Annotated in this window: 53 protein-coding genes (2 of these 53 cut by a window edge); 24 read left to right on the top strand and 29 right to left on the bottom strand. The window is 37.5% G+C overall.

Features of this window, described 5'->3' with window-relative positions:
- A protein-coding gene (locus EGI31_RS01655; protein ID WP_255035386.1) for a pseudouridine synthase crosses the window boundary here: on the bottom strand, nucleotides 1-218 show its start. It extends 1336 nt beyond the left edge of the window; only the first 218 of its 1554 coding nucleotides appear in the window; its start codon is at nucleotides 216-218; its stop codon lies beyond the left edge, outside the window.
- Nucleotides 219-456: 238 nt separating this feature from the next.
- On the opposite strand from EGI31_RS01655, the gene EGI31_RS01650 reads away from it, so the two are divergent.
- Nucleotides 457-1368, top strand: coding sequence for an SPFH domain-containing protein (locus EGI31_RS01650; RefSeq protein WP_255035385.1), 912 nt, complete (start codon nucleotides 457-459; stop codon nucleotides 1366-1368).
- Between the two features lies 1 nt (nucleotide 1369).
- Nucleotides 1370-1801: an NfeD family protein gene (locus tag EGI31_RS01645; protein ID WP_255035384.1), complete on the top strand. Its 432-nt coding sequence runs from the start codon at nucleotides 1370-1372 to the stop codon at nucleotides 1799-1801.
- Between the two features lie 63 nt (nucleotides 1802-1864).
- On the opposite strand, the gene EGI31_RS01640 is transcribed toward EGI31_RS01645, so the two are convergent.
- Complete coding sequence (locus EGI31_RS01640; RefSeq protein ID WP_255035383.1) at nucleotides 1865-2731, bottom strand: carbon-nitrogen hydrolase; 867 nt, start codon at nucleotides 2729-2731, stop codon at nucleotides 1865-1867.
- Nucleotides 2732-2939: 208 nt separating this feature from the next.
- On the opposite strand from EGI31_RS01640, the gene EGI31_RS01635 reads away from it, so the two are divergent.
- Entirely contained in the window at nucleotides 2940-3818 is an 879-nt protein-coding gene (locus EGI31_RS01635; RefSeq protein ID WP_255035382.1) for a restriction endonuclease, read from the top strand.
- A 73-nt stretch (nucleotides 3819-3891) separates the two neighbouring features.
- Here EGI31_RS01635 and EGI31_RS01630 read toward each other — a convergent pair whose 3' ends face one another.
- Together EGI31_RS01630 and EGI31_RS01625 are read right to left on the bottom strand one after the other, a co-directional pair.
- Nucleotides 3892-4107, bottom strand: coding sequence for a DUF2281 domain-containing protein (locus EGI31_RS01630; protein ID WP_255035381.1), 216 nt, complete (start codon nucleotides 4105-4107; stop codon nucleotides 3892-3894).
- Nucleotides 4108-4166: 59 nt separating this feature from the next.
- Nucleotides 4167-5237: an Ldh family oxidoreductase gene (locus EGI31_RS01625; protein WP_255035380.1), complete on the bottom strand. Its 1071-nt coding sequence runs from the start codon at nucleotides 5235-5237 to the stop codon at nucleotides 4167-4169.
- A 128-nt stretch (nucleotides 5238-5365) separates the two neighbouring features.
- Between EGI31_RS01625 and EGI31_RS01620 the strand changes: the two genes are divergently transcribed.
- Genes EGI31_RS01620 through EGI31_RS01610 form a run of 3 tightly spaced genes read left to right on the top strand, consistent with a single transcriptional unit; the run spans nucleotide 5366 to nucleotide 8149 of the window.
- Nucleotides 5366-6946 carry a DUF4139 domain-containing protein gene (locus tag EGI31_RS01620; RefSeq protein ID WP_255035379.1) on the top strand — a complete coding sequence of 527 codons (1581 nt, stop codon included), beginning with the start codon at nucleotides 5366-5368 and terminating at the stop codon, nucleotides 6944-6946.
- Between the two features lie 4 nt (nucleotides 6947-6950).
- Nucleotides 6951-7562: a DUF502 domain-containing protein gene (locus EGI31_RS01615; RefSeq protein WP_255035378.1), complete on the top strand. Its 612-nt coding sequence runs from the start codon at nucleotides 6951-6953 to the stop codon at nucleotides 7560-7562.
- Nucleotides 7559-8149: a hypothetical protein gene (locus EGI31_RS01610; protein ID WP_255035377.1), complete on the top strand. Its 591-nt coding sequence runs from the start codon at nucleotides 7559-7561 to the stop codon at nucleotides 8147-8149. Before EGI31_RS01615 ends, EGI31_RS01610 begins: the two co-directional genes overlap by 4 nt.
- A gap of 1 nt (nucleotide 8150) precedes the next feature.
- Here EGI31_RS01610 and EGI31_RS01605 read toward each other — a convergent pair whose 3' ends face one another.
- Entirely contained in the window at nucleotides 8151-9551 is a 1401-nt protein-coding gene (locus tag EGI31_RS01605; protein ID WP_255035376.1) for an L-serine ammonia-lyase, read from the bottom strand.
- A gap of 109 nt (nucleotides 9552-9660) precedes the next feature.
- Here EGI31_RS01605 and EGI31_RS01600 point away from each other — a divergent pair, with 109 nt between their 5' ends.
- Together EGI31_RS01600 and EGI31_RS01595 are read left to right on the top strand one after the other, a co-directional pair.
- On the top strand, nucleotides 9661-10899 hold the full coding sequence (locus EGI31_RS01600; protein WP_255035375.1) for a 3-phosphoshikimate 1-carboxyvinyltransferase: 1239 nt from the start codon (nucleotides 9661-9663) through the stop codon (nucleotides 10897-10899).
- 12 nt (nucleotides 10900-10911) lie between these two features.
- Nucleotides 10912-11448, top strand: a complete 537-nt coding sequence (locus EGI31_RS01595; RefSeq protein WP_255035374.1) for a hypothetical protein — start codon at nucleotides 10912-10914, stop codon at nucleotides 11446-11448.
- Between the two features lies 1 nt (nucleotide 11449).
- On the opposite strand, the gene EGI31_RS01590 is transcribed toward EGI31_RS01595, so the two are convergent.
- The 4 genes from EGI31_RS01590 to galK form a co-directional block, all read right to left on the bottom strand.
- The gene (locus EGI31_RS01590) at nucleotides 11450-11632 is read right to left on the bottom strand and encodes a hypothetical protein (protein ID WP_255035373.1); all 183 of its coding nucleotides are present in this window, start codon (nucleotides 11630-11632) and stop codon (nucleotides 11450-11452) included.
- Nucleotides 11633-11715: 83 nt separating this feature from the next.
- Nucleotides 11716-14199: a bifunctional UDP-N-acetylmuramoyl-tripeptide:D-alanyl-D-alanine ligase/alanine racemase gene (locus EGI31_RS01585; RefSeq protein ID WP_255035372.1), complete on the bottom strand. Its 2484-nt coding sequence runs from the start codon at nucleotides 14197-14199 to the stop codon at nucleotides 11716-11718.
- A 27-nt stretch (nucleotides 14200-14226) separates the two neighbouring features.
- Nucleotides 14227-15849: a glycerol-3-phosphate dehydrogenase/oxidase gene (locus EGI31_RS01580; RefSeq protein ID WP_255035371.1), complete on the bottom strand. Its 1623-nt coding sequence runs from the start codon at nucleotides 15847-15849 to the stop codon at nucleotides 14227-14229.
- Nucleotides 15850-17013 (bottom strand): galactokinase, encoded by a 1164-nt coding sequence (gene galK, locus EGI31_RS01575; protein WP_255035370.1) that lies wholly within the window; start codon nucleotides 17011-17013, stop codon nucleotides 15850-15852.
- Between the two features lie 322 nt (nucleotides 17014-17335).
- Between galK and ccoN the strand changes: the two genes are divergently transcribed.
- The 6 genes from ccoN to EGI31_RS01545 all read left to right on the top strand — a co-directional run bounded on the left by ccoN (nucleotide 17336) and on the right by EGI31_RS01545 (nucleotide 23265).
- Nucleotides 17336-19507: a cytochrome-c oxidase, cbb3-type subunit I gene (ccoN, locus tag EGI31_RS01570; protein WP_255035369.1), complete on the top strand. Its 2172-nt coding sequence runs from the start codon at nucleotides 17336-17338 to the stop codon at nucleotides 19505-19507.
- Between the two features lie 53 nt (nucleotides 19508-19560).
- Nucleotides 19561-19737: a CcoQ/FixQ family Cbb3-type cytochrome c oxidase assembly chaperone gene (locus EGI31_RS01565; protein ID WP_255035368.1), complete on the top strand. Its 177-nt coding sequence runs from the start codon at nucleotides 19561-19563 to the stop codon at nucleotides 19735-19737.
- A gap of 23 nt (nucleotides 19738-19760) precedes the next feature.
- A complete protein-coding gene (locus EGI31_RS01560; protein ID WP_255035367.1) occupies nucleotides 19761-20573 on the top strand; it encodes a cbb3-type cytochrome c oxidase N-terminal domain-containing protein in 813 nt (270 codons plus the stop codon).
- 100 nt (nucleotides 20574-20673) lie between these two features.
- Nucleotides 20674-22098 (top strand): cytochrome c oxidase accessory protein CcoG, encoded by a 1425-nt coding sequence (gene ccoG / locus EGI31_RS01555; RefSeq protein WP_255035366.1) that lies wholly within the window; start codon nucleotides 20674-20676, stop codon nucleotides 22096-22098.
- A gap of 24 nt (nucleotides 22099-22122) precedes the next feature.
- On the top strand, nucleotides 22123-22560 hold the full coding sequence (locus EGI31_RS01550) for a FixH family protein (RefSeq protein ID WP_255035365.1): 438 nt from the start codon (nucleotides 22123-22125) through the stop codon (nucleotides 22558-22560).
- A 3-nt stretch (nucleotides 22561-22563) separates the two neighbouring features.
- Nucleotides 22564-23265, top strand: a complete 702-nt coding sequence (locus EGI31_RS01545; protein WP_255035364.1) for a sulfite exporter TauE/SafE family protein — start codon at nucleotides 22564-22566, stop codon at nucleotides 23263-23265.
- A 50-nt stretch (nucleotides 23266-23315) separates the two neighbouring features.
- On the opposite strand, the gene EGI31_RS01540 is transcribed toward EGI31_RS01545, so the two are convergent.
- A complete protein-coding gene (locus EGI31_RS01540) occupies nucleotides 23316-23753 on the bottom strand; it encodes a hypothetical protein (RefSeq protein WP_255035363.1) in 438 nt (145 codons plus the stop codon).
- 66 nt (nucleotides 23754-23819) lie between these two features.
- Nucleotides 23820-24788 carry an Omp28-related outer membrane protein gene (locus EGI31_RS01535; RefSeq protein ID WP_255035362.1) on the bottom strand — a complete coding sequence of 323 codons (969 nt, stop codon included), beginning with the start codon at nucleotides 24786-24788 and terminating at the stop codon, nucleotides 23820-23822.
- Nucleotides 24789-24938: 150 nt separating this feature from the next.
- Between EGI31_RS01535 and EGI31_RS01530 the strand changes: the two genes are divergently transcribed.
- Entirely contained in the window at nucleotides 24939-25244 is a 306-nt protein-coding gene (locus tag EGI31_RS01530; protein WP_255035360.1) for a rhodanese-like domain-containing protein, read from the top strand.
- 381 nt (nucleotides 25245-25625) lie between these two features.
- Here the strand turns inward: EGI31_RS01530 and EGI31_RS01525 are convergent, their stop codons facing one another.
- The 3 genes from EGI31_RS01525 to EGI31_RS01515 form a co-directional block, all read right to left on the bottom strand.
- Nucleotides 25626-26873: a glucuronyl esterase domain-containing protein gene (locus tag EGI31_RS01525; protein ID WP_255035359.1), complete on the bottom strand. Its 1248-nt coding sequence runs from the start codon at nucleotides 26871-26873 to the stop codon at nucleotides 25626-25628.
- A gap of 204 nt (nucleotides 26874-27077) precedes the next feature.
- A complete protein-coding gene (locus EGI31_RS01520) occupies nucleotides 27078-29726 on the bottom strand; it encodes a sialate O-acetylesterase (protein WP_255035358.1) in 2649 nt (882 codons plus the stop codon).
- A gap of 339 nt (nucleotides 29727-30065) precedes the next feature.
- Nucleotides 30066-31211 (bottom strand): endo-1,4-beta-xylanase, encoded by a 1146-nt coding sequence (locus EGI31_RS01515; protein ID WP_255035357.1) that lies wholly within the window; start codon nucleotides 31209-31211, stop codon nucleotides 30066-30068.
- A gap of 471 nt (nucleotides 31212-31682) precedes the next feature.
- Here EGI31_RS01515 and EGI31_RS01510 point away from each other — a divergent pair, with 471 nt between their 5' ends.
- The gene (locus EGI31_RS01510; RefSeq protein ID WP_255035356.1) at nucleotides 31683-32066 is read left to right on the top strand and encodes a RidA family protein; all 384 of its coding nucleotides are present in this window, start codon (nucleotides 31683-31685) and stop codon (nucleotides 32064-32066) included.
- On the opposite strand, the gene EGI31_RS01505 is transcribed toward EGI31_RS01510, so the two are convergent.
- The 3 genes from EGI31_RS01505 to EGI31_RS01495 form a co-directional block, all read right to left on the bottom strand.
- On the bottom strand, nucleotides 32063-32716 hold the full coding sequence (locus EGI31_RS01505) for a response regulator transcription factor (RefSeq protein ID WP_255035354.1): 654 nt from the start codon (nucleotides 32714-32716) through the stop codon (nucleotides 32063-32065). The two genes, EGI31_RS01510 and EGI31_RS01505, sit on opposite strands and share 4 nt — an antisense overlap.
- On the bottom strand, nucleotides 32703-33518 hold the full coding sequence (locus EGI31_RS01500; RefSeq protein WP_255035353.1) for a sensor histidine kinase: 816 nt from the start codon (nucleotides 33516-33518) through the stop codon (nucleotides 32703-32705). The genes EGI31_RS01505 and EGI31_RS01500 overlap by 14 nt, the downstream gene beginning before the upstream one ends.
- Before the next feature lie 676 nt (nucleotides 33519-34194).
- Nucleotides 34195-34551: a hypothetical protein gene (locus EGI31_RS01495; protein ID WP_255035352.1), complete on the bottom strand. Its 357-nt coding sequence runs from the start codon at nucleotides 34549-34551 to the stop codon at nucleotides 34195-34197.
- Between the two features lie 316 nt (nucleotides 34552-34867).
- Here EGI31_RS01495 and ade point away from each other — a divergent pair, with 316 nt between their 5' ends.
- Nucleotides 34868-36499 (top strand): adenine deaminase, encoded by a 1632-nt coding sequence (gene ade / locus EGI31_RS01490; RefSeq protein ID WP_255035351.1) that lies wholly within the window; start codon nucleotides 34868-34870, stop codon nucleotides 36497-36499.
- A 49-nt stretch (nucleotides 36500-36548) separates the two neighbouring features.
- Here the strand turns inward: ade and EGI31_RS01485 are convergent, their stop codons facing one another.
- From EGI31_RS01485 to EGI31_RS01450, 8 genes are all read right to left on the bottom strand, one after another.
- Nucleotides 36549-38903, bottom strand: a complete 2355-nt coding sequence (locus EGI31_RS01485; protein WP_255035350.1) for a M1 family metallopeptidase — start codon at nucleotides 38901-38903, stop codon at nucleotides 36549-36551.
- A 17-nt stretch (nucleotides 38904-38920) separates the two neighbouring features.
- Nucleotides 38921-39514: a HupE/UreJ family protein gene (locus tag EGI31_RS01480; RefSeq protein WP_255035349.1), complete on the bottom strand. Its 594-nt coding sequence runs from the start codon at nucleotides 39512-39514 to the stop codon at nucleotides 38921-38923.
- 24 nt (nucleotides 39515-39538) lie between these two features.
- On the bottom strand, nucleotides 39539-40714 hold the full coding sequence (gene chrA / locus EGI31_RS01475) for a chromate efflux transporter (protein WP_262925349.1): 1176 nt from the start codon (nucleotides 40712-40714) through the stop codon (nucleotides 39539-39541).
- 104 nt (nucleotides 40715-40818) lie between these two features.
- Nucleotides 40819-41511: a superoxide dismutase gene (locus tag EGI31_RS01470; RefSeq protein WP_374760671.1), complete on the bottom strand. Its 693-nt coding sequence runs from the start codon at nucleotides 41509-41511 to the stop codon at nucleotides 40819-40821.
- A gap of 355 nt (nucleotides 41512-41866) precedes the next feature.
- Nucleotides 41867-42265 (bottom strand): DUF4345 domain-containing protein, encoded by a 399-nt coding sequence (locus EGI31_RS01465; RefSeq protein WP_255035348.1) that lies wholly within the window; start codon nucleotides 42263-42265, stop codon nucleotides 41867-41869.
- A 63-nt stretch (nucleotides 42266-42328) separates the two neighbouring features.
- Complete coding sequence (locus EGI31_RS01460) at nucleotides 42329-42904, bottom strand: Crp/Fnr family transcriptional regulator (RefSeq protein ID WP_255035347.1); 576 nt, start codon at nucleotides 42902-42904, stop codon at nucleotides 42329-42331.
- A 24-nt stretch (nucleotides 42905-42928) separates the two neighbouring features.
- Nucleotides 42929-43531, bottom strand: coding sequence for a recombination mediator RecR (gene recR, locus EGI31_RS01455; RefSeq protein WP_255035346.1), 603 nt, complete (start codon nucleotides 43529-43531; stop codon nucleotides 42929-42931).
- 12 nt (nucleotides 43532-43543) lie between these two features.
- The gene (locus tag EGI31_RS01450) at nucleotides 43544-43837 is read right to left on the bottom strand and encodes an ATP-dependent Clp protease adaptor ClpS (RefSeq protein ID WP_255035345.1); all 294 of its coding nucleotides are present in this window, start codon (nucleotides 43835-43837) and stop codon (nucleotides 43544-43546) included.
- A gap of 263 nt (nucleotides 43838-44100) precedes the next feature.
- On the opposite strand from EGI31_RS01450, the gene EGI31_RS01445 reads away from it, so the two are divergent.
- The 7 genes from EGI31_RS01445 (at nucleotide 44101) to EGI31_RS01415 (ending at nucleotide 53378) form a co-directional block, all read left to right on the top strand.
- Nucleotides 44101-45819 (top strand): 7TM diverse intracellular signaling domain-containing protein, encoded by a 1719-nt coding sequence (locus EGI31_RS01445; protein WP_510186407.1) that lies wholly within the window; start codon nucleotides 44101-44103, stop codon nucleotides 45817-45819.
- A gap of 169 nt (nucleotides 45820-45988) precedes the next feature.
- A complete protein-coding gene (locus EGI31_RS01440) occupies nucleotides 45989-47476 on the top strand; it encodes a phage tail-like protein (protein ID WP_255035343.1) in 1488 nt (495 codons plus the stop codon).
- Between the two features lie 243 nt (nucleotides 47477-47719).
- Nucleotides 47720-49195: a phage tail-like protein gene (locus EGI31_RS01435; RefSeq protein ID WP_255035342.1), complete on the top strand. Its 1476-nt coding sequence runs from the start codon at nucleotides 47720-47722 to the stop codon at nucleotides 49193-49195.
- Complete coding sequence (gene lnt / locus EGI31_RS01430) at nucleotides 49195-50733, top strand: apolipoprotein N-acyltransferase (protein ID WP_255035341.1); 1539 nt, start codon at nucleotides 49195-49197, stop codon at nucleotides 50731-50733. Before EGI31_RS01435 ends, lnt begins: the two co-directional genes overlap by 1 nt.
- 4 nt (nucleotides 50734-50737) lie before the next feature.
- Entirely contained in the window at nucleotides 50738-51349 is a 612-nt protein-coding gene (locus EGI31_RS01425) for a hypothetical protein (protein WP_255035340.1), read from the top strand.
- A gap of 60 nt (nucleotides 51350-51409) precedes the next feature.
- Complete coding sequence (locus EGI31_RS01420; RefSeq protein ID WP_255035339.1) at nucleotides 51410-51712, top strand: LytTR family DNA-binding domain-containing protein; 303 nt, start codon at nucleotides 51410-51412, stop codon at nucleotides 51710-51712.
- Between the two features lie 202 nt (nucleotides 51713-51914).
- Nucleotides 51915-53378, top strand: coding sequence for a sodium:solute symporter (locus tag EGI31_RS01415; protein ID WP_255035338.1), 1464 nt, complete (start codon nucleotides 51915-51917; stop codon nucleotides 53376-53378).
- Nucleotides 53379-53522: 144 nt separating this feature from the next.
- Here EGI31_RS01415 and EGI31_RS01410 read toward each other — a convergent pair whose 3' ends face one another.
- The 4 genes from EGI31_RS01410 to EGI31_RS01395 form a co-directional block, all read right to left on the bottom strand.
- The gene (locus EGI31_RS01410; RefSeq protein WP_255035337.1) at nucleotides 53523-53972 is read right to left on the bottom strand and encodes a DUF8493 domain-containing protein; all 450 of its coding nucleotides are present in this window, start codon (nucleotides 53970-53972) and stop codon (nucleotides 53523-53525) included.
- Nucleotides 53973-54094: 122 nt separating this feature from the next.
- Complete coding sequence (locus EGI31_RS01405; protein WP_310586152.1) at nucleotides 54095-55252, bottom strand: DNA polymerase III subunit gamma/tau; 1158 nt, start codon at nucleotides 55250-55252, stop codon at nucleotides 54095-54097.
- 287 nt (nucleotides 55253-55539) lie between these two features.
- A complete protein-coding gene (locus EGI31_RS01400; RefSeq protein ID WP_255035336.1) occupies nucleotides 55540-57462 on the bottom strand; it encodes a DUF3858 domain-containing protein in 1923 nt (640 codons plus the stop codon).
- Between the two features lie 67 nt (nucleotides 57463-57529).
- Nucleotides 57530-57671, bottom strand: the 3' portion of a protein-coding gene (locus EGI31_RS01395; protein WP_255035335.1) for a DUF3858 domain-containing protein. Its footprint extends 1847 nt past the window's final position; 142 of the gene's 1989 nt are visible here — the last part of the coding sequence; its start codon lies beyond the right edge, outside the window — the gene reads right to left on this strand; the stop codon is at nucleotides 57530-57532.

Genomic DNA, 57671 nt, shown 5'->3' with positions numbered 1-57671 from the left:
TCAGGCTTTCCGAAATTGTTGGGTTTAAATTCTCTTTTCGGGAATTTTTCATTTCCACCTGTGGGTTTCGAAAATCCATCTTTTTTTGCAAATGGCTTGTCAAAACTTCTTTTTTCTGTGCTAAAACCACCTTCTTTTCTTTTGAATTCTGGTCTGCCAAACGAGCTTTTGCTCGAATCTCTGTCGTTGCTACGACCTTCGCTTATTCTTTTTCTCATGTATGTTGCAATATCACTACTGTAATTTTCTACAAAGGTAGTTTAAACCACTGATATACTTAAGCTTAGCCCTGTATATTTATATTTTATCTTGAATATATCAATTACCGTTTGTCCAATCCTGCATCCAATCCCACATATTCCGCCTTGGTTTATCCGATTTTTATTTTGTGATTCGCTGGGAACACTAATTTTGATGTGTTATATTTATTTATCTAAACTTTTAAACAAAAAATATATGTATTCACTTATTGCCATTACGCTTTTGATTGTTGTAGTCATCATGATGGCCGTCAAAGTTGTGCCACAACAAAATGCTTACATAGCCGAAAGGCTGGGTAAGTACAATGGAATTCTTCAGCCGGGTATCAATTTTATCATCCCGTTTTTTGACAGAATTGCCTACAAGCATAGCCTGAAAGAGCAAGCCTACGACATTCATGAGCAGATATGTATCACCCGAGACAACGTGCAGGTGCGTGTTGACGGTGTGATTTTCCTCCAAGTGGTGGACCCGCAGAAGGCCTCCTACGGTATCAATGACTACGTTTTTGCGGTAACACAATTGGCCCAAACTACCATGCGTAGCGAAATTGGAAAGATTGATTTAGACAAGACCTTTGTAGAAAGAATGGTGATTAACCTCGCCGTGGTGGCAGCCATTGATGAGGCCGCCATAGGTTGGGGAGTGAAAGTCCTTCGTTATGAAATCAAGAATATTACCCCTCCGGCTACGGTTTTACAAGCCATGGAAAAACAAATGCAGGCAGAAAGAGAGAAGCGTTCGGTGATTTTGGAGTCTGAAGGTAAAAAGCAGTTTGCTATAAACGTAGCTCAAGGTGAAAGAGAGCGTGTGGTATTGGAGTCAGAGGCACAAATGCAACAGCAAAAAAATAAGGCGGAGGGTGAGGCCAATGCCATCAGAGCCGTTGCTGAGGCTACAGCGGACTCTATAAGATTGGTGGCGGAGTCCATACAATCCAAAGGTGGTATGCAGGCGGTGCAGCTGAAAGTAGCCGAAAACTATATCGAACAATTTGGTAAAATGGCCAAAGCTTCTAACACTATGATTTTACCTTCAAATTTGGCAGATGTTTCAGGTATTATAGCCACAGCTATGAGTGTTATCAAACAAGAAAATACTAAGTAATATGGAAATTTCTGGTATCAATATCTGGGTAATAATTGGAGTGGTCTTGCTGATTTTGGAAATATTCACCACCTCATTTTATGCGATATTTTTTGGAATAGGAGCCTTGGTGACTGCTTTGTTTGTGTATTTGGGCTTTGCAGAAGAACTGCCTGCTCAAGTTATTATTTTTGTGCTGAGTTCGATAGTAAGTTTATTATTTTTCAGGAAAAGAATACTTGAACTGTTTACCAAAAACAACGCTGAATTCAAAGAAATCATTGATGAATATGCCAAAGTTTCGAAAGAAATTCCGCTAAACGGAGAGGGAAAAGTATTCTACAGGGGTTCTGACTGGATAGCCTATCGTGCTGATGGTAAGTCGATTCAGGAAGGTGCCAAGGTGTTGATAAAAAAGATAGATGGCATAAAGCTGATAGTGGAGGAGGTTTAACTTATCTCTTGTTTCTAAAAAAAAAATACAATTAGTCGAAATGCTAATTGTATTTTTTTTATTTCAATCAATAAACCTTTTCAATATTGGTTCGTAAGAGTCTATTCTTCGGTCTCGCAGGTAAGGCCAAGTGGTACGATAATACTCAGTATTCTCCAAATCAAGGGTTGCCACATGAGTTTCTTCGTTTTCGTGGGAAGCCCAATACAGCAATCTTCCGTGAGGATTGGCGATAAACGAGCCACCCCAGAATTTTTGATTGGCCTCAATGCCTACTCGGTTTACTGAAACCACATAAAGACCGTTGGCTACGGCGTGTGAGCGTTGGATGGTTTGCCAAGCGTCGTATTGTTCTTGGTTGATAACAGGATCTTTTTCGTCCATGTCCCATCCAATGGCCGTAGGATAAAACAAAATGTCTGCACCCATTAATGAGGTGATACGTGCAGCCTCTGGGTACCATTGATCCCAACAAATCAACACTCCGATTTTTCCGAATTTGGTTTCCCAAACTTTATAACCAAGATCACCTGGCGTAAAATAGAACTTCTCATAATAGCCTGGGTCATCAGGAATATGCATTTTGCGGTATTTTCCAAGATAACTTCCATCGGCATCAATAATGGCGGCGGTGTTGTGATACAAGCCTTGAGCTCGTTTTTCGAAAAGCGACACTATGAGAACTACTCCCAATTCTTTGGCCACACTTTGCATGGTTTCGGTGGTTGGACCTGGAATGGCTTCACCCAATTTAAAATTTTCGTGGTCTTCTACATCACAAAAATAAAGTGAAGAAAACAACTCTTGCAAACAGATAATCTGGGCTCCGTTGGCAGCTGCTTCTCTGATTTTGACAATGGTTTTTGCTATGTTTTCCTGCACATTTTCGGTACAAGACATTTGAATAAGGCCTATGTTTACGTTTTTCATTTTTGTGTCTAAATAACAACTGCAAAGATAATAGTTAAAAATCATTGTTATAAACATTTATATTGTTCTGAAAATGGAGTTTAAATATACTTACCAAATAATTTTTCTTTTGTTGGTGATAAGGATTCAAAAATTGATACTTTTGGAAAATTATATTGACCGATAAATCCAATAAAAATTAAGTGTAAACTTAAAGATTGAAAGTAATATGGGAGAGAGAAAGAAAAAATCCGCTCAAGCTGAGTTTGTAAAATGGTTTGGTCCTTTGTTAAATGCTTTGAGAGATTTGGGAGGTTCAGGGAAGCCAAAAGAAGTAGTTGAACAAATTGCAAATACTTTAAATATTCCTGATAATCAAAGAGAGGAAGTGATGAAATCAGGTATTTTAAGATTTCATAATCAAGTTGCTTGGGCAAGGCAATATTTAGTTTGGGAAGGACTGTTAGAAGAAGGAAAGAGAGGAGTTTGGACATTATCTGCAAAAGGCCAAATGATTCATTTAAACCTTGAAGAATCGAGAGATATTTTTTTGAAATGGGTTGAGATTCATCAAAAAACAAGAAAGTCCAAAACAGATGATAAACTAATTTCTAGACAGAATGAAGAAGAACCAGAAGAGCTAGAACATGAAATTACACCTACCTTATTAGAAGTATTACAGAGTTTAACTCCAACAGGGTTTGAACACATTTGTAAAAGATTACTTCGTGAGCATGGTTTTGAAAATGTGGTTGTTACCCAAGCGTCCCACGATGGAGGAATTGATGGTTATGGAACTCTAGAATTGAACCCGTTTGTAAGTATCAAAGTTCTTTTCCAATGTAAAAGATATAAAGGAACTGTTTCTAGAGCTCAAGTAGGCGACTTCAGGAATGCAATGATTGGTCGAGCTGAAAAAGGTATTATTTTGACTACAGGAACATTTTCTGAGGATTCCAAAAGGGAGGCGAGTCGTGATGGTGCTCCCCCTATCGAATTAATTGATGGTAAAAAATTAGTTGAACTTTTTGAAAGCGTAGAATTAGGTGTAAAACCAAAAACTGTATATGAAGTGGAATATTCTTTTTTCGAACAATTTATGATATAAAATTGAATGAATTTAAAGGATCAAGTTTTTATTTTCTAGCAGGTATAATATTGAGATTGTTTTTCCAATTATCTCATGTCCAAAATTCTTCCAATTCAGTCATAGTTTCGTCAAAATCATCGGACATTGTAATAGTGCCTCTAAAGATACCCATCTTCCTTTTTCCAGGTTCTACTTTTTGCTTAGTCTCTTCAAAAACAACTTTTACCTGAGCTTTCTCAATATTTTTTGGCAACTCATTCAAAGTGATTTTGCCATTTTCATAAATACCGTCAATTGTGGTTGTCATGATATCAATTGTTTATGAAACAAATTTAATGAAATTATTCAATATCGATTCTGCAAAGACTAAAATCTAACTTTAAATCTTTCGCCCAATTCCTTCAAGCTATCTACCACAGGATCAATCAATGGCAAACCAGAAACCAACCTTTCTGCTCTAAAGTTTCTTTCCTGATCCCCAGGAATTTGCACGGGATTACCATCAATATGTTTGGCCGAACGGAATCTCTCAATCCACTTGTCCATACTTTGTTTAAAATCTTCTTTTGGTCTAAAGCCATCTACACGCATGGCCCCAAGGAAATGCCCAGTACCTTTTCCCACTTGTTCTGCCGCCACGCCTTGAAAACCTGCAGTAGCAAAAGGTGGCACCCATGGGCCGAAATTTGCACCAGAAAGCACACCAGAAAATATATCAACCACTGCTCCCAAACCGTATCCTTTGTGACTTCCATGCTCTCTATCGCCACCTAATGGCAATAGTCCACCGCCTTCTTTTACGGCGTTTGCATTGTCTGTAGGGTTACCATTTTCGTCCTGAACCCAGCCCATTGGTGCATTCAAGCCTTTTCTTTGCAATATTTCCATTTTGCCATAAGCTACGGCCGTAGTGGCAAAGTCTGCCAAAAATGCAGGTTGTTTATCGGCCGGAACAGCCACTGCAATAGGATTTGTACCCAATAATTTTTCTTTTGAAAAGGTAGGCACAACGAGCGGTGCAGCATTGGTCATCGCCCAGCCTATCATATCGTGCTCCAGAGCTTGTGAGGCATGATAACCAGCAATACCAAAATGGTTGGAGTTTTGAACAGAAATCCACCCCGAACCTGCATTTTTCGCTTTTTTGATGGCCAATTTCATTGCGAAAGGTGCTACAACTAATCCAAGTCCTTTGTCTCCATCGATGGTAGCAGTGCTTGGTGTTTCATAAACTATGTTGATATTGGGCTTAGGATTGAGTCTTCCATGGTCAAAAAGCCGAACATAGCCAGCCAAACGAGCCACACCATGAGAATCCACACCATTCAAATCTGCATTAATCAACACATCAGCAGCCAATTTGGCATCTTTGGTGCTGCAGCCTATGGCTTTAAAAATATTTTCTGTAAATTTTCTGACTCTGTTTGGTGCGTACATTCTAACTGTTTGTTTTGGCCTGCAAAATTATTAAAAATAAGGCCTGTATGGGCGATTAGAAAAAAGAATTCTTTGGAAATGAAGTTTTTTGAGGAAAAAAGCGTTAATTCATGTAAATAATCTCAAGTATGAAATTTATAAAAACAGCTTTATTAGTAATAAGTTTATTCTCAGTTGGTTTTGCCCAAAATATAAAAAAAGTAGATGCTAAAATCGATAAAGTTACGGTTTTCTTGCAACAAGCTCAGCTGGAAAAATCTGTAAATACGTCATTGTCAGCGGGTATAACCAAACTCCTAGTGGACGATATTGCGAATAGTATTGACGCCAATAGTATACTGGTAGAAGGCAAAGGTGATTTTACCCTTTTGGCAGTAAAGTATAGTGCTAATCATCTGAATAATAAGGTTTTGGTTTTGCAAGATTCTGTTGTGAAAGTTCAAGCAGACATTGAAAACCTAGAAATGCTTTTTGCTGTGGCTCAAAATGAAGAGAAAATGATCATGGCCAATGCCAATGTTAAAAGTGAAAAGGACGGACTTTTACCGGAGGATTTGAAAGAAATGATTGACTTTTTCAGGGTAAAACTCACTGAAGTAGGAGCAAGGCGTTTACAGATTCAAAGACAAATGCAGCCTTTGAAGGATAAAAAAATACGTTTGGAAAAGCAACTGGCCGAAGTTAGGAACAATTCATTGCCACTTGGCCAAATAGAATTAACTGTTAGTGCCTCCAAAGCCACTCCAGCCAATATTAAACTAAGTTATGTAGCTTATAATGCGGGTTGGAGTCCAAATTATGACCTCCGAGTAAAAGATATTAAAAGTCCTGTTGCGATTGCCTACAAAGCGAGTGTTTATCAAAATACGGGCATCGATTGGAGCAATGTAAAGCTTTCATTGTCAACCTCTAATCCAGCTATTTCAGGTCAAAAAATGGAGCTAAATCCTCAGTTTTTGAGTTTTTATGTAGCTCCGGTAGTTTATCAAAGAAACGTAAAAGCCAACAAAATGGATATGGAGGCTGGGTTTGCTACGGAAGCTCCAGCGGCCATGGCAGATATGGCCACGGCTTCGAGGACAGTTGCTGTGGTAGAAACGGGCATGACGGTCAACTTTGATTTGGGTTCAACTTATACTATTAATTCTGGTGGGCAACCCGAAATGGTGGAGGTACAAACCTACAGTGCCGAAGCAGAATATAAAAGTGTAATAGCCCCTAAGCTTGATTTGAATGCCTACCTTGTAGCTGAACTTAAAAACTGGGAGCAATACAAATTGCTTTCAGGTGAGGCGAATGTGTATTTTGAGAACAAGTTTATTGGTAAAACATTTATCAATGAGCAGGGTGTGGACAATATTTTAAAATTGAGTCTTGGAAAAGATATGAGGATTGTTGGAAAAAGAGAGGAGATAGAGAATTTCAAGGCTAGAAAAACCATTGGCTCAAATGTAAGAGAGAGTTTTGGATATAAGATTTCGGTGCGAAATACTAAATCGGAAACCGTTAAAGTGGTGTTGGAAGATCAAGTGCCTGTTTCGCAAGATTCTGATATCGAGGTAGATGTTGAGGATATTCAAGGAGGAACTGTGGAAGCGAATACAGGAAAAATAACTTGGGTGTTCGAAGTTCCTGCCAGCCAAAGCAAGGAAGTTTTGCTAAAATACACCGTAAAATATCCAAAAGATAAACGAATCAATAACCTGTAAATCTATGGAAGGAAGTTTAGGTAAATTGTTAAATAAGTTTTTGTCTTATTTTGTAAGGGGCTTACTTTTTGTGGCTCCTGTGGGTTTTACGATTTTGATTTTGTACAGTGCTTTTGATTTTGTAGACAGTTTGGTGAGGATAAAATTTAGCTGGGACAATCCCAATCAAGAGTTTTTTGTGCCAGGTTTGGGTTTTTTGATCGTACTTTTTGGCACTGCATTCATTGGTTTTGTTTTCACCAGATTGCTCCCTCAAACCATTCAGAATTGGCTGGAGAATGGGATGAAGCATTTGCCGATTGTTAAGATATTCTACTCGGCTTTCAAAGACCTCATATCGGCATTTGTAGGGGATAAAAAGAAATTTAAAACTGGCGTTCTTGTTACCCTAAACAAAGAGTCCAATATTCGTAAACTTGGTTTTCTGACACAAGATGGGTTGGATGTTTTTGGTTTGCCAGATATGGTAAGTGTTTATTGTCCACATGCTTACGCTTTTTCAGGAGATATGTTTATTGTACCCAAAGAACAGGTCGAAATTTTAACTATTTCGAGTGCGGAGGTTATGAAAATTATTGTTTCTGGTGGCGTATCTTTTTCTGATTCCAACACATGAAAAAACTGATTTTTCTGATTTTATTTATTTCAACTGAAAGTCTTTTTGGTCAAGAACCTCACCAAAAAGAGGCTCTTCAGATAGAAGAACTCTTAGAAAAAAACAACCCCAATCTCTATAAGACTATACAAAGAGGTGGCAACTATTTGGTTTTGGATAATTACAGAAACCAGAAAAGAAGAAGATATTATGTCGAAGATATGCTTGGATTTAGGACCAAAAGCGGACAGTTTTTTCAAGAAGAATTGAGCGATATTGGCGACTCTACCATTACGGTAATGCATTATAATAACGTTGAAAGAAAACTCGAAACTTGGGTTGTTAAGCTCTCTGATATTAAAAAAGTTTATAAAAGAGAAGTCTATAAAGGCATAAAATGGGGCCTAGGTTGGGGAAGTTTAGCTGCTTTTGTACCTATTTTTTACGACTGGGTACAGTTTGGACGATCACCTGCTCAAAACACCGAGGCTCTTATTTTGATTCCAGCTATTCAAGCAGGTAATATCTTAATTGCCAATCGTTCCAAGTTTTTTAACGGTATAAAACTTAATGGTAACAAGCAATTGAAGGTTTTCAAGAGTATCTGAGTCAACAATCCACGCTATTTACTGCCACTGCTAGGCCTCCTTGCGAGGTTTCTTTGTATTTGTGGTTCATGTCTTTAGCGGTTTCCCACATGGTAGCAATCACTTTGTCCAATGGAACCTTTGTTTCCTTCGGGTTAGTGCCAAGGGCGAGCTCAGCGGCCGTAATGGCTTTTAATGCTCCCATAGAATTTCGCTCTATGCACGGTATCTGGACCAATCCTCCTATTGGGTCGCAGGTTAAACCCAAATGATGCTCCATGGCTATTTCGGCAGCTACCAACACTTGTTCGGGTGTTCCGCCTTGAAGTTCGCACAAAGCCCCCGCAGCCATGGCAGATGAAACTCCGATTTCGGCCTGACAGCCGCCCATTGCAGCCGATATGGTAGCTCCTTTTTTGAAGATACTTCCGATCTCACCTGCTACGAACAAGAATCTTTTGATATCCTCGAAGCCGGCCTGGTGATTTTCAATCATCAAATAGTACATCAAAACCGCAGGAATCACACCTGAACTACCATTTGTAGGAGCCGTTACTACTTTTCCCAATGAGGCGTTTACTTCATTTACACTTAAAGCAAAACAACTTACCCATTTCAAGATTTGTCTAAACTTTACCTCAGTGTTCCTTAATTTATGGAGCCAATCGTCTAAACTCAAAACGTTCTCAGGGCCATTAAGATCGGTATAAAATTCATTTGCTCTTCGTTTTACATTTAGTCCTCCAGGTAAAGTGCCTTTTGTAGTACAGCCGAGATACATGCATTCGAGCATGGTTTTCCATATTTTTTCTAACTGCGAATCAACGTATTCGGCATTATTTAGTGCAAGTTCATTTTCATATACCACATCCGATATTTTCTTTAACTTGCAATAAGACAATAATTCAAGTCCATTTTGTACGGGGTATGGAATCGTTTTGGCTGGGATTTCATCAGAATTTTCATTTTCGGTACATATAAATCCGCCTCCTGTAGAATAATAGGTTTCAGTAATTTTCGCACTCGAAGTTGAGGCTGTAAATCGAATGCCATTTGGATGAAATGGTAAAAAATGTTTATGAAAAACGATATTTTCTTCAAAAGAGAAGGGTATTTCTTTTTCAAAGTTTAATTTTAGTTTTCCAGTTGTTTTGACTTCGGAAACAACAAGAGGGATTTTTTGTGGTTCTATTTCTTCTGGTATTTCTCCTGTGAGTCCCATAACCACAGCAATATCTGTAGCATGCCCCTTGCCAGTTAACGAAAGTGAGCCGAATAATTCGACTTTAATGCTTTCAATGGATTTTAAAGGTATTCTAAGGTTTTTCAAAAATCTGTTGGCAGCTTTCCAAGGACCCAATGTATGTGAACTGGATGGCCCAATGCCGACTTTTAACATATCAAATACCGATATTATTTCCATTTGAGATTCTTAGTTTGTTGTCCAAATTTGCACAGTTTTTTGGAAGAAATTACGGTAAAACTATAAAATGTTAAATTATCTTTGCGATTTATAATTTTAATTACATTCAATGCATCGTATTTTAGTAAAAAAACAATCGGGTGGTATAAATGAGAAAATCAGACTGGCTTCTTCAAAAAGTGAAAGTAATAGGGCTTTGATAATCAATGCTTTGTCGGGTTTTGGTGGAGAGTTGCAAAATCTTTCTACCGCCAGAGATACCCAAACCATGATTCGTTTACTAAAATCGGAGGATTCGGTGGCTGATGTTTTGGATGCTGGCACCACCATGCGTTTTTTGACGGCTTATTTTGCGATAACTAATCAAACCAAAACCATGACAGGCACACCCAGAATGTGCGAACGCCCGATAGGTATTTTGGTAGATGCTTTAAGGTCAATAGGTTGTGAAATAGATTATCTTGCAAAAGAAGGATATCCGCCTACCCAATTAAATGGTTTTAAAGAACAAAAAACCAGCGAAATTTCGATAAGAGGTGATGTCAGCAGTCAGTATATTTCTGCTTTGTTGATGATAAGTCCGTTATTGCCAAATGGATTGACCATTAACTTGATGGGCGAAATTGGTTCCATTCCATACATCACCATGACCATAAAACAAATGGAGGCTTTTGGAGTAAAAGTAATGGCGGACTGGGATTCTAAAAAGCTGTCGGTTGATCCTCAAAAGTATCAAGCAACCAGCTATCAAATAGAATCGGACTGGTCAGGTGCGTCCTATTGGTATTCTGTTGTTGCTTTGGCAGAAAATGATGATGTGGAAATAGAGCTGTTGGGTTTGAAAGAGAATTCATTGCAAGGGGATAGTGTCATTGTCAATATTATGTCAGAATTGGGTGTGAAAAGTACATTTACTCCCGATGGGGTTTTGTTGCAAAAAACCAAGGCAAACGATACATTTGAGTGGGACTTTACAGATTGTCCTGATTTGGCCCAAACAGTTGCGGTGGTTTTGGTTGCCAAAAAAATTAAGGGCGTTTTCACTGGTTTGGAAAGTTTGAAAATAAAAGAAACAGATAGAGTGCTAGCCTTGCAGAATGAATTGGCCAAAATAGGAGGGACGCTTGAGGAAGTAGTGGCTAAAACTAGATATGAGGTAAATTCTGGTGGAGGTTGGACAGCAACCCCAACTTTTGAAACCTACGATGACCACCGTATGGCTATGTCTTTTGCTCCGTTAGCTATGATTTCAGATGTTATTATAGAGGAACCCGGCGTAGTGGCGAAATCTTATCCAAGTTATTGGGAGGACTTGGGCAAAATTGTGTCTTTGGAAGAATTGAAATAAATTAATAAGTAAATGAAACAGATTCTATTCGCTCTTTTTTTGTTGATTGGTCATATTTCAATAGCTCAAGTTCAGGTAGCTCCAGATACTTCAAAAGCTCCTAAACCTATGGTTTTGGACAAGAAAACCTACAAAATGGATATACCTAAAGGTTGGAGAATTCAGGATAATTGTCAAGAAAACCTTTGTAGTTTGCTATCACCAACGGATACTTTGAGCTATATTGATAGGTTCGTGGATAACATCAATATCACGGTAGATAAACTCCCAAGTGCTAATTATACGGTGGATAAATACGCTCAGTTTTCTGTCACTTATTTGCCAGGCGTGGTGAAAAACTTCAAAGTAGTAGAAAAAAAGAAGCTGAAACCTAACGTGTATATGGTGACTTACAAAGGTGAAAAGAGCGGCTATGCTCAAACTTGGAGGCAATATTATCATGTCAAAAACGCCAAGGTTTTCATAGTAACTTTCGCCTGCGAAACCGAGAAATATGCTTATTACAAGGATATTGTGGAGCCTTATTTAAATAGTTTTAAGTTGAAATAGGTCAATTTACTTTTTTAAGAAAATCTTCAAAGCTTACTTTTAAACCATTTTCAATTTGAGAGATACCCATCTTAATTTCTGACTTTTCAATTTCGGTTAATTCATTCCAAAAATCTTTTTTGGAAACTTTCTTAGAATTTTGAAATCCCATTTTCGATTCGCAGTTTTCTTTTTGTGAATTCATATCCTAAGTTTTATTATTTTAATTTAAGATTCTAAAAGCATCTTTTATTTCAACAAAAGTTATTCGAAGGCAAAAACACTTACTTATTCATGATAAAAAACACGCTTAACTCTTTCACTTACACCAGTGAGTAACTCATACGGAATAGTTCCGATGGCTGCGGCTAATTCACTGATATGAGGTTTTTTACCAAATATTACGACTTGGTCACCTTCTTTGCAGTTGGCTTCGGTGACATCGATCATTGTCATGTCCATACATACGTTGCCCACTACTGGGCACAATACATTATTAACCAATACCTGACCAACTCCTCTGCTGAAACCTCTGTCATAACCGTCGGCATAACCAATGGCCAATGTGGCGATTTTTGATTCTTTTTCAATAATTCCTCTGCGACTGTAGCCCACGGTTTCACCTTGACCTAAAGTTTTTATCTGGGAAATCGTGGTTTTAAGCGTTCCGACAACCTCCAAGGCATTCGGTTCTATACCCGACGACTCTATCCCGTAAAGTCCTATTCCCAACCGCACCATGTCATATTTTGCTTCGGGAAATCTGATAATTCCGGCTGAGTTACAAATGTGGCGAAGTGGATTGTAGTTTAGTTTTGCAGTAATTTTTGAAGATAAAAGATCAAATTGAGCGATTTGTTTTTTCGAGAAATCTATATGTTCGGCCTCATCAGCTCCAACCAAATGGCTAAAAATAGATGCTATTTCCACGTTTGGTGTTGCTTTAATTTGTTCAACTAATGTCTCCAAATCATCCTCGATAAAACCCAGTCTATGCATTCCAGTATCTAATTTCAAGTGTATTTTTGAAACGGAATTTGGATAAAGATTGGTTTTGAAATGCAAATAAGCCTTTAGAGTTCTTAGGCTATAAATCTCTGGTTCGAGGTCATATTCAAACAGTTTATGGTAGGTTTCAGGATCAGAATTTAAAACCATAATTGGTAATTTTATACCGTTTTGTCTTAAAACTACACCTTCGTCTGGATATGCCACAGACAGATAATCGACCCGATGATACTGCAACCAACTGGCTACTTCCATGCTTCCGCTTCCGTAGGCGAAGGCCTTCACCATCACCATGATTTTGGTTTGGTTGCCTATTTTATTTCGGTAATAGTTAAGATTATGAGTTAAAGAGTCTAGGTTAACTTCGAAGACAGTTCCATGGACCTTCATGACCAGCTTGTTGACGATTTTCTCAAATGCATAGGGTCTGGCTCCTTTTACCAATACTAAAGAGTTAGTCAGATTTTCAAAATTGAACAAACTCAGGAAATCAGAGGTGTTTTCGTAAAAAAAGCTACTTACTTTGGTGGCACCTGAAAAGAACTCTTTATGATCGAAAAACTTAGAACCTATTCCGATTAAAACACTGATATCTTGTGATTTAATTAAATCTCGGAGGCTTTGGAGGAGATCATTTTCCTGCAAGCCAGATTGAAGTATATCACTCACAATCAATACTTTTTGGCGTTTGGTGTGGTGTTGACTCATGAAATTTAGAGCCATTTTTAGACCTCCCAAATCATTGTTGTAAGTATCGTCAATGATGTAATTGTCGTTGTTTCCTTGTTTGAGTTCAAGCCTCATTGCGACTGGGCGAAGCGACTGGAATTTCTCAAAAAATACATCAAGGTTGATTTTTGACTGAGAATTGAGGTACAAACCAGTATAGGCACAATGCACAGCATTTTCTATGGATGCATTGTCAGTAAATGGTATTTCGAAATCGTAGCTTTCGCCTAACCAATTTATCTCTATTAGTGTCCCAGTTTCTGTCAGTTGGGTTTCCACCCAGTTTTCTCCTATTCTATTTCTGGACCAACTAATGAGCTGAATATTAGGATTTACAGCTTTCAGAAGGATAGCCAACTCTTCATTAATTTCCTTATAATCTTTACAATAAACCAAAACTTTAGAAGTCTTGAAAAGCCTCAGTTTTTCTGTTATTTTTTGTTTCAAGCTCCTAAATCCTTCATTGTGGGCAGGGCCAATATTGGTGAAAATGCCGATTTCTGGTTTTATGATGGACTCGAGGTTTTGCATTTCATTTTGCAGAGAAATACCTGCCTCAAAGATGCCCAAATTACTTTTTTCGTTCATTTCCCAAACAGAGAGAGCCACGCCGATTTGAGAGTTGTAACTTCTCGGACTTTTTACGATTTCAAACTCATGTTCGAGTAAAAAATGCAGCCATTCTTTTACAATAGTTTTACCATTGCTTCCGGTTATACCAATTACTGGATATTTGAATTGCTTTCGTTTTTCAGTTGCAAGGTTTTGAAGAGCTTTAATGCTATTCTGAACCACAAAGGCCTTTAAATCCGTTTTTTCTAAGAATTCTTTTAAGACGGAATCACTGTTGACTACGTCTTTTTCAACCACAAATTCTTTTATGCCTTTCTCAAAAAGTTGCTGAATAAACTGATGTCCATTGTGTCTTTCTCCCTTTATGGCGAAGAAAATACTCGACTCAGGGTCAGATAAAAATCGACTGTCCGTTAATAATATTTTGTTGTTGGTGGTTATTTTTTCGCTTAAAATCAACATTGTCTTAAAGAATTTTAATAGTAAAGTTTAGCTTGAAGCTACGGTTTTGAACTTCTCCAGGAGACCTTTATAGGACTCAACTTCCAAGTCTTTCCTCTCAGAATCCCATCCGAGAGCTTCTTCCATAAGTTCGGCCACTGTTTCGATAGACACTATACAGGCGTTCCAGTCTAATATTTCCCAGCGAGTTCTTCTCGCAAAAAAGTCTCTGACGGTTTGTGCCATTTCATACTCGCAAGCATAAATAACTTCGGCTTTAATGAAGGGATAGTCCAAATGTATTTTCGAGAGAAGTTCGGGTCTTTGTTCTATTAAGCTCAGAATTTTTGGAGTTTGATCTCCGTAACTGTTTATAAGGTGCTCAAAACATTCCAAAGGAAAATTTTCGGGCCTTTTAGTTTGAAAAATGGTTTGGCTTCCCAATAATTTGAAATCTTTGGTTTTACAAACATTACTAGAACCTAGGATTTCGCAAATGGCATCGCAAGTATCCTGAGCCATTAGTCTGTAAGTAGTCCATTTCCCACCCAAAAGACTCACCAATCCGGATTCTTCGTCTATTTCCACTTCGTGGTCGCGGAGCAATGTTTTGGTGTCGTTGGGGTTTTTCTTTTTGGCAGAAATCAAAGGCCGTATTCCTCCAAAACCACTTTTTATCTCGTTTTTAGTCGGAATGGCTTTCAAATATCGCTCTGCTGTTTCAAGAAGATAGTCTATTTCCGAGTTGTTCAAAAGTGGCTCTTCGTTGAGGTTGTCGTATTTGGTATCTGTAGTTCCTATCATGATTTCGGACTGAAACGGAATCACAAATACCAGCCTACCATCATTGGTTTTAGGTATCAAAAGTGCCTTTTCGCCATTAAAATATTTTTTTGGAATTACTATGTGAACGCCTTTAGAGGGTTTTATTCTGGCTTGCTCGGCAGGGTTGGCTAAAAGTCGAAGGTGATCGGCAAAGGGACCGGTACAGTTAACAAAAACTTTACTTTTTATTTCAAATGTCTCTCCGTTAAGCGTGTTTTTGAGTGTCGCTGCTATTATTTTGTTTGAATTATCTTTTTTGAAATCAGTAAGTGCTATATAATTGGCTGTCGCTACACCCTGTTGATGTGCGGTTTGCGAAAGTGCCAAGGCAAATCTTGCATCGTCGAGTTGCCCATCAAAATACATGACCGCACTGTGGGCTTTTTGGGTAATATCCGGGCTACCCAGAATCATTTCCTTTTTTGAAAGCCATCTAGCTGCTGGTAATTGATCATTTTTCGCAAACCAACCATACATTTTTAGTCCGATGGTGTAATACAAACCTTCAATAAGGCTAAAAACTGGGGTTATTATGCCTAAGGGGCGAGACAAATGAGAGCCATTAGAAAGTAGATATTTCCTTTCGGCCAGGCCATGCTTTACCTGTTTCAGCTGCCCGAAATCAAGGTTTTTAAAGGCTTGCTCTAGATACCTTACGCCGCCATGAATCAGTTTGGTAGATTTAGAAGAAGTTTCACAGCTGAAATCGCCTTTATCTATGAGAGCAACTTTAAGGCCTCGAAGGGCTGCATCTAGAGCAACTCCTGCACCGCTGGCTCCTGCACCAATTACACAAACATCGAAATGTTCCGTTTTGATTCTTTCTAAATTCTCATTTCTGTTCATTTAAGCTATTTTGTGAACGCCCTCGCTCAAGTTTGCAGTATATATTTCAGGTATTATTCCAAATTTATGCTGATAAGCCGAAGTTATTTTTTCTTTAAAATCTGCTTCAGCTTCTTTTTTGATAAGATTTAGCGTACAACCTCCAAAGCCTCCTCCCATCATTCTACTTCCTAAAACGCCCTCTATTTTAAGAGCTTCACTGGCCAAAAAATCCAGTTCTTTGCAACTCACTTCATACATTTTACTCAGTCCTTCGTGTGTTTGGTTCATGATTTCTCCCAACTTCTCAAAATCATGCTGCTTTAACGCTTCTGATGCTAACATCACCCGTTCTTTTTCATCTAAAATATACTTGCATCTGTTGTAGGTAATTGGGTCAATCTCAGCCTTTATCTGCTCCAACTGCTCAAAATTGGCATCTCTAAGGGTGTTTATCTTTCCAAACTCTTTATTCAATACTTCAACTCCTTTTTGGCATTGATTTCTTCTCACATTGTATTCAGTATCGGCAAGATTGTGTTTTACTGCACTGTTTACCAAAATAAATGTATGTTTTTCGAAATCTGCCGGGATATAATCGTGTGTTAAGCTCTCACAATCTAGTCTAATTACCTGGTTCTTTCTTGAAAAAAGGGAAGCGTACATGTCCATAATTCCGCATTTTACGCCAACATAATTATGCTCGGTAGCTTGTGCGATTTTAGCCAATTGTAATAAATCAAGGTTGAAACCGAAAATCTCATTCAATCCAAAACTAATTCCTGCTTCTACAGCGGCCGAGGAGGAAAGGCCTGCACCGTTCGGTATATCTCCTCCAAAACAGATATTTACCCCATTGTCAAAAGTAAAACCTAGTTTTTTTATTTCTAAAATAACCCCAATGAGATGATTCGACCAATCTTTAGTTTTGGACTCAAGTTGGTTGATGTCCTCGGCTTCATAGTAGTTTTCAAGGTCAAGAGCCGATATGCATATTTTGGAATCTTCTCTTTTTCCTATACTAAAATATATGGCTTTATCTATGGCAGAGGGCATCACAAAGCCATTGTTATAGTCGGTATGTTCGCCAAGAATATTGATTCTGCCAGGAGCTTTAATTTTTATATCAGAATTTTTTCCAAATAATGAAACGTAGCTTTCCTCTATTTTTTTTGAAATGTCCAATGATATCGTTTTTGACTAATTTAAACTAAATACAAATTTTGCTAAAAAAGAAATAGCGTACATTATGTCCTTTGAAGTTTTTGTGTAAAAAGACAGAATTGGGTTGAATTATTTGAAAATGAATACGGTTTACGAATGTGATTGAATGATTATGGATTTATGTTCCAAAATCTATTCTTTAACTATATAAACAGAAATATGTTAACGGCAATTTTCAAATCCTGACTTAAATCATAATTATCAGGTTCATTAATCATGTTTTGAGGGTAGCCTAGCTTCTAATTTTGATGCGTTAAAAAGTTTACAAATCAAATTAACAGCTATGCGTTTATTTACCAAACCACTATTAAGCTCTGACAGCTCAGATTCATCGGGTGCATTAGAAGGTTTTTACTACGACAACAAAATAGTAAAAGCTTTTATCATTGTTACTGTAATATTTGGGGTTGTCGGTATGCTTGCCGGCCTTACAGCCGCTTTGCAGTTATTCTGGCCCGCTGCAAACTTGAATCTCCCATATACGACATTCGGAAGATTGAGGCCACTACATACCAATGCTATCATTTTTGCTTTCGTCGGCAACGGAATGTTTGCAGGGGTATACTATTCAACACAAAGACTTCTGAAAGGACCAATGTTGAGCCCAATCCTTAGCTGGATTCATTTTTGGGGTTGGCAATTGATTATTGTGGCTGCTGCGGTTTCGTTGCCATTAGGTATAACTACCGGTAAAGAATATGCTGAGTTAGAATGGCCGGTGGATATTGCTATAACCTTGGTTTGGGTGGTTTTTGCTATTAACTTCATTGGGGCTATTATTAAAAGAAGAGAGAGACACATGTATGTGGCTATTTGGTTTTATATAGCTACCATCGTTACAATTGCCATGTTGCATATTGTCAACTCTTTGGCTCTTCCAGTTACATTGTTTAAAAGTTACACATTGTTCGCTGGTGTTCAAGATGCCCTTGTGCAATGGTGGTATGGACACAATGCGGTGGCATTTTTCCTTACTACACCTATTCTAGGTTTGATGTATTATTTCTTGCCGAAAGCAGCAAACAGACCCGTTTATTCCTATAAACTATCTATCATTCACTTCTGGTCTTTGATTTTCTTGTATATCTGGGCTGGCCCTCACCATTTGTTATATACTTCCTTGCCTGATTGGGCACAAAGCTTAGGCACTGTGTTCTCGGTTATGCTTATAGCTCCATCGTGGGGTGGTATGCTCAACGGCCTCCTTACACTTAGAGGTGCTTGGGATAGAGTAAGAGAAAATCCAGTGTTGAAATTCTTCGTGGTGGCGGTAACTGCTTATGGTATGTCTACTTTCGAAGGACCAATGCTTTCTCTTAAAAACGTAAACGCAATATCACACTATACTGACTGGACCATCGCTCACGTGCACATTGGTGGCCTTGGCTGGAATGGTTTCATGACTTTTGGTATGTTTTATTATTTAGTGCCAAAAATGTGGAGAACCAATCTGTACTCTGTCAAATTGGCTAATATCCACTTCTGGTTGGGTACTTTGGGTATTATATTCTATGCTTTACCACTTTATTGGGCTGGATTTACACAAAGTTTGATGTGGAAAGAATTTACAAAAGATGGTTTCTTGGCTTATCCAAACTTCCTTGAAACAGTTACTCAAATATTACCAATGTACATGGCAAGAGCCTTTGGAGGTACATTATACCTGGCAGGTACTTTGGTAATGGTTTATAACTTAATGAAAACTGCTGGAACCGGTGAGTTCTTGGCCCATGAATATGATGAGGCCCCAGCGTTGAATCATAAACTAAAAGTCGGCGGTGCTTTGCATACTATTTTGGAGCGTAAACCTATATTATTTACAGTATTGTCTTTTGTGGCTGTATTGATTGGTGGTGTCGTGGAGTTTGTTCCTACTTGGTTGATTGATTCTAACATTCCGACTATCGCCAGTGTGAAACCTTACACCCCGCTTGAGCTTGAAGGAAGAGATATTTATGTTAGAGAAGGATGTTACAACTGTCACTCTCAGATGATTAGGCCTTTTAGGTCAGAGACAGAACGTTATGGCGAGTACTCTAAATCAGGTGAGTTTGTTTATGATCACCCTTTCCAATGGGGTTCAAAACGTACTGGTCCAGATTTGCACCGTGAAGGTGGAAAATACCCTGACTCATGGCACTATAACCACATGTTGGAGCCAACTTCTATGTCACCCGGTTCTATTATGCCTGCATACCCTTGGTTATTTGACGATGAGTTAAATACAACCAATACCGCCACCAAAATCAGTACCATGCGTACTTTGGGTGTACCTTATGAAGAAGGTTACGAAGACCAAGCAGTGGCTGACCTCAACGAGCAAGCGGAGGGAATCTCTAAAAACTTAGCCGATGCTAAAATCAAGGTCAGCAAGGACAAAGAGATTATTGCTCTTATAGCCTACCTACAAAGAATGGGTACAGATATCAAAAATGAAGCTACGGCATTAAAATAATAACAAAACGCACTCACAGCCTCAAAAACTGTGAGTGCTAAATAAAAAATATTATGATAAAGAACTCACTTGCCTCTATTTCTGATGTGGCCATTTACCCCATCATTTCGCTTACCATTTTCGTGTCATTTTTTGTATTGCTTGGTTACATGGTTTTCAGAGCCGACAAAAAATATATTAAGCACATGGAGGAAATGCCACTCACCGACGAAGTTTATCAAAAGGATTAAAAATATTGTAAATCAAATAAATTATGGACTTATCATTTAAAACAGGAGAAGAGTTGTTCCAGTTTATTTTGCTGGGAGTTCTTCTCATATTCACAGTGATTCTGTTTATAGTAGTTATGAATATTTTCATGCTATTAAAAAAACTCAATCTTGGAGCAAGCGGCTCAGCAGCGGATGAGGCCGTTGAGGAAACAAGCTTTTGGAAAAGTTTGACCAACGCCGTGCCAATCGCAAAAGAAGAAACGGTAATGTTGGATCACAATTATGACGGCATTCGGGAACTTGACAATCACCTACCACCTTGGTGGCTAGGCCTACTATACGGCACTATTGTTTTTGCAATAGTTTACCTGCTCAATTATCACGTATGGCATTGGAGTCCATCACAGGAGCAAGAATATACCCTTGCCATAGATGAAGGCAAAAAAGAGGTAGAAGCCTACCAAGCAAAATTAGGAGAAAGTATTGATGAGAAATCAGTAAAAGTATTGGCAGATGCTAAAACGCTTGAAAATGGTAAAACTATTTATACCGAAAAATGTGTGGCTTGTCACGGTGCTGCAGGTGAAGGTGGAGTAGGGCCTAACCTTACTGACGAATATTGGCTACATGGTGGTACTATTAATGATGTTTTTGGTGTCATTAAAAACGGTGTCCCTGAAAAAGGAATGATTTCATGGAAAGCTACCCTAAAACCAGGTCAGATTCAAGAGGTTTCAAACTATATAATGACATTGAAAGGTACAAATCCTGCAAATCCTAAAGCACCTCAAGGTGATAAAGTAGGAGATGTGGCAGCCGCAACTACCGGTGCAGATTCAACTCAAACTAAATAATAGCTGCGTGCAGCAAAAAAACGAAAAAGACTTATTTCTTGATTCGTCAGGAAATAAGTCAATTTCAAAATTCGATTGGAATAAAATATAAAAAATAATCATGGAAAACATCGATGATATTTACAGCTATGTGGATAGCGAACAAGACGAATTTAGAAATACTCTTGCCACAGTAGACAAAGAAGGTAAAAGGATTTGGCTATACCCGAAAATGCCCAAAGGGGCTTTCTTCAATAAACGCATAATTGCCACAATCGTATTTTTGGCAGTATTTTTATCTGCTCCATTTATCAAAATAAACGGCCTTCCGCTTATTATGATGAATATTTTTGAAAGGAAATTTGCCATCTTCGGTCAGCTTTTCCTACCTCAGGATTTTATCATATTTGGTTTAGGAATGATCACTTTCGTGGTTTTTATCATCCTGTTTACAGTTACTTATGGTCGAATTTGGTGTGGATGGTTATGTCCTCAAACAGTCTTTATGGAAATGATTTTCCGCCCGATAGAAGTTTGGTTAGAAGGGGAAGGCCGCACACAAAAGAAATTTGACGAGGCTCCGTGGGACTTTAACAAAGCTTGGAGAAAAACACTCAAGCATGTAATTTACATAACTTTTTCTATCATTATTGCTCATTTTACAATGGCTTACTTGGTGGGAATTGAAGGAGTTAAAGAAATTGTTACCAAACCCCCAACAGAAAATCTGTCGGGTTTTATTGGCCTAGTGGTCTTTACAGGTTTGTTCTATTTTGTTTTTGCAAAACTTCGTGAGCAAGTTTGTGTAGCTATCTGCCCTTATGGCCGTTTGCAAGGTGTATTGGTTACTAAAGACACCATGACCATCATTTATGATGAAGTCAGAGGGGAACCAAGAGCCAGAATTTCGAAAAAAGAAGTACAAACCGAGACCAAAAAGGGTGATTGTATTGACTGTGGACTATGTGTTCAGGTTTGTCCAACGGGTATCGATATTCGAAACGGTATTCAGCTTGAATGTGTCAATTGTACTGCATGTATTGACGTTTGCGATGAGGTAATGGTGAAAGTCGATCGTCCAAAAGGACTGATAAGGTATGCCTCGGTGGATACCATCAAAAACAACGTTCCGTTTAAGTTTACTATCAGAACTTTGGCCTATACCTTGGTTTTGGTGGCATTGGTTGCTGTGGTTGGTGTTTTGTTGGTCAATAGAAGTTCTGTGGAAACAACGCTCATGCGTGTACCTGGACAGCTTTATCAAGAAAACGGCGACAAAATTACGAATTTGTACAATGCACAAATGGTAAACAAAACCAATACTGACAAGGTACTGAATATTACCATCAAAGAGCAGGGTGCTACATTGAAGTTTATTGGGCAAAATCCAATAAAAATAAAGGCCGGCTCAAAAGCCGAAGTGGTGTTTTTTGTGGAATTTCCAAAAGACAAAATCACCCAAAGGTCAACTCCAATCAAGATTCAGGTCATGGAAAATGACAAACAACTGGAGGAAGCCAAAACCAATTTTCAAGGACCTAATTGATTAACAATTTAAATTTTTAAAGCTATGAACTGGGGACACAAAATCGGACTCGTTTATGTAGGATTCGTTGTATTTATGCTCACATTGGTGGTTTTGTGCATAAAACAGAAGGATATTTTTTTGGTGACGGAAAACTATTACAGCGACGAACTGGCGTATGAAACTCGAATTCAGAAAGTAAAAAATGCCAATGCATTGGGCAAAGATTTGCAAATTTTGGTAAAAGATGACGTAGATAGCGTTTACTTGGACTTGACAAAACAATCTATTGGCTCCACCGGATCGGTGGTTTTTTATAGACCTTCTAGTGAAAAAATGGACTATAAAATTCCGATGAATTTAGACTATAATGGTCAGCAAAGAATATACACAGGCAAATTAGCTGGCGGACTTTGGACGGTAAAATTGGAGTGGGAAAAAGCTGGGCAGCAATATTATAAAGAGGAAAAAATTCAATTATAAGCCATGCTTTGGTCAGCTTTTTTGTTGGGTTTGGTAGGTAGTTTGCATTGCGTTGGCATGTGCGGACCACTTACTTTATTGTTGCCCAATGATGGTCAGTTTTCTTCGAAATTCGTCTTTGGGAGAATTTCTTATAACCTAGGCAGGGTTGTTACTTATTCATTTTTGGGTGCTACGGCAGGTTTTTTTGGTGAAAAAGTAAGTTTTTTCATTAGTCAAAAAACGCTTTCCATAGCTTTCGGAATTTTGGTGTTGGCCTATGTGCTTTTGCCTTATGCTTTTAAAAACAAAATTTCCAGCCCAAATATACTTTATCGTTTTTCTAGTTTGTTGAAAGGTATTTTTGCAAAGTTATTTAAAAGCAAGTCTTTTCTCGCTCAGTTTTCTTTTGGATTGGTAAATGGACTTCTACCCTGTGGAATGGTTTATGTGGCTTTAGCTGGGGCTTTTTTGGCAACCAATTGGTCAGATGCAGCCCTTACTATGATGCTATTTGGTTTGGGAACAATTCCGCTTATGTTGCCGATAAGTTTGGGAATGAGCCAAATCAGGAGGGTTTTAGGATCTCATTTCAAAACAATAATTACCTATACTTATGTTATTCTCGGTGCTTGGCTTATTTTTAGAGGCATGAATTACGATGTCCAAAGTCTTTATACAGCTCCAGGACAAGAACTAAGCACAGAATGTGTGACAGTTCATTAAAACAAAAAAGGAGCTTTCGGCTCCTTTTTTGTTTCCATGTCTTTTGATTGTTAAATCGTTGCAGCAGTATCTCTTGGAGTAGTTACTGGAGCAGGAATTACTTCCGCCGGGGCTACTGGTTCAATTTTTTTAGGCAAAAACAACACATCGATAATGAAATATTTGGTGTCACCATTCCAAGGGAATTTTACAAATTTTTCATGATAAACCAATGTTATCCTTTCTCCTGTAGATAAGGCAGTCTTGAGTTTAGCTACCACGGAGTCTTCTTTTGCTGAAAATTCCCAATATCTTGGGGTAAGTGTACCGGTTTCTCCAGAGTATCCTCCTTCATTTAATACACCTTCATTGGTTTTAAAAATATAGCCCCTTTCGCTTAGTTTTGAAATTGTACCGGCTCTTTCGCCTGACGAGAAATAACCAGTGCTGATATACCAGCCCACTAAGGCCAAAATTAATAGTACGATGATGAGAATTAATTTTTTCACTTGTTTTGATTTATTTTTTTACAAAACAATGAAAAAAAAAGCGGATTTTCCAATTATTGGTAGGTTTTAATTCCAGTTGGCTTTGTTTCCAAGTGAACAATAATTAACATTTTCAATCTCGTTCTTTTCGTTCATTACAAAAGCAATGATTTTGCAGTTCGCAAGGTTTATTTCCTTGTTTGTAATCTTGTACTTAAACAACTTATTATAAACCGTCAGTTTTTTGCTCGCAGCTTCAGGAATTGCATGTCCTCCTACATGTGGAGCTATTACTCCTCTCGCCACGTTGTAGTGTTTGATGTCTTCTATCAATGCGGGTAGGGTATAGGCCTTATATTTAATGAATTGTGGCATCCCACGGGCATAGTTTATCTGAGGGTATTTTTCAACTTTATCCTCGACCAAGTAAATCCCGATACCATATTTTTCCGAAGCTCCAGCTTTGTTGAATTTTGTTTTTGTTAATATCACTACTTCATCTCCAACAATTTTGGTGTCGAGAGCTATTCCGATATCTGTCTTCGGATTTGACAAAATCGCAGTTGTATTCTTTTCCCAATCAGGTTCACCAATGATAAATGTGCTTCCGTTGATATTTTTCTTGCGGTTTATCATGCCCGAAGGCCAGGCTGGGTGTCCGTAAATATTTTTTAAAGGCACATATATTTCGTCCAAAAGGGTGAGTTTATCGTTGTAATGAATTTCCACACCTACAATGTTGGGGTTTATGGCTAATCGCTCCAAGGTTTCTTTTGAGAGTGGACACCATCCACACCAGGTACCAGAATGCTCTTCAATTAATATTTTTTGTGTAAAATCTGCGGGTATGTCATTGCTTAAGGTGCTGTTAAAGTCGTACTTGCAACTACAATCTTCTTTTTTAGCAGTTGATTTATAGTTAGTTGCCATTTGGTCGGTACAGCCAATATTGGGGTCGGTACTTGTCTGATTCTCCGTTGGAACAATTGGTTCAGTGGAGGTTTCTTTACAAGAAAATAATAGGATGGCAAGAAAAAGTAAACATAACTGCTTCATAGTTAATATTTCACGCAAAAATTATGCCGACAGTTTTACAAATTGTATGAATGAGCCATTTTAGAATTTTCGTATCCGAAAGTGATATTTCTCACAAAGTTTAGTTTCGATTTGTGCCAATTTTGTTGAAAATTTAAATCAAATATAATTATGGGGTTCTTTAGCAGTTTATTCGGCGGAGGTAGCAGTGTGGATGTAAAAAGTACAATAGAAAATGGAGCGATTATAATAGATGTAAGAACCCCTGAGGAGTTTTCTGGTGGTCATGTAAAAGGCTCGGTAAATATTCCTTTGGATAGAATTCAAGGTAATATTGCCAAAATAAAGGCTTACAAAAAGCCCATTGTGGTTTGTTGTGCTTCAGGTATGAGAAGCTCAAATGCCAAAAGGGTACTTACAAAAAACGGCCTCGAGGAAGTGTATGACGGCGGTAGTTGGATGTCAATCAATAGATGATGTCATTGATTTTGAAAATAAAAAAGGAGTCAAATTGAAAAAAAACTTTCAATAGACTCAATTTTTAGAAACTAGGTTTCTTGGTATTGATGAACTGTAATTCCCCACAAAGTTAGAGTAAACAGTATTTGAATTAAATTTTATTTGCGAAAATTCGCTAATTTGAGATAGGTAATTGACAGATGTCAAGTATTAGTTATCTAAATAATCCCAAAAAGGTATTTTAGAATCGATTTACAAACACAAAGAGTTGGGGGTTGTTTAGTACTCAAATTAATTCTCTAATTCAATTTTATTCTCATTTTGAATGATTACTCGAATATTGTCCTTAATTTTCACATTCCAATATTCAACCCTTCTAACATTTATTAATTCAAAAAATCAATCAACAGAACTCCAATATTTTGCTGCCCAAGCTATCCAAGTACTCCAGTTTGGTCCAGTGCTGTGGCCTCCTGCATGCTGCCTGTAGGCGATTTCACCTGAAACTAGTGGTGTTCCTAATTGAGGGGAAATATTTGTTTCGAGGTCTTTTTTTTCAAACAAACGATAAACTGGACCAGCTTCGGCAGCACCAATAAACATACCTTTGGCGTCTATCCAATTGCCTTCTACTTGTGGTGAGCCTGCACTTATAAATATCGGTCGAGGAGCACACAAGGCCACCAATTGATGAGCATCAACAGGTAAATCGTCTGGAGTTTTGGTGCTTGCATATTTTATAAAACTTCCTGAAAACCAGTGGTATTCCTCTGAGCCAGCCAAGTTCTCCACTTGCTCATCAAATACCCTTCGAAGAATCTTTACGCCTCCTGCACCTGATGAGCCAATAAATCCAAGTGAAATTCTTGGCTCAAAAGCCATGGCCACCACTGCGGCTTTACCATACCTCGACAAACCCTCAATCGCAACACGCTTTGCATCAACATCTTTATCGGTTTCGAAATAGTCGATGGCTCTACTGGCTCCCCAAGCCCATGCTCTTAAGGCTCCCCAATCATTTGGTTTTCTGTTAGTACCTTTGTTTACCATGCCAATTATTCCTTTGGTAAGACCCGCCCTATTGTCTGCTTGAATACTCGATGGCTCGAAAATGGCATAAGCCCAACCCCTGGTAATCAGCTGTTCTTGCCATGTTGGTTCGCCCGCAGAGCCCAAACCAATGGCCTTAATAGGGCCAGGGCTAAAAGGATTTTTAATAAAGCCAAACTCTAAAACTACCGGAACAGACTTATTAATATTCGCAGGGGTAGCCAAGAGTAGGTTGATTTCAACCTTAAGGGAGGGATAGGCAGAATTATCCACAATTCCTTTTAATAGTTTTTCTTTTATGGCTTGATTGCCAATTGTTGTGTCTTTTACAGATACCACTTGCCAGGTTACATTTGGGATATTTGAAGGTAATTTTCCATAAATTTCGTTTTCAAAATCGGCGACAATTTCTGGTCTGCGTAACTGATTCCATTCTTGTACAGTTTTTACCTTTTTGCCATTTTTGAGTACCAAAGGGTCTGGTAGAGTATATTTATTAACCTTATCCTCCGAACTATTGGCAACATTTGGATCTTTGGGGTTGCCAGAAGGGCCTCTTCGAACTTGTGAACGATCAATATTCAACTGCGTCAGCATGTTGTTGTAGTCGGCTTCGGTGAGTTTGTTGATACTATCTCTCTGGGCAGGACTTAGCCCAAATTAGGCAGATACAACTTTAGAACTGAGAAAAAGTATTAGAATTATTTTAATAGTTTTCATTTTCAGGGTTTGGTTGAATATTGTTTTTCGTTGAAACGGAACGCAGATGACGTGGATGTTTCATCGGTGATAAACGCAGATTTACTTTTTTAGAGCTTTCAAATGTTCCGCCACATTCAGCATGGTATCCACATAAATATCTTTTTCGTTTTCTTTTAGATAGTGTATTAGTTGACTGTGAGCTTCTTTAGAGACATTTAGGCCGTGTTCACCGCCCACGCCGTGAAACAAAAATACTAGCAGTTTGCCTGATTGCTGGGCTTGTTTTACAAGTGAAATCATCTCGTCACCCGTTTTATTTTCCATGCTGTAGCAATCGATATCCATCAGTTTTTGTTCTTCAAAACTTTGCATTTCATGTCTAACGGCTCTGGCAGCCACGAATTCATCTGAAAGCGATTGAATAAACTCACCTTCTGCTACTTTTTTATGACCACAGGTAAAGGCAAAAGTCCGTTTGCTTTTGCCATCAATGGCTTTTAAAAATGCATTACACATCTTTATTTCCGATTGAATCTGGCTCATGGAATATTTACTCAAATCATACTCAGGCTTTACCCAGGACATACCCGGCCCTGTAGCATCGCACGGGTGATAAACTGTATGATTTCCCAGTTCATGGCCATTAATAGCGGCCTTTCTCCAGTCATTTATGCGGTTTCTAGAAGCATCAGAAGAGGATGTCAGGTAGAATGTCCCTTTCAAACTCAACGAATCTAAGGCAGGAATCACATTGTCGAGATGAACATTCAGAGCATCGTCATAAGTCAATACTACTGCAGTTTTTTTGCCCATCCAGGGTTTTGAAGGGTCTAAATCTTGTCCATCTGTTCGAAATGGTGAAGCTGGTAGACCTTCGGTGTTGTAGAAATTTACGTTTGGATTATCCGACCAAGCATATCTGACATACAAAGGTTTGCTTATTTCTAGATTAGAAACAATAATTTGATTTCCATCGATTTTTGCGTCAGCCCAAACAAATCTTTTATCTGAGCCTGCTATTGAAAATTCTCGAAGAGGTCCATTATCAATGCTTTTTAAGCCACCTCCAATGTGTTCAAAACTCAGTGCTATTTTATTGCCTATAACTTGGGCTGATTTGAAAATAGGACCCGATGCAACTAAATCTTCTTTATAAATGTGTTTTCTGGCCAATAATGCCAATCTATCACCCACATCTTTTTTGTTGTCAGGGTGAATATCGTTCCATTCTCCAAGGTCTATTCCTACTGCCATGGCGGTATTAGGCATGGTTGAGGCTTTTAGTTGTGCTTCACGAAGTGCTGCCCATTGACTTTCCGAAGGCGAATAGTTGGCATCCATGAAGTTGGGTAACTGAACAAATAAAAACGGCAACTCACCTTGGTTCCATTGTTTTCTCCAGTCTCTGATCTGAGCCCTTTGAAGGTCAGCATATTCTTGCGGTCGGCCAGCATTGCTTTCACCTTGGTACCACACAAAACCTTTGATAGTGTACTTGGTTGCGGGTGCAACCATGGCATTGAACAAAGAAGTCGGCTGATTTTGAGAATAAAAGCTCGGAAAAAATTCATTAGAAGGTGAAAAAGCCTCTCCAACTTTATATTGCCAAGTTCCAGCGAGGTTCAGTGTGTCATTTCCAGCAATTAAACTATAAGGTTTGTCAGGTACAAAACCGCCCTTGCCGCTGTTATTGGTTACTTTTACCACAATAGTATTTTTGCCGGCCTTTAATATATCATTAGGAATTGGATATCTCCTTTGCGGATACATATAGCCCGTTTGACCAATTTTCTTACCATTGACATAGATGGCATCAGCATCAACTATTCTACCCAAAAAAATCTTCGAGGGTTTATTGAGTATAGACACCGGTAGATTTATCTCTTTTCTGTACCAAACTACGCCATCCAGATCTTTGATGCCTTGGTCCTCCCAAAAACCAGGAACGGTTATTGGTTTCCAACCTTTGGGCTGATAATTAGGCTCAAACCATTTCGGAGATTCCAACTCACCTTTGTCTTTCGAGATTACTTGAGGTCTTTTTATTCTCGAGAAGGAATTCACATAAGCGGTGTCTTTGTTTTTTTGAATGGTTTCGGTCATTTTGGAAAAATCTTTTAGCCCATCCTCACTAGTCCATGCCTCTATGGGCGTGCCGCCCACGCTTGCATTGATTATACCAATTGGCACTTGATGTTTTTCGTAAATATTTTTGGCGAAAAAATAAGCAACCGCCGAAAACTGGCGGACGTTTTCAGGATTGCAAACCTTCCAACTGGCATTTACAAAATCATCTTTTGGCTCGGTTAAGCTGGTACTTGTAGGAATCCAAAACTGGCGAATGTTAGCGTTGTTTGCCTCTGCGATTTCTTTGGCATAAAGAACATGATGCAGTTCCATTTGGTGAACCATGTTGCTCTGGCCCGAACAAAAATACACATCACCAAAGGCAACGTTATTGATTTTTATCTCATTTTTGCCTTTTAAAATAATTTCAAATCCCGTTCCAGAAGGCTGAGCAGGCAAAGTCAATTCCCACTTTCCGGACTCCCAGGCGATGGTTTTAAAGGTTTTCTTGTTCAGAGTCAGACTAACTTTCTCCTTTGGACTTGCCCAACCCCAAATTTTAATGGGCGTGTCACGCTGCAGAATCATATTATCGGAGATTAGTTTTGGTAGTCTGATTTGAGCATCAATTTTTAAATAATTGATAAAAAAAAGGAGGAAAACTAACTTAAATAATTTCATTTTTTTTGGTTGAATATATGTGTTTATTATAACCACATAGGTCACATAGAATTACTTTTTTTATATTTTTCACATAGCCACATAGGAAAAAATCTAAGATTCTATGTAGAATTCTCCATTGTGTTCTATGTGTTTATTTTTTTACCACATAGCTCACATAGTTTTACTTTTTTTATATTTTTCACATAGTTACATAGAACTATAGCTTATGATTCTATGTGGTATTTTCTACTGTTTTCTATGTGGTTAAATAATTTTCTGCAAGATAAATTCACGTTCTTTTTTATAGGAGCGTTTTTCGATGCTGCAAGAGCAAACACATTTGAGGTTTTAGATTTTCTATTTTAACTTTTTAGGTACTTGTAAAACAGCCTCCAAAGCAGGCTTACCTTGTTTATTTCTATCCCAAAGCAATGGATAATTCGTCCTGTTCGGGATCGGATAATCGTTTTTCCAGTTCATTCCGTCATGAACACCCCAAAGTGTTACTCGGTCAATCTTGTCTTTTCTTTTGTAAAAAATACCTAAAAGTTCTGCATATCTATCAGCCAAAGCTTTCTGGACAGATGGTGGTAGACCTTTTTGGTAAGGGTCTAAAAACTCCTTGAATTCTTCGTTTTGAAACTGCTTCTCTGACATTCCTTGGCCAATAATTTGGCCTTCTTTGGTAAGTGGCAATACATCCACATCAAGTTCAGTAATCATCACCTTCACACCGAGGGCTGCGTAGGCATCAATTGCTTGTTCAATGTAGGTAGTTTTTGGATAATTTAATCCCCAATGGCCTTGTATTCCTATTCCGTCTATTTTTATACCCGCGGCTTGCAACATTTTCACCATTCGTACTATTCCGTCACGTTTTGTGGGTCTCCAAGCATTAAAATCATTGTAGTATAATTCAGTATTTGGGGCATATTGAGCGGTGTAATTGAAAGCTAATTTCACAAATTCGTCACCACTTCCTATACCTTTGACCCATTTGGTTTGGCGGTAATTTCCGTCGTCATCTATTACTTCGTTTACCACATCCCAGGCATTAACTTTTCCTGCATAATGTCCGGCGATGGCCTTGATGTGGTCGTGAAGGCGTTGAGCAACTTCTTCTTTTGACTTAGGTTTTCCGTTTTCATCTTGAAAAAACCAGTCTGGCGTTTGATTGTGCCAAGCCAAAGTATGTCCAACTATGAACATATTGTTTTTCTTTCCAAAGTCTATGAAGGCGTCTCCTGGTTCAAAATTGAAAACCCCTGGTTTGGGATTAATCAGGGCGGCTTTCATGGAATTTTCAAGCGTAATAGTGTTGAAGTGTTTCAGTACTATTTCTTGAGAACCCTTGTCTTTTCCTGAAACTATCTCATCGTTCACAGCAACGCCCATCTTGAAGGCATCTTTATAGGCTTCTTTTAGGGTGGTTTGGGCTTTTGAAGCTGTAAGGTTCAGTAACAGTATACCTGAAACAATTAGTTTTGCTTTAATACTCTTCATGTACTTTCTTTAAAATTTTAAGGTTTAAAATGATGGTTGAAAATGATTATTGAAATTTATGTCAACAAGTTTAAAAAGGTTTTTTAAATGGTTTGAATAATGCCATTTGATGATAATACGAAGTTTATCCAAAAAAAAACTGGAAAAGAATAAACCAGCCATACACCTAAAAATCGTCTGAAAACCAAATTCTAAATTTGTGAGGTGCAATATACTAATTTTTGTTTTAGCCACATTTCCAAGTTTACTAACCTTTTTTTTGTGTCATCGTTTCGGTAAAGTGATTCACAATTTTTTTTTAAGCAATTCATCGAATTTATTTTTCAATCCTAATCTTTTGAGAAAGACGAGCTTCACAAAATTAAGGTTTTATCATTTTTTTTGGATTTTTCGGGAAATCACCATTTTTATGTAAGTTTAACTTTGTTTTTTAACCGACAAAACTATTTTTGTAAAATAAAAAGAACCTGAATGAAAAGAGTGAATTTGTCCTCCGGTGCGAAGTGGGAAAGTATTGTAGGTTATAGCAGAGCAGTAAAAATTGGTGATACGATAGAAGTTAGCGGAACGGTTTCCACCGACCACAGTGGGGAAATAGTTGGAGAAGGTGACGAATATCTACAAACTAGATTCATACTCATGAAGCTCGAAAACACCCTAGGTCAGCTTGGTGCTAAACTTGAGAATGTAGTCAGAACTCGTATTTACTGCACAAATATCAAAAACTGGGAGAAAATAGGGAAGGCTCACGGTGAGGTTTTTGGTGAAATAAGACCCGTCACAAGCATGATTGAAGTTTCAAACCTTATTGATGATAAATACTTGGTAGAAATTGAAGCCACAGCCGTTCTTTAATCCACCAAGTCGTTTTTTATGGCAAATGCCACCAGTTTGGCAGTGTTGTTTACACCGAGTTTTTCCATGATTCTGAGTCGGTGACCTTCAACCGTTCTTGGGCTGATACACATCTTGTCACCAATTTCAGTGGTGGTTAGGCCCTCACAGATATGTTTCAAAACTTCTAATTCTCTGGTGGAAAGGTCTGTTTTATAGTTGAAGATTTTGTTAGAAGTTTGTGTGCTCTTGTTCATTTTGCGTAGCATTACCCGGCTCACAAAATCCGAAAAATATACTCCTGAATCTTGTACTTTCTTGATGGCTAAACTCACTTCATCTGTATCGGTGTCTTTGAGTAGATATCCGTTGGCTCCAATTTCCATCAAATGCAGAATAAACTGGTCCTCATCATGCATCGACAGTATGATGATTTTGATGTCCTCGTTGTTTTCTCGTAACAGTTTGGTAGTTGCGATACCATCTAGCTCGGGCATTTGAATGTCTAAGAGTACCACTTCTACCTCACTCAGCAATGGGTGATCCAGAAATTCTCGACCATTTACTGCATCAAAAAGTACTTCAAAGTCTTCGTTTTGCTGGAGTATTGACATCAAACCTTTTCTGAAAAGTTTGTGGTCATCTACCAGGGCTATTTTAATTTTTTTCATGGCAATCACTTATTTCTATCTCAAATCTCGCACCTTTTTCTGGATTTAAAATTTTTAAGCTTCCATTGATGATAGAAAGTCTACTTTCAATGTTTCTAATGCCCAAGCCAGTACTTGGGTTGCTAAGTACGTCTTCTTTTATAAATCCTATTCCGTTGTCGGCAAAAATCAAATTTAAGGTTTTGTTTTCAAAATTAATAATCAGGTCTATTTTGGTGGCTTCCGAATGCTTCATGGCATTGTTGGACAGTTCCTGAATAACTCTGAAAACAGACAGCTCAACCTTGGGGGTGAATCGTGTTTTTTCAGAAATATTTTTGTGCAAAAACTTAAACTCGATATCAGAATTCTTTTCGATTTTTCGGAAGAATTCGTCAATGGCATGAATTAGCCCAAAGTTTTCGAGGGTTTGTGGCACCAAATCCTTCGAGATACTTCTGACCAGTCCAATAGATTCGTCAATGAGTTCTTTGTTATTGTTTACTAGTTTTTTGATGGACTCGTCGTCCACCTCTTTTTTTACCAATTGGTTATTGCCCATTTTAAGAACCGAGAGCAAAGCTCCAACTTCGTCGTGCAAATCCTTGGCCAATCGTCTTCGTTCAATCTCTTGAACTTCCATAGAGTTCTCGAGTAGTTTTTTCTGAAAATCGAGTTCAATAGCTTGTCTCTCTTCGTTTTGTGTTATTTCTAGTTTAAACTGTTTTCGCTGATAATAAACCACAAAAACGATGAAGGACAATATGAAAAAAATTAATATTGCTGTTCCGAAAATCAAATATGTTTCAATCGAAAACTTCATTTTGTGTTGATTTGTGCGTTATTTTTTAAATTCCAGAAACCTATTGCAAATAGGACGAACATAACAGAGGTTAGATATTCCAGAATACTTCGAAATAGAAAATATGTTTGAGTTTTAATTTCTGTTGTTATAGAAAATTGGAAAAAGAAATAAATCAATAATGTACTAAAACAATAAAAAAGTACTCCAGTATTAAACCAAAAAAAAGGGTATGTTAACAAGTCTTTAATTTTGGGGTAGTTGATTAACCTTACAAAATACCAAACTGAAACACTTCCTAGTAAGAAACCATACACCCAAGTATACTGCCCTTTTTTGATTAATCCGAAAATCTGCAAGATTAAACCTAAGGTCATAACAAACAAAAAGGAAAAGAGTATGTACTTGTCAGATTTTTTGGTAGTACCAATGAAGTAAACCAACAACAAACAAGTGTAAATACCAAAAGTCCTTGTATAGACGTAAGTTAAGTTGTGAATATCTAAAGCTGTAGTTACCCATAGCGGGATATCACTAACAATGAATATAATTATAAAAAATAGGATAAATTTGGATGATTTGGTAGAATATTTTCTACGATAAATTCCTACCCCTAAAGGTAAAATTGGAATTAGACTACCAACAGCATATTCAGGATATTTTATTCCGATTCTTATAATTTCGTCTAAGATTTCTTTTAATTGCATACATTCGGACAATCTGGTCCATTTGATAAATAAGGTCTATTTGGGTCTTTTAATCCCGTTGAATCCATTGCTAGGTTTTTGAGGTTTTCATCTGCTCCAATTAACACCAGATTGGGAGTTTTTTCATCTTCTAAACCAAATATAATTTTTATACCTACACAATCTTCATTTTTTAATATCTGTAAAAGGTGGTCTTTTCCAAAAAACTGCGAACGCACGGGATTATCTTCTTTGAAGGCTCTTTTCCTAAACTCCAAGTGCTTTGTTTGTTTAGCTACTGCCTCTGCCAGGGTTATGAATTCACCCGAAGTTGAACTTACTTTTGCTTTGTTACCTTTTGTTTCCATGTTGAAAAATTTTTGTTTTGTGATTAGTAAATCTAAACCTAAATAAATATTTTTCCAAATACTTAAAACGAATATACGTTTGTAGTTGTCTTGAAATCAATTTGTTATGAAATACACAAAACCTAAATCACGTAAAAACCCCTGATAAAAAAAGTAAATATACTTAATGTGAAAGTTTCTATCTATCTAAAATTGATTGTTAAATTTTGAGCCTGAAATACAATTTCTGTTATTTGCATATAATTCGAATGAAACTAAGAAGTGCCTAAGCATAATATTTCTTTGCCTCAAGCCTCTTTTTGGAAATAATAATCAGATGAAAAAATACGAAGGTAATATTGTTAACATTTTTGACAATTCTATATTTTTTGGTGAAATATCGGTTTTTGAAGGCCGTATTTTTAATATCGTAAGAACCAAGGACGAAATGCCCGATGCTCCGTATTTTCTTCCGGGTTTTGTGGATGCCCATGTGCATATTGAAAGTTCAATGCTGGCACCAAGTCAATTTGGTAAAATGGCGGTTGTACATGGCACGGTGGGTACGGTTTCTGATCCACACGAAATTGCCAATGTACTCGGAACCAAAGGAGTAGAGTTCATGATAGAAAATGGTGAAAAAATTCCCTTTAAATTTTGCTTTGGGGCACCTTCTTGCGTTCCGGCCACTGAATTTGAAACCTCGGGTGCCATAGTTTCTGTAGAAGATATTGAATATCTAATGGCTCATCCCAAAATAGGCTACCTGGCTGAAATGATGAATTTTCCGGGGGTTATTTACGAAAATGAAGAGGTTTTGGAGAAATTGGCCATAGCGAAAAAATATCATAAGCCTATTGATGGACATGCTCCGGGACTCAGAGGAGAGCAAGCTCAAAAGTATTTTTCTTTTGGAATAAGTACTGATCACGAGTGTTTTAGCTTCGATGAGGCCAAAGAAAAATTGGAAATGGGAGTAAAGGTGCTAATCAGAGAAGGAAGTGCAGCCAAGAATTTTAACGACTTGATTTCGCTAGCCAACGAATATTCATCTCAAATGATGTTTTGTTCAGATGATAAACATCCTGATGATCTGGTAGAAGGACATATTAATCTACTCGTCAAGCGGGCTGTAGAAAGTGGAGTTGATGTATTCAAAGCACTCCGTATGGCTTCGCTCAATCCTGTTAGGCATTATGATCTTAACGTTGGTTTGTTACGTGAAGGTGAGCCAGCAGACTTTATTGAGGTAAATAATTTGCTAGACTTCAAGGTGATTTCCACCTACATTGACGGTAACTTGGTCGCCAGTAAAGGTGCCTCATTGATACCAGATGTTAAGGCCGAAAAAGTCAATAATTTTAATACAAAAGCCATCAACCCGGAAGATTTAATTCTGGAGATTCCAAAGGATGCTAAGTTTATAAAAACTATCAAAGTAAATGATGGTCAGTTGATTACAGATTCCTTTTTGTTTGAATTAACACAGCGAGACACCACATTTTTGATACAAAACGATATTTTGAAATTGGTGGTTTATAACCGCTATAAAGACTCAAAACCAATGGTGGCTTTTATTAATGGTTTCAGACTCAAAAATGGAGCGATTGCTTCTTCGGTAGCACATGATTCTCACAATATTATTGCAGTAGGTACTAGCGACGAGGATATCGCGGAGGCCATTAATCTCATAGTTAGGGAAAAAGGTGGAATTTCGGTAGTTGCAGATAAGAAGATGGGTGTTTTGCCTTTGCCGATTGCTGGACTTATGAGCGACAAAGATGGTTACGAAGTGGCAAAGGATTATACGCAGATTGATGAATTTACTAAAACGCAACTTAACTGTCTACTCAAGTCGCCGTTTATGAGTCTTTCGTTTATGGCACTGTTGGTGATTCCTTCCCTTAAGTTATCCGACAAGGGACTTTTTGATGGAAATACATTTAAGTTTACTTCGATTTTTGAATAAAAAAATAGACCCAGCTTTTGGCTGAGTCTATTTCCTATCTTATTTACTATTAATTCCTTCCACTTCCTCCAACTGCACCAGCCTCATTTTGGCGGGCCTCCTGCATTGGATTTGGCATAGATCTTTGACTTTGTTGTTTCATAAGCTGAAACTTGGTTGGTTTCTCAGGCTCTTTTGGATAAACATTGTCCGAAGAATCGATGTCAGGAAGCTCAAAGTAGGGGTCAAGTTTAAACTTCGCCACTTTTTTGTTTGTAGTTATGGTTTTCTTGATTTCTTTGTTGTTCAGTCTCCATATTTCGGCTGGGAATCTGAAATCCTCAGTGGTACCGTCTTCGTATTGGGCCTGCACTATCAATGGCATTACCAAACCGCCTTTGTTTTTGATTTTCAATACATAAAATTGCTTTTTGTCTTCAATCCACTTTCTTTCCTCAGGGCTTAAAGACTCTAGGTATTTTTGGTATTTGGCTTTGTCACTTTCGGTTACTTTAAGTGGGTCATAGTTGTTGTAGAAGTCTTTCATAGAAGGGTCTGCTTCCACAACAGACTGAGGAATATCCTTCTCATTTCTCATGTTGCTCAAAGTTTTTTTCTTGGCTTCGGCTGTTTGCTTGGCCAAAGCCTTTGTTTCTTCTGGATTTTGGGTATCTACCTGCAACCATTCAACTTCTGCAATACCTTGGTCCAAAGCGTCTACACTATAAAACCAACCTTTCCAAAACCAATCCAAATCAACCGCCGAGGCATCTTCCATAGTTCTGAAAAAATCAGCTGGAGTAGGATGTTTAAAGGCCCACCGACGTGCATATTCTTTGAAAGCATAGTCAAAAAGCTCTCTGCCCATAACGGTTTCACGCAAAATGTTCAATCCTGTGGCAGGTTTTGAGTAAGCATTTGGCCCGAAAGTGCCAGGGAGAATATTATCGCTACTCGACATGATAGAATTTTGTTTGCTACCGTCAAGTTTCATGTAAGGTACAATGTGCTGTGGTTCAATACCATCCGCTGGAAAATCTCTGTCCCACTCTCTACAAACAATTCCTTCCAAGAAACTATTAAGTCCCTCGTCCATCCACGACCATTGTCTTTCGTCTGAGTTTACTATCATCGGGAAGAAATTATGACCTACTTCATGAATAATTACCAATATCAAGAAGTTTTTTGTGTCCTCCGAATACGTTCCATCCGCTTGCGGGCGTGCTCCGTTGAAGCTCATCATCGGATATTCCATACCACCCACTGGTCCATGAACAGAATAGGCTACCGGATAAGGATATGGAATGGTTCTTTTCGAATATTGCGTCAATGTATGTGCTACAAGTCTAGTAGAGTATTGTCCCCAAAGTGGATTTCCTTCTATTGGATACAAAGACATGGCCCACACTTTTTTGCCTTCCACATCTACTTTCATAGCGTCCCAAATGAATTTTCGAGAAGCTGCAAATGCGAAATCTCTAACATTTTTGGCCGCATAAACCCAAGTTTTTTTACCTGTTGGTTTATTTTTTTCAGCTACTTCAGCTTCGCTTTGATTTACGATCAAAACTGGTGTCGAGGCATTTTCAGCCTGAGCCAATCTCGAAATTTGTGTTGCCGTCAATACCTCTTTTTGGTTTTGTAGCTCACCGGTGGCTCCAACCACCATGTCGTTTGGAACGGTAATGGCCACTTTGTAATCGCCAAATACCAAGGCAAACTCACCTTGTCCCAAAAATTGTTTGTTTTGCCAACCAGTTACATCATCGTAAACGCACATGCGAGGAAACCACTGTGCCATTTCATAAAGATAGTTTCCATCTTTCTCGAAATACTCGTAGCCACTTCTTGCTCTTTGGGCGTTGGCATCTACGATATTAAAACTCCAGTCCACATTAAATACAAAATTTTGACCTTTGAGCAAAGGAGTGGGCAGGTCTACACGCATCATGGTTCCGTTGATGGTGTATTTGAGTTTATTGCCGAGTTTATCCGTAACTTTTTGAATCAGATAACCATATTCCTTATCTGTTTTGTCTGACAGACTTCTCAGTGCAGCTCCACTTGAGCCTCTCTCGTGACTGATAGAAGTTTGACGGGTGGTTCGGGCATCAGACTTTTCATTGAAATTGTTTTGATCAAGCTGTAACCACAAGTACGTCAAGGCATCTGGTGAGGCATTGTAATAGGTGATTTTTTCGGAGGCTGTAATTTTCTGATTGTCGTCGTCTAGCTCTACTTTAATGTCATAGTCTGCCTTCTGTTGCCAATACTCTTTACCAGGAGCTCCGCTGGCCGTCCTGTAAGTATTTGGAGTGGGTAGGCTTGTACCCATTTGTTCGAAAACCGTGTTGGCGTTATAGTTTGTAGTTTGTTGAGCGTGAGCCCAAATTCCTATCAAAAGGAAAAGAAGCGTTTTTTTCATATATGAAGGTTTAAAAATTAAAATATCCATTTGTCGATGATCAGATTGATGGTAATTCCTGCCACCATGGCTGATACAATCAGGTTTAACTCTCTCTTTTTGATATTGAGCAAGTTTATAAAAATATAATTCAACAGCATAAAGATAAAAACAATAATCAATTGACCGATTTCTAAGCCAATATTAAATGCAAACAATTCGCTTACGATGCTGGTACTTTGTCCGAGCAGGCTTTTGAGATAATTAGAAAAGCCAAGACCGTGTATCAGTCCAAAAAACATTGTGAAGAAGTATTTCAGATAGGGTTTCTGTTTTTTAATAAAAATGGACTCAGGCGTTTTCTCAAAAAAATTGCTAAAACTGGTTATAAAAATGGTGCAGGGAATCAGGAATTCAATAATGGCCGAGTCAATGTTCACGATTTTCAACACTGAAAGTGCCAAGGTGATAGAATGCCCAATGGTAAAAAATGTTACTATCCAAAGAATTTGCTTCCACTCTGCTAAACTATATACCGCACAAAGGGCCACTATAAACAGCATGTGGTCATAGCCAGCAAAGTCGGTAATGTGCTCATAACCAAGCTTGAAGTAAGTAAAAAAGTCAATCATTTGATTAGGGTTATATATTAGGGTTTAAAGAAATGCACCAAGACAAATGCCTCCAACAATAATAAGATAGCTGGGTATTTTTTCAGAATACAAAAGACCAAGGGTTATTAAAACCGTAATGATATTGACTGGATTATAGATCATCGGCTGGAACAAGGAAACCGCTGCGGCCAAAGTCAAACCCGTTGATGTAGCATTTATTCCCTCCAAAGATGCCCTTATTCCTCTGAATTGCTTGAGTTGTTCCCAGAACCGGATTACAAAGAAAATCATGAATATTCCTGGAAGAAAAATACCCACCGAGGCAACAAGAGATCCTAATATTTGGCCACTCATGCCCCAGCTTCTCATCGAAAGTGAACCTACATAGGAAGCAATCGAAAATGTCGGTCCTGGAACCATTTCGGCCAAGGCAATACCTGATAAAAATTCATCGGCAGTCAAATAATTTTTAAACTCAACAAACTCATTAAATAACAATGGTTTAAGTATGTGGCCGCCACCAAATGCAAAGCTGCCGTTGCGGTAAAAGTTTTCAAATAATCTTACGGGCAAAGATTTGGTAAGTGTTCCCACGAAAATAACTAAGGCAAAAACTCCGGCCCAGAGTATAAAATTTGACCATTGAATTCTTATAGGTTTTCGCTCCATTTTGGCTTGTTTTCTGTACTTTGAAGAAGCCACTAAACCACCGAAAAGAATCAAGAATGGTGTTAAATAGGGCGACCTAAACATAAAACCCAAAATGGCCGCCAAAATCATAAGCCAAATGGAGGTTTTAGTTGTAATTACTTTTCTGCCAATGACATAAGCCGCAAAAAATATAAAAGCAACTCCCATGGGTTTGATAAATTGGGTGAGCCTGATCAGTGTACCTTTTTCGAAAAATGAAATACCGAGGGCGGTAATGCCCATAAAAACGGTAGCCGGCAAAATCCAAATGAGCAAGGTAAGATAAGAAAGTTTAGCTCCACCTAATTTGAATCCGATAGCCGTGATAGTTTGTGTGGAGGTTGGCCCAGGTAGTAGTTGGCACAAGGCCTGCATTTCCATTAGTTCTTCCTCAGTAACGTTGCGGTGTTGTAAAACCAAGCGTTTGATAAACATAGCCAGATGTGCCTGTGGCCCACCGAAACAGGTCAAAGAAAGAACTAAAACATCCTTTAAAAATATTATGTATCTAATTTTTTTTGTCTCCAAAATAAAATATTTGACGGCCAAATACCGAAAATAATGATTTACAAAGGGGCCTTAGCAGCTAAAAAAATGCCAGCAGGTGCCGAAACTCCTGCTGGTAAGATTATTTATGCAGTTTTGAGATTTTTTTCGACTTTATCCCAATTCACAATATTCCAGAAAGCCTTGATATAATCGGCTCTCTTGTTCTGATATTTCAGATAATAGGCATGTTCCCAAACATCTAAGCCCAATATAGGTGTTCCTTTTACCTCGGCTATGTCCATTAAGGGGTTGTCTTGGTTAGGTGTAGAGCTTATCTTTAGTTTGTTGTCCTGCAGAATCAACCAAGCCCAACCCGAGCCAAATCTACTCGTTGCGGCTGCGTTAAAGTCAGCTTGCATTTTTTCTAAACTACCAAAATCACGGTTTATCATGGCCATCAAGGTATCTGAAGGAGTAGTAGCTTTTGGTGAAAGAATCTCCCAGAAAAACGAATGGTTCCAGTGTCCCCCGCCGTTGTTTCTGACAGCAACAGACGACTTACTGATGTTTTTAACAATATCTATCAGCGGTGTAAACTCGTTTGGAGTTCCCGCCACGGCTTTGTTTAGGTTAGTTACATAGGCTTGATGATGCTTACTGTGGTGAATTTCCATAGTTTGAGCATCTATGAATGGCTCCAAGGCATTATAGGCATAAGGCAAATTGGGCAATGAAAATGCATCTGCTGTATTGAAAAAATTAGTGCTGGTGTTGGCCATCGCTTTGGTGCCCATAAACCCAAGAAACAATGAAGAAACAAAATCTTTCCTTGTCATGATTGTTGTATTAATATAATTGAGACCTCAATTTAAAGAAAATATGGAAACGAAGCAGAAAATTTGTCTTGAAAGTTTTTCTTAATCGATTAATCGGATATGTTCTTTTTGGTCTGAAAGTAAAGTTTTCTGGTAAAGTTGTAAGACATCTTTATTGTCTGACGACTTATCGCTATGGGCTTATGAGGCTTTCATCAATATAAAGCACAATCCACGTAATCTGATTTGGAATTCTTTTAGTACGTATTTTCAGGTCATAAAAATTCTAGTCTTGATACATACACCAAAAGTTCAGTTTGTTTTCTACAACAGAAACCATTACTCGGTTCTAAAGCGGTATTAAAGGAATTGATTATTAGAGTAGCTTTTGTTTTTTCAGTTCGATTAAAAGTATCAAAGAACCCAAAGTCAGAAAGGACTCAATTGTTAACCACGTTAAAATAAATGTACTTGGTTGTCCTTCCATCAAAATACTGTAAAGTCGTCCAATAACAAAACCACCTCCATAGAGTGAAGCTAAAATTAACGCTTCTTTTTGCATTTTGAATGCTCCATAAATTAGAAATAATGCAAAAGTTAAATTAACTCCACCATAAAATGCTCTTGTTGAATTTCTTGCACTTGTATTCTCAAGTTTGACAGAAACAAAATCCATCACAGTTTGCGGATTTATAAAGGCTTGAACGGCAACATTTAAAAAAGCCAAGCCAACTATTACTAAAAATACTTTAGCGACAATACTAATTTTGCTCATTGATATTGATATTTAATTTTCTGCAAAACTAGAAACTTGGCATTTAAAAAATATTGATTGAAATCAAGACTTTTTAAGTCTGCTTAATGTTTCAGGTGTCATTCGTAAATAGGCTGCAATGTATTTGTTTGGAATATGTTGGAATAATTCTGGATGTCTTTTTTGAAGTCGTTGATAGCGTTCTTCTGGCGATGTTGTCAATATATCTATTTCTCTCTCTACAAGGTCAAGTAAAATCAATTCTGTTCTTGTTCGCCAATATTTTGCTATTGTCAAATTGGAGTCAAGAACCTTGTAGAAATCCGTTTTATTAATTCCAAACAATTGACTTGATTTTATTGCTTGAATATGAAAATTTGAAGGTTGTTCAGTGAAAAATGAGGGCAAGTCGAAGATAAAAGTGTTTTTGTAACCAAAACCAACTATTATTTCTTGATCTTTCAAATCATAACAAATCTTCAAAGTTCCACTTTCTATGAAGTATATATTATTTTCTGTTTTACCTTTTTGGTAGAGTAGTTCATGTCTATTAAGGTTTTTTTTAATTGTCCAAAGTTCGGAGAAACTGTCCAATTCACTTTCCGTCAGTCCGTTTATTTCAGTCCGTAATTTAGCTTTTAGTAAACGTGGGGTCGTCATGAAATTTTCAAGAAGGTTATATTTTCAAAACTCCACTCTACTCAAAATGCTCCTACCGAGTGTTATTTCGTCAGTATATTCCAAGTCACCGCCGATAGGAATTCCACGGGCTATTGTACTGATTTTAACAGACAGGTCTTTGAGTTTTTTTCTAATATAAAAGGCCGTAGTGTCACCTTCCATGGTTGGGCTGAGGGCCAGAATAATTTCTTTTATCTCTGGATTGGACTGGATTCTTAACAATAAGCTCTCGATGTTTAGGTCTTGAGGCCCAATGCCTTGAATAGGGGAGATGATTCCGCCCAAAACATGGTATTTGCCTTGAAACTGACTTGTATTTTCTATAGCCAACACATCTTTGGAGTCTTGTACTACGGCCAAAATGCTCGAATCTCTTCGATGCGAACCACAAATCTGACAAATTTCGGCATCAGATATGTTGTGACAAGCTACGCAATACGTTGTTTTTTCTACCAGATTAATTAATGAATTGCTGAGATTATGGGTCTGAGTTTTCTCGGATTTGAGCAAATGTAAAGCTAACCTCAGTGCCGATTTCTTGCCTATGCCGGGTAGCTTGGCAATCTCATTTACAGCGTCTTCTATTAATTTTGAGGGGTAGTTCAATCTTATTTATGTTTATCGAAGTAAAATTTCGGCAGATATTCCTCTTTGGCAAATGGCGTTCCTGATAGGCTTTAATTCATCAAAGTCTCCATTTTTTACCGAGCATTTGCCTTTAAAATGAATAATGAGCGTGCATTGTTCGGCTTGCTCTTGCGAGTGCTTGCAAACATCAATTAGCGTGTCTATCACATGGTCAAAAGTATTGACTTCGTCGTTGAAAACAACAATGGAATACAACTTTACATCGTCAACCACTACTTCGTCTTCAATCAAAACCTCTACGTCTGTCTGGGGTGCAAACTTCATATTACGGTACCTTATGATTTTTTTACAAATTTATCAGGTTTTTGAAAAACTTGAAGCTAAAGATTCATAAATATTTGAGTATTCTTTGCTCTTCAAATCAAAATCATTCATTAAAGGCAATTTTAGGAGCAGTTATTTCGGGTAGTTTACTTCAATAATTATTTTTCAAGATAAATGATTGAGGGATTGGAACAAAAAAATAATTCGGTATGGAATTGTAAAATCCAATTCCTATTATTGTACACCCAAAAATTACTAATTCCTTGAAAACTAGATTTTGGTTTAAAAGTATCATTCTTTTATTGCACACGTTATTCTATTTTAGACCTTTAGCAGAGTGCCAACCAGTAATTATTCTTGACGGATCAAATTCGGTCAGTTCAAAAAAATTTGGTATTTTGCCCGACAATGGCTATAATTTCGAGCAAATTCTTAAAAATAAAAGCTTGAAATACAAATTCACAGATACATTAGAGAGTGATATTTCAGACGCATATTGGATTATGGTTAGGGTATTTAACCCTTCGGCCTATTCAGAAAAGTATTATGTAGAATTCTTGCCTATGCTCGATAATACCCTTTACTATTTCAATAAAAATGACCAAAAATGGGTTGAAAGTAGAAATGGATTGTTGGTAAATAATAATAAAAGAAACGTTTGGCTTTTGCCTTGTACTCTTCCCTCAAAAGACACCACCACCTTTTACATAAGGTCTGATATCAAAGCTTTGCGAACGACTAAATTCCCAATAATAGCCACCGTTTGGCTCGAAAAAGAGAGTTTTGTAAATGACAATGAAAACTTTATTTCGTTAGCCACTTGGGTTACAGTTTCCGTTTTTATTTTGTTTTTGCTCTATAATTCCTACATCTTCTTCATTTTTAAAGATAAAACTTTTTTATATTATTTGGTTACTCAAATAGGTAGTCTAATTTATATTCTGGGGGATCAGTCTTATTTCAATGTTTTGTTTCCGTTTAGGTTTTGTGTGGCCGAAATGAACGCAGAAACATATATCTTGTTTAACGGAATAAATGATGCAATGGTTGAATTTGCTACTGCCATTATACTGGTTGGATATTGGCAGATAACCCGAGTTTATTTAGAATTACCTAAGTTTCTGCCAAAACATGATAAGGCGTTAAAATATTTAGTTACGGGATTCGTTTTATCTGCCCTTTTCTACATTATTTTAATTTTCTCCAAATTTATTGACCAAGACAAAATAAACTACCTGGTGCCTAATTTTTTTATTATCGGTACGGTTTTAATGATTTTGTATGTGGCCACATTGAGCTTTGTACGAAAACACAAAATGGCAAGGTATTTTTTGGTAGCCAATGGAATTTCTATAACCTTGATTTTTGGAAGTAGTATTTATTATCTATTTATCGATGTAGTTAGAACTACAGATCATGCTATTATTGCCAAAATTGTGGTGGTTACCCAAGCCTTATTTCTGGCTATCGCATTGGTTCAAAGGGTTTTGTTAATACGTGAAGATCTGAAAGAAAAACAATTAGAAGCACAAGAATTGGCTTTTCAAAATTCATTGCAAAAGACTCAAAACGAATTGCTACAAGAAAAACTAGAGGCCAACCAGCGTGAATTGGCATCAAATGCCCTATATCTTTCTCAAAAAAACGAAATGCTTTTAGATTTGAAATCAAATATACTGACTTTGAGTAAAAAACTACCTGACACTGCAATCGAAGAAATAAAAAACATTAAGTCCGTTATCCAAAACAACATGTATTTAGATAGAGACTGGGAGCGTTTTCGAATACACTTTGAGCAAGTGCATCCTGATTTCTTCAAAAGTCTACTTAAAGAGAATCCAACATTGACGCAAAACGAGATTCGCCTTTGTGCTTATTTTCACCTCAATCTTTCTACCAAAGAAATTGCAGCCATGTTAAACATTGATCCTGCAAGTGTACGTAAGGCCAAAATGAGATTAAAAAAGAAGATTGGGTCATAGGCTAAAACCGTTCTTTTTTTATTAGCAATTATTAAGATCTAATTTCTTTTAAGTTGAACTTTATAAATCTTTCGACTTGTCTACACTTTGTCCATGTTTGCTACTAGGAATTTGAGTACTCAGACTATTTTTTTGTGAAAGTTTTATGTCAATAATCTATTCAAAAAATATGAATTCTTTTTTAAAAAGTAGAAAAACACTTATAGCTACATTATTTTCAATTTTTCTTAATTTTAACTGCTTCGGCGTTAGCCATGTTCCAGATTGTGGATGTCATGTGAATTCAAGTCGTATATCAAGTACAGTACTAACTTCATCGAAAAGACTCCAAACCTATGATGTGAGTGCCCTAAATCTAAACAAAAATTTAGAACAAAAATCCGTGCAACAAACCAATTCTGCCATTTCTATAAGCCTTGCAGACTTTAATGCCATTTCGGCTGTGGGTAATACCTGGCTTTTATATAAAACCGACAGTGAATCTTTTAGTATGAATATAGGTACGGCAAATAGTTCAACGCCACAAACATGGACACTTCCAGCCAATTTATATACGTATTTTATTGGTGCTGGTCGAAGCGACTTTATCGCTCCAAGTAGTGTACCTGCTGGTTTAGGTATTGTAGGTGCCAATAAGGTTATGGTCACTAAATATTTTGACTTCAACGATCGACCAATGGATGTATATGGTCATTATTTTATAGATGGTGATGGAATTGACCAACTAGGTACTAGCTACGATCTTGAATTTGGTGAGGATGATACATTTGATGAACCCAACTATGAATATTCTGATGTACCACTTGACTTGGGAGATGTATTCGTATCAACTATAGAAGAAAAAGATTATGAGACAAATTTATCACTCACTAGATATGTACAAACCATAACCGCCGATGCATTTGGTACCATATCTACGCCTGATGGTGTGCTAAACTGTTTGAGATTAAGCATTGTAAATCAACGCTACACAAGAACTACAGAAAGTAATCCATTTACCCTGCAATCTACCACCAATCAAATTACCTTTATGACGCGTGAAGGGGTCTATTTTACAGGAACAGTATCTGCTACCGGTGGAACTGTGACCGTCAGCAAATTCCAATATCGAGAAATTATTCCTACTGCACTATTATCCGAAGGAAACGACGTAAAACTCAATAATGACAGCAAAGGCGTAACCATAAATACTGACAATGACACCGCTCATCCTTCTGCCATTCTAGATATCAAAGATAACAATTTAGGAATTTTGATTCCTCGTATAGCAGAAGCAAACCGCCCAAGCTCTCCTGCCACTGGGCTTTTGATTTATCAGATTGACAATACCTCAGGTTTTTATTATTATGATGGCACTACTTGGCAAAGACTAGGTTCTACACCAACAACATCAGCTCGTATTTCTGCCGAATCTACAACTCCAACTACTACCAGCATAATAAAACAAAGTGGTTTTGCGAATCTTAAAAAAGGTGTGGCTTTTATAAAATTTAATAGGAAAGTTGACAATCCTGAAGACTTGATCATCAATCTACAAATGGAAGGTGAAGGAAAAGGATTGTTTGTATCCAAGAAAACACCTGAAGGTTTTGAAGTAAGAGAGGTAAATAAAGGCAAGTCAAATGCTCGCTTTAGTTATGTTTTTGATATAAAATAATGACTGAAAGAATACTCAAATATTCTTGGATACTTAGCGGATTGCTATTGGGTCTCTCATATCCTGGCTATGATCGTTTTAAATCGTGTATATTGGCATGGTTTGGTTCCTTCTCCTATTTTATAAGTTAAATTATATAAATCTTTCGACTTGTCCACACTTTGTCCTTACTGATTTTTAGGAATTTATGTACCCTTGATATTTGTTTGTAAAAATTTTAAGCCCATAATCTATTCAAATATTATGAAAACATACTTTAAAATTAGGAAATCAATTCTAGTTGGATTTTTTATACTGTTCATGAACTTTACCTCATATGCTGGTGCAGTTTTAAATAGCGGCGGTGCTAATTCTAGAATTGCATCAAATTCTACGCTATCTCAATCAAAAAGGCTCCAGACTTTTGATGTAAGCTCCTTAAATTTAAAGCAAACTACAGAGCAAAAATCCGTGCAACAGACCAATTCTGCCATTTCTATAAGCCTTGCGGATTTTAATGCTATTTCGGCTGTGGGTAATACTTGGCTTTTATATGAAACCAACAGTAAATCTTTTAGTATGAATATAGGTACGGCAAATAGTTCAACGCCACAAACATGGACACTTCCAGCCAATTTGTATACGTATTTTGTTGGTGCTGGTCGAAGCGACTTTATCGCTCCAAGTAGTGTACCTGCTGGTTTAGGTATTGTAGGTGCCAATAAGGTTATGGTCACTAAATATTTTGACTTCAACGATCGACTTATGGATGTATATGATCACTATTTTATTGATGGTGATGGAATTGACCAACTAGGCACTAGCTACGACCTTGAATTTGGTGAGGATGATACATTTGATGAACCCAACTATGAATATTCTGATGTACCACTAGACTTGGGAGATGTATTCGTATCAACTATAGAAGAAGAAGATTATGAGACAAATTTATCACTCACTAGATATGTACAAACCATAACCGCCGATGCATTCGGTACCATATCTACGCCTGATGGTGTGCTAAACTGTTTGAGATTAAGCATTGTAAATCAACGCTACACCAGAACTACAGAAAGTAATCCATTTACCCTGCAATCTACCACCAATCAAATTACCTTTATGACGCGTGAAGGAGTGTATTTTACAGGAACAGTATCTGCTACCAGTGGAACTGTGACCGTCAGCAAATTCCAATATCGAGAAATTATTCCTACCGCACTATTATCCGAAGGAAACGACGTAAAACTCAATAATGACAGCAAAGGCGTAACTATAAATACTGACAACGACACCGCTGATCCATCTGCCATTTTAGATGTAAAAAGTGAAAATATGGGCGTTTTGATTCCTCGCATTGCAAAGGCCAATCGTCCTGCCTCTCCAGCTGAAGGGTTGTTGATTTATCAGGTTGATGAAACTCCTGGGTTTTATTATTTTGATGGAAGTGGCTGGCGGATAATGGGATCAAGCCCTTCTGCAAGAATCTCTGCCGAATCTACAACTCCAACTACTACCAGCATAATAAAACAAAGTGGTTTTGCGAATCTTAAAAAAGGTGTGGCTTTTATAAAATTTAATAGGAAAGTTGACAATCCTGAAGACTTGATCATCAATCTACAAATGGAAGGTGAAGGAAAAGGGTTATTTGTATCTAAGAAAACACCTGAAGGTTTTGAAGTTAAAGAAATGAATAAAGGGAAGTCAAATGCTCGCTTTAGTTATGTTTTTGATATAAAATAATGACCAAAATTTTAATAAAATATTCTTGGATACTCAGCGGAATTCTATTAGGCTTGTCATATCCTAGCTATCATCCAATTCCATCGGGTATTTTGGCTTGGATTGCATTCGTTCCTTTTTTGCTCGAAAACCAAAAAAGTAATGCTTTTAAAATATATCTTGTGAAGGCAAGTTTACTCTGCATTATTACCATGTCGGTAGAGGCTTGGTGGGTAAATCTATATAGTTTTTCAGCATTTTTGATCTGTGTATTTTCTCAGTTTTTGTTTTTGTTAGCACCATTATGTGGTTTTTATTATTCGAAAAAAAGATTCGGTTGGAGAAAAGCTCTGCTGCTACTTCCATTTTTATGGACACTTTTAGATTTCCTGGCCCACCAAGTACCGCATAGTTTACAAATCTACATGTTGCCCTACACACAGGCAAATAACACTTGGCTGGTTCAGTTTGCAGATCTTACAGGAATGTGGGGCATTAGTTTTTGGGTGGTAATGATGAACAGTTTATTAGCACTAGCTTTAGCAAATAGGAAAGTTAAAAACTTTGCTTATCTATTTATTTGGCTGTTAGTTCCGCTTTTGTATTCTTTTTACGTGGTTTCTTTAAATCCAAAAAGCGTTCTGAGTTCATCAAACAAAAAGACAAAAGTAAGTTTGATTCAAACTAACATTGACAGCTACCATCAAGATAGTTTGACGGCCCAAAAAACATTTGATCAAATCGTAAGCTTATCAGATTCAGCTGTAAAAAATACCCAGCCAGATTTATTGCTTTTGCCCGAGACGGCATTTCCGCTTTCGCTTTTTCAAGATTCGGTATTATTGGACTTTACAAAAAAATCTATTGCAGCTTGGCAAACCTCGGTGGCTATCGGTTATGCGGAGTACCCCGATATTAGTAATAAGGCTGTTTTTAGAAACAATGCATTGGTTTTTACACCACAATTGGCCATGTTTTGGGACTCATTAAAAATTAAATCCAGCGATGTAAAAGTATATCAAAAACAATACGGTTTGCCGTTTGTAGAGCTCATGCCTTATTTTGAAAAAACACCTACGCTTAGAGGTTCGGCAATGGAAAGAGGCAAAGAACCTTTAGTTTTTGATTATAAAAATTTTGATAATGAAAACTTTAAAGTGGCCTTAAGTATTTGTTGGGAGCAAATGCACCCTGAAAAAATAGCCACTTTAGTCATGCAAAATGCCGAATTTATAGCCCTGATGAACAACGATGCTTGGTTTGGCAAAACTGCAGGAGCCAAGCAATTGTTGAGCTTTACACGCTTAAGAGCCATCGAAAACCGTAGAACCATAGCTAGATGTTCAAATGGTGGCATTTCTTGTTTTATTGATCCATTCGGTAAAATCTATGGTAAAATCCCTTGGTTCACTACTGAATATAGTACCCAAGAAGTTCTGTGCAATACAAAAAAAAGCTTTTATACCAAGCACCCAAGGTTCTTTCTTGGATGTGTTTTGGTCTCGTTAATACTTTTAATTTTTTATTTCGAATTATTTAAGAAAAATAAAACCGTTTAAAATCATGAAAAAAACATTCCTTTATTCCGTATTACTGTTGATTAGTTTGCAATCATTTGGGCAAAGTGCCAGCTATTTTGGCAGATACGCTGGTGGAGTAGGTTTGAATCAAAACTCTTTAGAACGAGCTTCGGCCTTAGGTTATAATGCGAAAGTTTCTGTTGATGATGGCCTTGTGTTGGGAGATACCGCTCTTGTGAAAGTCGGTATTGGCCTTTCGAATCCGAGATATCGCCTCGACGTAAAAGGTGTTTTTAACATGCGTACCGCCTATAATTCTCCTGCATTCAAAATCAACGACCGCAACTTCCTTGAACTAGACGAAAAAGGCTTGTTTGTGTTGAATTCCTTTAAGATGAAATATGAAAACGAAAATCAGTGGTCGGATAAGGTTTTTGACAAGACTTACAAGCTCATGCCATTGCAAGAGGTATCAAAATTCATCAACGAAAACAAACATTTACCAAATGTTCCTTCGGCTCAAGAAGTGGTAAAAAATGGCGTTTCTATAGATGAAATGGTTTCTAAATTGCTCGAAAAAGTGGAGGAGCTGACGCTCTATACCATACAGCAACAAAAGGAAATTGAGGAATTGAAGAAGAAATTTGGTAATTGATAATTTTAGAAGGGAAGATAAATTTCGAAAGTTTATCTCCCATTCTCACTTATATAAATCATGAAAACTAAAACACGGGAAATTGTTCCGAATGAAATAATACATTTAGTGGCAGATATAAATTACACTACAATTTATTTTAAAGATGGCACTAGTTTTTATTCAAGCTATGCATTAGGGCATTTCGAAAAAAAACATAAACTTCCTTCTAACTTTCTGAGAATAAATCGATCAATTATAATAAATACCGATTTTTTGGGCAAAGTAAAAAATGAAGCTGGTAAAATGTATGCGTATTTGCAGAATGGAAATTGTTTTAAGATATCTCGAAGGAGAACTTTTTTGTTCTCTGAATTTGATTAGAATTTTCTAAAGCAGCTAAGAGTAAAACCAGAATTTCTAAAAATGAAGACTCGGATTAGCAGTCAGATTTTGTTTGATTGCAGAAACAATTTCCAAGTTATGCTTCAAGGGAGAGGTTTGAAAATGTAATATTCTGAATCAAAAAGGAGAATTTTGCATTTTTTGCCACATATTTGCCTAAGTATTTCAAAAAAACTTTTCTATGACGCCCTATTTAGCACTTGGAATTTTATTCGTCTATTTCTTTATTCTTATCATAATATCTATACAAACCTCCAAAGGAGCCGACTCCAATTCGTTTTTTACTGCCAACAAATCTGTGCCTTGGTGGTTAGTGGCTTTTGGTATGATAGGCACGAGCATTTCGGGCGTAACGTTTGTTTCGGTCCCGGGTGCTGTGGGTACGAAATTCTTCTCTTATTTTCAAATGGTTTTGGGTTTCACAGCCGGATATGTTTTCATCGGAACGGTCCTGATGCCTTTATATTATAGACTTAACCTCATTTCTATTTATGGATATCTCAAAACCCGATACGGTTTTTGGTCCTACAAAACAGGCTCGGCTTTCTTTCTTTTGTCTAGAACCTTGGGTTCGGCTGTACGTCTTTTCATAGCTGCCAAGGTGTTACAGCTGGCCATTTATGATCCCCTTGGCGTGCCTTTTGAGGTTTCGGTGGTTTTAACCATAGCATTAATATGGGTGTACACCTTCAAAGGAGGTATAAAGACAATCGTAATCACTGATACATTACAGACATTCTTCTTAATTACTGCTGTTGCGATGACAATTTATCTGATTACCAAGCAATTGAATCTTGGTTTTGGAGAAATGCTGGGTCAAGTTTATGCCAGTCCAATGTCTGAAACGTTCTTTTTTGATGGTGGTTGGGGCGATGGCAAGAACTTCTTTAAACTTTTCATTAGTGGAGCCTTTATCGCCATAGTAATGACTGGCTTGGATCAAGATTTGATGCAGAAAAACCTTACTTGCAAAAATATAAAAGAAGCCCAGAAAAATATGTTTTGGTTTACGGTAACCTTGGTTATCGTAAATCTAATGTTCTTGAGTTTAGGTGCTTTACTTTATATGTATGCCAATCAAAAAGGAATAACAACGCCTACCAATACTGATGATTTATACCCGATGATGGCCCTTAAAGTATTCAGCGACCCAAGTTTTGGATTTGCCGGAATACTGGTAGGGGTGACTTTTTTGATAGGAATTACTGCGGCTACCTATGCCAGTTCAGACTCTGCTCTAACCGCTCTGACCACCGCATTTTCTATTGACTTTATGGATGTTGAAAATAAACCAGAGGCAGACAGGATAAAAATCAAGAACCGTGTGCATATCATGTTTTCGGTAATTTTTGTAATAGTTATTCTGATTTTCAATGTCTTGAATAATTCGGATGTTATTTCAGCAGTGTACAAAATAGCCAGTTATACCTATGGCCCGCTTTTGGGTCTTTTTGCCTATGGCATATATACGAAAAGAGGCGTGGTCGATAAATATGTACCGTTTATCTGTATTGCATCTCCCATTCTTACTTACTTTGCTGTTATCCTGATTGAGAAATACACAGGCTACATTTTCGGTTTTGAAAACTTACTTTTGAATGGATTAATTACTATTGGTGGTTTGATGATTTTTAGGAAGAAGTGATGGTTGGAACACGGATTTTATGGATGTGACACGGATCTTTCGAATGTGTTCATTTGTTCAAATTCCCAACGAATTGGATAAATTGGAAGTGATTGTCGTCAAACCTATGGGTATTTTGTTGAATTTATAGTTAGTAAAGATTTCCTAAAACAACAAATCCAACCCCAATGCTTCTTTCAGCTTCCAAAGTTCTGGGTTTTTCTCGGCCATAGATTCAAACTTTTCTTGTTCCGTTCTTGGCTTGGCTTTGGTTTCTCCTGCCGTTATGACGGCATCTATCTGGATTTCTCCATTGTGTAGTTTTTTACGCAAAAAGTCAGTTAAATCCTGTTTGATTTCGTGGAAAATATCAAAAAGAATTTTGTTTGGAAGTTTAAACTTTAAATCGTTTTTACTTAAATCAAAATCCCGAGTTACAACCATTTTTTCTGTTTGAGTGGTACGGCTGTCGGCAAAATCTGCCAGAACACCAATAGCCATGGCTTTTGTGAATTCTTTGGTTTGATAAGAACTGCTTCCTTGGTTTTGACCCACTATTTTGGTATCAGAGCTGGCTTCTTCTTCCATAGCCAATACCGATTTGAACGATTTCAAACCTGTTTTTTTGACTGGAAGGGAAACAGAACCAGCGGGCTCAATGCTCGGCTTGGTTTGGGGAATGTTGGTGATATGGGTTTGAACTTGGGCTGCACTTACTCCTGTAACCGTCGGTGTTATCAGGCCTCCATCAACTTTTTTTTTTGGCCTTCACCATCCGGAAGACCTGCCAAGTTAAGTACGGCGTTGATTTGCGAAAGTTTCAAAAGCCCGATTTCAACGTGTAATCGCTGATTTTTTGCAGATTTGAAGTTAATATCGATGTTTGAGCCCACACTCAGAGCCGACATCAAGAAACTTGTTGAAATTCTTTTGGCTTGTTCAATGTATTTTTGCTTGGTGGTTTCTGATAATTCCAAGATTTCCAAGGTGGAAGGCTCTTTGCTTACCAAAATATTCCTGAAATGCTCATTTAAACCCACCACAAACTGGTGCACATCAAAACCTTTAGATATAATTTCATGTAGAATAAGGAGTACCTGTGATATGTCTCCATCGTGAAGTACATCTAACATTCTGAGGTAATAGTCGTAGTCCAAAACGTGGAGATTCTCCAAAACGTCTTTGTAAGATAGTTTCCTGTCTGACGAAAAAGTGACGTTTAGGTCAAACATCGACAAGGCATCTCGAAGTCCACCGTCAGCTTTGAGAGCTATAAGTTCAAGTGCTTCTTCCTCAAAACTGATGTCCTCCTTTGCCGCAATACTAGCCAAGTGCTGGGCCATGTCTTTGATCTGAATTCTGTTGAAATCAAATATCTGACAACGACTCAAAATAGTCGGAAGTATTTTGTGTTTTTCGGTTGTAGCCAATATGAAAATGGCGTAAGAAGGTGGTTCCTCTAGAGTTTTCAGGAAGGCATTGAAAGCCGCCTGAGATAACATGTGAACCTCATCTATGATATAAACCTTGTATTTTCCGTCCTGAGGAGGGAAACGTACCTGGTCTATCAAATTTCTGATATCTTCAACAGAGTTGTTTGATGCCGCATCTAATTCATGAATGTTAAAAGATGCGTTTTGGTCGAAATTTTTACACGACGAGCATTTGTTGCAAGGCTCTGTGTTCTCACTGACATCAAGACAGTTTATGGTTTTGGCCAAAATCCTCGCACAAGTGGTCTTACCGACACCTCTTGGCCCAGTAAAAAGGAATGCTTGAGCTAACTGATTGGATTTTATGGCGTTTCGTAGTGTAGTGGTAATGTGTGACTGCCCAACTACCGAGTCGAAGGTGACCGGGCGATATTTACGAGCAGATACTACGAAATTTTCCATATGGCAAAGATATAAAAGAAATTGGATTTGAATAAAAACTTTTTGACTTGGGCCCGAATTACTAAAAAAAATACCAACCGATTTGGCTGGCATTTTTCTCTTCAAAAATTGAAGATGTATTTCATGGTTGAATAAATGATACACAAATGTATGTATACCAAATTATTGCCGCCGAGCTATTCTATTAAAAACATATTTTGAAAGATGATTTATGTTTTTCTATCGACAAACATTTTAAATTTTCTTAAAAATTAAACTATTTCGTTAAAAAGTATTCAATTATTGATTCATGGTACCTTTACAAAAACGGCTTTTTGATTGTCGGTTTTACTTATAGTCTTTAAAAATTCAACCCATTTAGCATAATCTTCCTTGGAATAGTTTCCACCAATTATCTTAAGGAAACGCTTATGGTAGATTTTGTCATCAACAACTGATGTCGACGCTTTATATTCCCCGAATTTCTCCTTTAGATTGATTTCTTTCGGCAAATACTCCAAAGTGTATCCTGCAGGTATTTCTATTTCTATCTGGTCCTCATCTAAAAAACTCTCAGAATTGGGGTTTAAGAATAGTTTGGTTTTGCGTTCTTCAGTTTCAGTAGTAATGACCTGGTATTTAGTCATTATGTTTGGTTTTACAAAAAGCCTCTTTCCGCTCGTTGTGGCATATCTGTTGGCCACAAGTTTTATTTCCTCGTTGAGTTTTGGTAGCACTGTTTTTTCTGACAAAAGACTAAAATTTGAAATCTCAAAATTAGGTAAGTTCAATGCTTTGTGTAGCCATTGCTTCTGTTCGGTTTGGCTGAGACGTTCCATCACCGAGTTTCTTGTTTCTTGCTGTATGCCGGAGTAATTGGATTTTACCGTAACGTGAGCGTCTCCGTTTTCAACTATTTTTACATTTATTTCTCTTTTCTGAATGTTTTTTTCAGGCAGGTAATTTATGGTTTTTATAAGTTCGCCTCCTTTTTCTTTTACCAAAAGGGCTTTTCGGTTTCCTGTAAACGAACCCATATATCCGCTCGGATTGGTTTGACTGGTGCATTCGAGCCAAACAGTATCTTTTTGAAGAGGAATACAAGCCACCACATGGTTAAATCTCGACATCGGGAAGTCTTCAAACCTTTCGGCATTATTGCCTTCGCTTCCGCCATAAATCAGTGCGGGATAGCCTTTTATTCCTACTTGTTTTAACAGTGCAATGGTATAGTTTGTTAAAGCTTTGCAGTCTCCGTAGCCTTTGGTGGCAACTTGCTCGGCAGTCATACTTTGCCATCCACCCACACCTAATGAAATAAGAAAGTATCGCGTGCTCGACTGCATAAATTTATAAACTATGTCTATTACTTTTTTCGGGTCTTTTTCTGAGCCAACCTCCGATTTAAGTTTTTCGACCGTCATAGATGGAAGAATATCGCGGCCTTTGTTGAGTGTGGCATAAAAAGCGGCTATATCGTTCCAGGTTTTCGATGGTCCGGAGTAATCTCCCATTGTATACTGCACAGAGGCCAGATATAGTTTCGGTATATTTTCGTTGGCCGAAAATTCCTCATGTTTTACGGGTTCAAGATCTTTGGCCTCCCAAGTTTCTTCATGATATTTTCCATTGAAGTATTTTTGTGAAGGATTCGGTAGATTTATTTCTCTTTTTCTATAACTATTTGTATCAAAGGCTTTTACAGTAAAAGTAGAATTTTGAATACCCACTTTCTCATAATTTTGTAAATTCCATGATGGGAAGAAGAAGGTATTAGTGGATTCTTCCTCGAAACTAAACTCTACCGTGTAGGGTAAGGGATAGTATTTTTTGTCAAATTTTGCGGTTTTCTTTTTACTGTCGGTAATGTATTCCGAAAAACTAGAAAGTCCAATGTCTTCAATATCTGAAGCTTTGAGTTTTTTAAGGAGTTTGCCAGATTGGTCATAGATACATCCTTCAATTTTCTTTATTTTTTCGAAATTATTGTAGTAAGCGTCAAAAGTGGCATGGTCTTCCTCACCTTTTTCTGTAAATACCGTAACAGCCCAGTGGTGTTTGGTTATAATTTTGGCATAGCTTTCAATGATAAACTCTGTTTGGTCAAACCTCACCACCGCATCAGCGTTTTCTTTGAGTTTTTGTGGTATTTGTGATATTGCAAAGTCAATTTGACCAAATGACCCAATGGCCATAAAGAGTAAAAAAGCTGTTTGAATATATTTCTTCATTATTTTTTTTTAAAAGTCAAAATGGGCGTTTTGTGAAATTCTCTCAGTTTCTACTGGCATTGATTTATTATTTCCTTTTCAATACAATTTGTTCATCGTGCTTCTGAACAATTCTGTTGAAGAGCTCTTTGAGTTCGTGATATTGCTCTGCAAAATACATCGGGTTTTTTATTACCAATCTGCTTATTAGATTGATTTTGTTGGTAGTT

Source organism: Lacihabitans soyangensis, assembly GCF_024343775.1.
Taxonomy (GTDB): domain Bacteria; phylum Bacteroidota; class Bacteroidia; order Cytophagales; family Spirosomataceae; genus Leadbetterella; species Leadbetterella soyangensis.
Note: the sequence above shows the minus strand (reverse complement) of the source record. Positions and strands in the feature narration are given on the sequence as shown.

Excerpts from the sequence above, each read along its gene's own strand:
- EGI31_RS01590 (WP_255035373.1), bottom strand. The coding sequence starts at position 11,632 with ATGAATTCACAAAAAGAAAACTGCGAATCGAAAATGGGATTTCAAAAT.
- EGI31_RS01535 (WP_255035362.1), bottom strand. The coding sequence starts at position 24,788 with ATGAAGCAGTTATGTTTACTTTTTCTTGCCATCCTATTATTTTCTTGT.
- EGI31_RS01565 (WP_255035368.1), top strand. The coding sequence starts at position 19,561 with ATGATAAAGAACTCACTTGCCTCTATTTCTGATGTGGCCATTTACCCC.
- EGI31_RS01520 (WP_255035358.1), bottom strand. The coding sequence starts at position 29,726 with ATGAAATTATTTAAGTTAGTTTTCCTCCTTTTTTTTATCAATTATTTA.
- EGI31_RS01545 (WP_255035364.1), top strand. The coding sequence starts at position 22,564 with ATGCTTTGGTCAGCTTTTTTGTTGGGTTTGGTAGGTAGTTTGCATTGC.
- EGI31_RS01610 (WP_255035377.1), top strand. The coding sequence starts at position 7,559 with ATGAAAAAACTGATTTTTCTGATTTTATTTATTTCAACTGAAAGTCTT.
- EGI31_RS01560 (WP_255035367.1), top strand. The coding sequence starts at position 19,761 with ATGGACTTATCATTTAAAACAGGAGAAGAGTTGTTCCAGTTTATTTTG.
- EGI31_RS01500 (WP_255035353.1), bottom strand. The coding sequence starts at position 33,518 with ATGAAGTTTTCGATTGAAACATATTTGATTTTCGGAACAGCAATATTA.
- EGI31_RS01505 (WP_255035354.1), bottom strand. The coding sequence starts at position 32,716 with ATGAAAAAAATTAAAATAGCCCTGGTAGATGACCACAAACTTTTCAGA.
- EGI31_RS01425 (WP_255035340.1), top strand. The coding sequence starts at position 50,738 with ATGAAAAAAACATTCCTTTATTCCGTATTACTGTTGATTAGTTTGCAA.
- EGI31_RS01595 (WP_255035374.1), top strand. The coding sequence starts at position 10,912 with ATGAAACAGATTCTATTCGCTCTTTTTTTGTTGATTGGTCATATTTCA.
- EGI31_RS01440 (WP_255035343.1), top strand. The coding sequence starts at position 45,989 with ATGAATTCTTTTTTAAAAAGTAGAAAAACACTTATAGCTACATTATTT.
- EGI31_RS01480 (WP_255035349.1), bottom strand. The coding sequence starts at position 39,514 with ATGATTGACTTTTTTACTTACTTCAAGCTTGGTTATGAGCACATTACC.
- EGI31_RS01400 (WP_255035336.1), bottom strand. The coding sequence starts at position 57,462 with ATGAAGAAATATATTCAAACAGCTTTTTTACTCTTTATGGCCATTGGG.
- EGI31_RS01640 (WP_255035383.1), bottom strand. The coding sequence starts at position 2,731 with ATGAAAAACGTAAACATAGGCCTTATTCAAATGTCTTGTACCGAAAAT.
- EGI31_RS01485 (WP_255035350.1), bottom strand. The coding sequence starts at position 38,903 with ATGAAAAAAACGCTTCTTTTCCTTTTGATAGGAATTTGGGCTCACGCT.
- EGI31_RS01405 (WP_310586152.1), bottom strand. The coding sequence starts at position 55,252 with ATGGAAAATTTCGTAGTATCTGCTCGTAAATATCGCCCGGTCACCTTC.
- EGI31_RS01585 (WP_255035372.1), bottom strand. The coding sequence starts at position 14,199 with ATGTTGATTTTAAGCGAAAAAATAACCACCAACAACAAAATATTATTA.
- EGI31_RS01645 (WP_255035384.1), top strand. The coding sequence starts at position 1,370 with ATGGAAATTTCTGGTATCAATATCTGGGTAATAATTGGAGTGGTCTTG.
- EGI31_RS01620 (WP_255035379.1), top strand. The coding sequence starts at position 5,366 with ATGAAATTTATAAAAACAGCTTTATTAGTAATAAGTTTATTCTCAGTT.
- EGI31_RS01605 (WP_255035376.1), bottom strand. The coding sequence starts at position 9,551 with ATGGAAATAATATCGGTATTTGATATGTTAAAAGTCGGCATTGGGCCA.
- EGI31_RS01510 (WP_255035356.1), top strand. The coding sequence starts at position 31,683 with ATGAAAAGAGTGAATTTGTCCTCCGGTGCGAAGTGGGAAAGTATTGTA.
- EGI31_RS01420 (WP_255035339.1), top strand. The coding sequence starts at position 51,410 with ATGAAAACTAAAACACGGGAAATTGTTCCGAATGAAATAATACATTTA.
- lnt (WP_255035341.1), top strand. The coding sequence starts at position 49,195 with ATGACCAAAATTTTAATAAAATATTCTTGGATACTCAGCGGAATTCTA.
- ccoG (WP_255035366.1), top strand. The coding sequence starts at position 20,674 with ATGGAAAACATCGATGATATTTACAGCTATGTGGATAGCGAACAAGAC.
- ade (WP_255035351.1), top strand. The coding sequence starts at position 34,868 with ATGAAAAAATACGAAGGTAATATTGTTAACATTTTTGACAATTCTATA.
- EGI31_RS01650 (WP_255035385.1), top strand. The coding sequence starts at position 457 with ATGTATTCACTTATTGCCATTACGCTTTTGATTGTTGTAGTCATCATG.
- EGI31_RS01530 (WP_255035360.1), top strand. The coding sequence starts at position 24,939 with ATGGGGTTCTTTAGCAGTTTATTCGGCGGAGGTAGCAGTGTGGATGTA.
- EGI31_RS01550 (WP_255035365.1), top strand. The coding sequence starts at position 22,123 with ATGAACTGGGGACACAAAATCGGACTCGTTTATGTAGGATTCGTTGTA.
- EGI31_RS01615 (WP_255035378.1), top strand. The coding sequence starts at position 6,951 with ATGGAAGGAAGTTTAGGTAAATTGTTAAATAAGTTTTTGTCTTATTTT.
- EGI31_RS01415 (WP_255035338.1), top strand. The coding sequence starts at position 51,915 with ATGACGCCCTATTTAGCACTTGGAATTTTATTCGTCTATTTCTTTATT.
- EGI31_RS01465 (WP_255035348.1), bottom strand. The coding sequence starts at position 42,265 with ATGAGCAAAATTAGTATTGTCGCTAAAGTATTTTTAGTAATAGTTGGC.
- EGI31_RS01450 (WP_255035345.1), bottom strand. The coding sequence starts at position 43,837 with ATGAAGTTTGCACCCCAGACAGACGTAGAGGTTTTGATTGAAGACGAA.
- EGI31_RS01630 (WP_255035381.1), bottom strand. The coding sequence starts at position 4,107 with ATGACAACCACAATTGACGGTATTTATGAAAATGGCAAAATCACTTTG.
- EGI31_RS01515 (WP_255035357.1), bottom strand. The coding sequence starts at position 31,211 with ATGAAGAGTATTAAAGCAAAACTAATTGTTTCAGGTATACTGTTACTG.
- EGI31_RS01470 (WP_374760671.1), bottom strand. The coding sequence starts at position 41,511 with ATGACAAGGAAAGATTTTGTTTCTTCATTGTTTCTTGGGTTTATGGGC.
- EGI31_RS01460 (WP_255035347.1), bottom strand. The coding sequence starts at position 42,904 with ATGACGACCCCACGTTTACTAAAAGCTAAATTACGGACTGAAATAAAC.
- EGI31_RS01580 (WP_255035371.1), bottom strand. The coding sequence starts at position 15,849 with ATGAACAGAAATGAGAATTTAGAAAGAATCAAAACGGAACATTTCGAT.
- ccoN (WP_255035369.1), top strand. The coding sequence starts at position 17,336 with ATGCGTTTATTTACCAAACCACTATTAAGCTCTGACAGCTCAGATTCA.
- EGI31_RS01435 (WP_255035342.1), top strand. The coding sequence starts at position 47,720 with ATGAAAACATACTTTAAAATTAGGAAATCAATTCTAGTTGGATTTTTT.
- EGI31_RS01600 (WP_255035375.1), top strand. The coding sequence starts at position 9,661 with ATGCATCGTATTTTAGTAAAAAAACAATCGGGTGGTATAAATGAGAAA.
- EGI31_RS01495 (WP_255035352.1), bottom strand. The coding sequence starts at position 34,551 with ATGGAAACAAAAGGTAACAAAGCAAAAGTAAGTTCAACTTCGGGTGAA.
- EGI31_RS01635 (WP_255035382.1), top strand. The coding sequence starts at position 2,940 with ATGGGAGAGAGAAAGAAAAAATCCGCTCAAGCTGAGTTTGTAAAATGG.
- EGI31_RS01525 (WP_255035359.1), bottom strand. The coding sequence starts at position 26,873 with ATGCTGACGCAGTTGAATATTGATCGTTCACAAGTTCGAAGAGGCCCT.
- EGI31_RS01625 (WP_255035380.1), bottom strand. The coding sequence starts at position 5,237 with ATGTACGCACCAAACAGAGTCAGAAAATTTACAGAAAATATTTTTAAA.